Here is a 57,671-nt window from a genome sequence, read left to right on the forward strand (position 1 = left end):
TCCGCGCCGGCCAGCTCCCCGGTGACATTGGACACCAACGGGGTCCGCGGGCGATGCACCTGCAGGTCTGCGAGTCGCCGGGAGAATTCGTCGACCATCGGCTCCATCAGGGCCGAGTGGAACGCGTGAGACACGGCCAACCGGCGTACCCGCCGTCCCTGTTCGGCCAATTGCTTGGCCACCGCACCGACCGCGTGCTGCGGTCCGGACAACACTACCGAGTCGGACGCATTGACCGCTGCCAGGCTGACCTGCGCGCTCATCAGCGGCGTCACCTCCGCTTCGCTCGCGGCGACGGCGACCATCGCACCGCCGGCCGGTAATGCCGCCATCAGCTTGCCCCGCTGGACCACCAACCGCGCGGCATCCGCGAGCGACAACACTCCCGCCGCGTGGGCCGCGGTGATCTCCCCTACCGAGTGCCCCATCACGAAATCAGCTGTGACGCCCCAGCGGCACAGCAGTTCCGCCAAGCCGACCTGCACCGCGAACAGGGCCGGCTGAGCGAACTCGGTGCTCTCCAACGCCGCCCCGTCACTGCCCCAGATAACCTGCCGCAGCGGCGATCTCAGATGCAGGTCGAGTTCGTCGGCAGCCCGGTCGAAGGCCGCCGCGAACGCCGGAAAGCGTTGGTAGAGCCCGCGGCCCATGCCCAGGTACTGCGACCCCTGCCCGGGAAACACGAACACCGTCTTGCCCAGCGATCGGGCCTGGCCGGCCACTACCCCAGCCCCCGGCGCCCCGTCTACCAGTCCGGCCAGACCGTCCGTAATGCGCTTACGGTCGGCGGCCACGATCACCGCCCGGTGCTCGAACACCGTGCGCGTGGTGGCCAACGACCAACCCGTATCAGCAATTCCGAGCGTCATAGCCTCCTCGGCCAGCCGGCGTGCCTGCCCGCTCAACGCCTCCGCTGACCGGGCGGACACTACCCACGGCACCATCACCCCGGTATCTGATTCGGCGGCAACCACTTTGGCTTTCGGCGCCGGTTCGACGATCACGTGTGCGTTGGTGCCGCCCATACCGAAAGATGACACCCCGGCCACCCGCTCATCATCGGTCCAGGGCGCCAACGCGGTGTTGACCCGCAGTCCGGCTCCGGCGACATCACCGGCGGGTTCGTCGAAGTTCAGGCTCGCCGGCAGCGCCGTATTCGCCACGGCGAGCACCGTTTTGAGCAGACCGGTGATACCCGACGCGGCGCCGGTATGCCCGACATTGGTCTTGACCGACCCGATGGTCAGCGGGCGGCGCCGCGGACCGAACACTTCGGCCAAGGCACTGACCTCGATGGGGTCCCCGACCCGGGTGCCGGTCCCGTGCGCCTCCACATAGTCGACCTGCGCGGGGTCCAGCCCCGCATCGGCCAGCGCCAGCCGTATTACGTCGGCCTGCGCAGTCGCCGACGGGACCGTGAGGCCCGGGGTCTCACCGCCCGCGTTCCCGACAGCGCTGCCGGAAATGATTGCGTGGACCCGGTTTCCGTCGTCCAGGGCAGCGCCGAGAGGTTTGAGCAGGACCAAGGCGGCACCGTCACTTCGCACATAACCATCCGCACGCGCGTCGAACGCGTAGGTGTGGCCCGACGGCGAGAGAGCGCCGAATTCCATTTCCAGAGACTCGATTTCGGCCGCCAAATTGAGCTGGACGCCGCCGGCTACCGCCATCGAGGCCGTTCCGGCCCGGAGCGCCTCGGCGGCCAGGTGCACCGCGACCAACGAGGACGACTGCCCGGAATCGACCGTCAGGCTGGGACCCCGCAAGTCGAAGCAGAACGAAACCCGGTTGGCGATCATGCCCCGGCTCAGCCCACTGAAGGCGTGGTGGCCGACCTGATCGAGGCCGTGGCGCGTCGTCAGCAATGCGTAGTCGTCGTTCATCGCTCCGAGGTAAACCGCGATCGGTTGCCCGCGGATATCTTTCGGGACAAGGTAGGCATCTTCGCAGAGTTCCCAGGTCAGTTCCAAAGCCAGCCGCTGCCGCGGGTCCATCGCGGCAGCCTCACGCGGTGAGACGTTGAAGAAGCCGGCGTCGAAATCGGCAGCGTCGGCCAGTGCGCCGACGATCTCACGGCCATCCTGCAGCAACTGCCAGAACGCGCGCGGGTCGGCTGCGCCGGGAAACCGGCAAGCCAGCCCGATGATCGCGATGTCTTTTCGCCGCACGGCTTTCACGTCGCGCTCATGGTCCGAGGTCGTCGATCAGGGCGCGCAGCCGGTCGGTGAGCTGGTTCTTCTCCTCGGCCGTCCAGTCCGGTCGATGGATGAGCAGGTCCAGTTCGCGGGTGAGGTCCTCGACGCGGTCCGGCTTCGCGAACTGCTCTGCCGCCGGTGGCGCGTTGGAGTCGAGTTCACTGGCGAGGTGTTCGGCCAGCGCAGCCGGTGTCGGGTAGTCGAAGATCAGGGTCGGCGAAAGTGTCAGTCCGGTGGCGGTTTTGAGCCGGTTGCGCAGTTCGACTGCGGTCAGGGAGTCGAAGCCGAGCTCTTGAAAAGCCTTGTCCGGCTCGATGTCCACGGCGGTGGAGTGCCCCAACACGGTGGCGGCGCTGCCGGATATCAGCTCGGTGAGTTCCCGCTGCCGCTGCTCCGGCTGCAGCGCGTACAGACGTGTTATGAGGCCTGTCGTGGCCACTGCGCGGTCAGTGGTCTCGATGACGCGGCGGGTACGGCGGGTGGCCAATTCGCGCCATAGCGGCGGTAAGTCGGTGTCAGCGGTCAGTGCAGTGGTGTCCAGCCTCGCCGCGACGGCCACGGGCCGGTCGGCAAGGAGGGCGGCATCAAGCAGATCCAGTGCCTGCCCAGTGGGCAGCGGCGATAATCCGACCTGCTTCATCCGGGCCAGGTCGCGGCCGCCGAGGTGGCGGGTCATCGCGCTTTCCTGCTCCCACAGACCCCAGGCGATCGACAGGCCGCTCAGGCCCTGCTGGCGGCGATAACCGGCCAGGGCGTCCAGGAAGGCGTTGGCGGCGGCATAGTTGCCCTGACCGGGGCTGCCCGCGATTCCGGCCAGCGACGAGAACATCACGAACACAGCGGGATTCGTCCCGCTGGTCAACTCGTGCAGGTTCCACGCCCCGTCGACCTTGACCCGCAGCACCTCGTCCAGCCGCTGCGGGGTCAACGATGTGATCACCGTGTCGTCGAGGATTCCGGCGGCATGGAAAACCCCTTTGAGGGGGAACTCGGCTGGTATCCGTGCCAGGAGCGTAGCCGCTTCGGCACGGTCGGCGATATCGCACTGCGCGAGAGTAACTCGCGCTCCGGCCTGCTCGATTTCCGCCGTCAGATCAGCCGCCCCCGCGGCCTGTCCACCCGAGCGGCTGACCAAGACCAGGTGGGCGACGCCGTAGTGGGCCACCAGGTGGCGGGCCACCGCCGCACCGGCCATCCCGGTGCCGCCGGTGATCAGCACGCTGCCACCGGCCAACGGGGACTGCGCCCCGGCTGGGCCGTCCGGGCCGGAGGGCAGGGTGAGCACCACCTTGCCGACATGACGAGCCTGGCTGACGAAGCGGTAAGCCTGCCGGGCGCTGCGAACGTCAAACGCTCTGACCGGCAAGGGTTTCACCGCGCCGGCGTGCAGCAGGTCCAGCAAGTCGGCAAGCATCGCGGCGATGCGGTCGGGTCCCGCCTCCATCAGGTCGAACGCTCGGTAGGCGACGCCTCCGTACCGGGCGGCGACGGATTCAGGTTCGCGGATATCGGTCTTGCCCATCTCGATGAATCGCCCGCCCGGCGCCATCAGCCGCAGCGACGCGTCGGTGAATTCGCCCGCCAGCGAGTTGAGCACGACATCCATCCCCGTCCCGCCGGTGGCGGCCGCGAACCGCGTCTCGAACTCCAGGGATCGGGAATCGCCGATGTGAGCGTCGTCGAAATCCAACGTGCGCAACACATCCCACTTGCCGCGACTGGCTGTGACGAACACCTCGCAGCCCCAGTGCCGGGCCAGCTGCACGGCAGCCATGCCGACCCCGCCCGTGGCCGCATGCACCAACACCCGCTCACCGGCCTTGAGCCCGGCCAACTCGCGCAAACCATACAGGGCCGTCAGGAACACCACCGGAACCCCGGCGGCCGTGTCCATCGACCAGCCGGCCGGAACCGCGACCACCATCCGTTGATCAACCACGGCTTCGGGCGACACCACACCCAACAGGCCCAACACCGTGTCGCCGACGGACAATCCGGTCACCCCGGGACCGACCTCGACGACGACTCCGGCGCCCTCGGCACCCAGCTGACCGCCGCCGGGATACATGCCCAGTGCCACCAGTACATCCCGGAAGTTCACGCCCACCGCACAGACGGCGACGCGCACCTGTCCGGACCCCAAATCGAGCGGCTCACTGTGCAATGCGGCGACGTCGTCGAGGGTGCCGCCGTCGCCGACACCCAACCGCCACAAGCCATCCGGCAACGTCAGCACCGACGATTCGTCGGCCCGGACCAGCCTGGGGCCGTAAACCACACCCGACCGAACCGCCAATTGCGGCTCCGCACAACGCAACGCGTCCTCGATCGCCACCGAGCCATCGGTGTCCACCAGCACCAATCGGCCCGGATGCTCGGCCTGCGCGGACCGCACCAACCCCCAAACCGCGGCACCGGCCAGGTCGACGATGTCCTCCCCACCCGCCGACACCGCTCCGCGAGTCACCGCGGCCAGCTCGCCCGGTCCGTCGCCAGTCAGGTGTTTCTGCACCGCTTCCAAAGCCTGGTGGACGGCAGCCGACACGGTCACCGGATCCGACTCCCATACGGTCAGATCGGCGGGAGCGGCAACGACGTCGCGTTCCGACGGCGACCACACCACCTCGAGCAACCCGCTCGCCGAAGCCGCGCCCGACGAGATCGCCGCCGACAGCGCCTGCGCGGATACCGGGCGCACCACCAATTCCCGCACCGACAGGACCGGCAATCCCGACGAATCCGCGAGCTCCACCGACACCGAGCCGCCGCCGGTGGGCGCTATCCGAACCCGCAGCCGGGTGGCACCCGTGGCGTCCAACGACACGCCCTGCCACGAGAACGGCAGGGCCAAGGGGCCGTCGCCCGCAATCAAGATCCAGGTGTGCAGGGCGGCATCCAGCAGGGCCGGATGGATTCCGAACCCTGCCACGCTCACGCCGTGGGGCGCCGCCAACTCGGCGTACACCTCGCGCCCTCGCCGCCACGCCGACCGCACGCCCTGAAACGCCGGCCCGTATCGGTAGCCCCGCCCGGCCAACTGCTCGTAGACCGCCGACACATCCACCGCCGCGGCCCCGACCGGCGGCCACGACGACAAATCGGCGCCACTTCGGATGCCACCCGCCCGCAACGTCCCCTCGGCGTGCAGCACCCACGAATCACTCTCTCCCGCAGCGGAATAGACCCAGACGCTGTGCCGCCCGGAATCGTCGGCGGCGCCGAGCAGCACCTGTATCCGCAACCCACCCGTCGCCGGCAACGCCATCGGCGCCAGCAGCGTCAATTCCTCGATCACCGGTGCACCCACCTGGTCGCCGGCGCGCAGCACCAACTCCGCGAAACCGGCTCCCGGAAACAGCGCAACCCCGCTGACCACATGATCGGACAGCCAGCCCTGGGTAGCGGTCGAGAGCCAACCGGTCAAAATCACGCCGCCGCCATCGGCTCGCTGCACCGCCGCACCCAGCAGTGGGTGGCCGATACCGGACAGCCCGGCGGCGCGCAACGATGTGGGTCCCACGCCCAGGTCGGTCAACCAGAAATGCTTGCGGTCAAAGGCGTACGTGGGCAATGCCACGATCTGTGCGTCCGATCCCGCGAACGTCTCGCGCCAGTCCAACCGCAGGCCCGAAGTGAACAACTCCGCAAGCGCGCCGTACAGCGATTCGACTTCGGGGCGACCCTTGGTCAGCATCGCCGTCGCCACCGACGGTCCCGCGACGGACTGCTCGATCAGGGCCGCCAATCCGCCGTTAGGGCCAACCTCGAGGAACACCCCGGCCCCCAACGATTCGGCGCATTGCACACTGTCGGCAAAGCGCACCGGCTTACGCACATGGTCAGCCCAGTAGGACGGCGAACCGTAGCCGGCGCCGGCAAGTTGCCCGGTGACATTGGACACCAACCTGATTCGCGGTTCACTGGCGGTCACGTCGGCGAGAAGCTCGCGAAACTCCGGGATCATCGGCTCCATCAGGGCCGAGTGGAAGGCGTGCGACACCGCCAACCGGCGCACCCGCCGGCCGGCCAGCCGATCGACCGCCGCGGCCACCGCCTGCTGCGCTCCGGAAAGCACCACGGAACCAGCGGCGTTCACGGCAGCGATGCTCACCTCGTCGCCGAGCAACGCAGCTGCCTCCGCCTCGCCCACCGTGACCGAAACCATCACCCCACCGGCCGGCAACCCTGCCATCAACCGGCCGCGGGCAGCGACCAGGCGGGCCGCGTCGTCCAGCGACAGCACCCCGGCCACCTGGGCCGCGGCGATCTCGCCTACCGAATGGCCGAGCACCAGGTCGGGAACTACACCCCAGGACTGCAACAACGCGGCCAACGCCACTTCGACGGCGAACAGCGCCGGCTGGGCAAACTCGGTGCTCTCCAGCAACGCCGCGTCGGTGCCGAAGGCCACCTGCCGCAGCGGCTTGCGCAGGTGCCGATCCAGTGCACCGGCGGCCTCGTCGAATGCGTTGGCGAACAACGGGAATCGCCGATAAAGGTCGCGCCCCATACCCAGGTACTGCGCACCTTGGCCGGGGAATACGAACACCGTCTTGCCCAGCGCCCGGGTGCGCCCGGCCGCCACACCGGTCGCCGGTTCGCCGGCCGCCAGCATCTGCAGCGCATCCTGAAAACGCCGACGATCGGCGGCCACCACCACGGCGCGGTGCTCGAACACCGACCGGGTGCTGGCCAGCGACCAACCGACATCCAGCGGCCGCACACCGGCGTCCGCGTTCAACCGGGCCAGCAGGCGTCCCGCCTGGTTCGCCAGCGCGGCAGCCGAACGCGCCGACAACACCCACGGGACGGCGCCGGTAAAAGGCTGCGGTGCAACATTTTCCGCGGGTGGACCTTGTTCGATGATCACGTGCGCGTTGGTGCCGCTGATCCCGAACGCCGACACACCCGCCCGGCGCGGGCGGCCCGGCTCGGGCCAGGGCCGCGGTTCGGTCAGGAGCGACACCGCGCCCGCCGACCAATCCACGTGCGGGGTGGGCACATCGACATGCAGCGTCTTGGGCAGCACGCCATGCTGCATGGCCAGGACCATCTTGATCAACCCCGCCGCACCCGCCGCCGCGGAAGTGTGGCCGATATTGGACTTGATCGACCCCAGCCACAGCGGCTCGGCGCGGTCGCGCCCATAGGTCGCCAGGATCGCCTGCGCCTCAATCGGATCGCCCAGCCGGGTGCCCGTCCCATGACCTTCGACCGCATCCACATCAGCCGGGGTCAGACCCGCACTGGCCAGGGCCGCCCGGATCACCCGCTGCTGTGCGGGACCGTTGGGTGCGGTCAGGCCGTTCGACGCGCCGTCCTGGTTGACCGCCGAACCCCGCACCACCGCCAACACCGGATGCCCCAACCGCTCTGCGTCGGCCAGTCGTTCGACCACGAGCACCCCGGCACCCTCGGACCATGACGTGCCGTCAGCGGCACCCGCGTACGCCTTACACCGCCCGTCGGCGGCAAGCGCCCGCTGGCGGCTGAACTCCACGAACGCCGCCGGTGTGGCCATCACGGTGACCCCGCCGACCAGCGCCAGGTCGCACTCGCCGTGACGCAACGACTGCACCGCCAGGTGCAGTGCCACCAGTGACGAAGAGCACGCCGTATCCAGCGACACCGCGGGGCCCTCCAGGCCCAGGACATACGCCACCCGGCCCGAAGTCACGCTCGGCGTCGAACCGGTGAGTCCGTAGCCCTCCAACTCCCCTTTGACCTCACCGCCGTAGCCGGCGTGAATTACCCCGGCGAACACGCCGGTCGCCGAGCCCCGCAAGGTGCCCGGATCGATCCCGGTGCGCTCCAACGCTTCCCAGGAAACTTCCAGCATCACGCGCTGCTGAGGGTCCATCGCCAGCGATTCGTTGGGGCCGATGCCGAAGAAACCGGCGTCGAAATCGCCGGCATCCCGCAGGAAGTTGCCGCGTCGGGTGTAGGTCTTGCCGGGTGCGTCGGGATCCGGGTCGTACATGCCGTCGATATCCCAGCCCCGATCCGTCGGGAAGTCCGAGACGGCGTCGCGACCGTCGATCAGCATGTCCCACAATGCTTCTGGCGAATCCACCCCGCCTGGATACCGGCACGCCATGCCCACCACAGCGACCGGTTCGGACAACCGGCCCTCCAGTTCCGACAGCCGCCGCCGGGTGCGCCGTAGATCGGCGGTGAGACGTTTGAGGTACTCGACGTGTCTGGTGGTGTCCGGGCCCTGGTCCATGGTCTAGGAGCCCAGTTCTTCGTCGAGGATGGCGAACAGCTGGCTTTCGCTGGCCGCGGCGAGGTCGTCGTCGATGAGCAGGTCGCTCGCGCCGGCCAGCTCAGCCTGGATGGTGTGCAGTCGGTTCGACAGCTGTGCCCGCTGCTCCGGGGTCCAGTCCGCTCGATTGATCAGAGCCTCCAATTCAGCGGCGATGTCATTGAACCGGGCCACCGGATCGCCGTGCTCGGTAGGGGCAGCCAGCCGGATGTCAAGGTGTTCGGCCAGGACGGTGGGACTGGGATAGTCGAAGATCAGGGTGGGTGAAAGGGTCAGGCCGGTCGCAGTTTTGAGCCGGTTGCGCAGTTCCACCGCGGTCAGCGAATCGAAACCGAGGTCCTGGAAGGCACGCTGGGCGCTGATGTCGGTGCTGCTGGACCGGCCCAGCACAGTGGCGGCGTTGCGGCACACCATATCCACCAGTTCGCGGTGTCGCTGCTCGGCGTCGAGACCCCGCAGTCGCGCCGCGAGACCGGTACTGGCATAGCCGGATTCCGCGTCGGCGGTGACACGGCGCACCGGGCGGCGGACCAGGTCGTGCAGCAGCGGCGGGGCGTCTTCAGTGAGCGCGGACGCGTCGAGGCGGGTAGCCACCACGACGCCGGGATCGGTGGCCAGCGCCGTGTCGAACAACGCCAGCGCCTGCTCGGTTCCCAGCGTGGCCAATCCGGCCCGCCCCATCCGCGCCTTGTCGCGGTCACCGAGGTGGCGGGTCATTGCGCTCGCCTCTTCCCACAGTCCCCACGCGAGAGACAGCCCGGGCCGGCCCTGGGAACGACGGTGGGTCACCAGGGCGTCCAAGAAGCTGTTGGCCGCCGCGTAATTCCCCTGCCCGGGCGTGCCGAGGATGCCGGCCAGGGACGAAAACACCACGAACGCCGACAGGCCGAGATCCCGGGTCAGCTCATGCAGATTCCATGCGCCGTGAACCTTGGCCCGCAGCACCGCGTCGATCCGGTCCGGCGTCAATGATCCGATCAGTCCGTCGTCCAGCACGCCGGCAGCGTGGATCACCGCCTTGAGCGGAAACCTCTCGGGAACCGTGGCGAGCAACTCCGCGACGGAGTCGGGATCGGCCACGTCAGCGGCCACCACCGAAACCCGAGCGCCGACGTTGTGCAACTCCTCCACCAACTTCGAAAAACCTGGTGCGCGAGCGCCCGAACGGCTCACCAGCAGCAGATGAGGAACTCGGTGCCGGGTGACGAGGTGGCGGGCCAGCGCGGCGCCGGCCATCCCGGTACCACCGGTGATCAAAACGGTGCCGTCGGCGAGGCCGGTGGCGGCCGGTAACGTCAGGACCACTTTGCCGATGTGCCGGGCCTGGCTGACATAGCGATATGCTTGCCGCACCGCGCGCAGGTCAAATGTCTTGACCGGCAACGGCGTCACGGTTCCGACCTGCACCAGCGCCATCAATTCGGCCAGCATATGCGCGGTCTGGTCAGGGCCGGCCTCGATGAGGTCGAACGCCCGGTATCGGATGCCGCGCTCCGCCAGGGGCTCCGGGTCACGCAGGTCGGTCTTGCCCATCTCGATAAATCGTCCGCCGTGCACCAGCAGGCGCAGCGATGCGTCGATGAACTCGCCGGCCAGCGAGTTCAGGATCAGATCCACCCCGGCGCCGGCCGCACCGGCGCGGAAGGTGGTCTCGAAATCCAGGCTGCGGGAGTCGCCGATGTGATCGTCATCGAAACCCATCGCGCGCAACGTGTCCCATTTACCGCGGCTGGCGGTGGCGAACACCTCGCAACCCCAATGGCGTGCCAACTGCACCGCGGCCATGCCGACCCCGCCGGTCGCCGCGTGCACCAACACCCGCTCGCCCGCTTTCACCTGGCCAAGCACCGACAACCCGTACCACGCGGTCAGGAACGCCACCGGGAATCCGGCGGCCTGCGCAGCCGACCAACCCGCCGGGACGCGGGTCACCAACCGGCGGTCGACGACCGCCTCGGGGCCCGCCACACCCAACAACCCCAGTACCGTGTCGCCTGCGGCAAGATCCGAGACACCCGGTCCCACTTCGACGACGACGCCGGCTCCCTCGACACCCAACTCGCCACCACCGGGGTACATGCCCAGCGCCACCAGCACATCCCGGAAGTTCACCCCCACCGCGGCCACCGCGACTCGCAGCTGCCCGGTAGCCAGCTCGGCACGGGCGCAGCTACCCACCTGCACGTCCTCGAGCGTGCCGCCACCGCCCACGACCAAGCGCCAGCCCGAATCCGCTTCGGGCAGAGCCAGTTCCGACTCCGCCGGTTTGAGCCGCGGCTGGTATGCCGCACCCCGGCGGATCACCAATTGCGGCTCACCACAGGCGATTACGCTCCTGATGTCGAGGGACCCGTCGGAATCCAACAGGACTACCCGATCCGGATGCTCGGCCTGTGCCGAACGCACCAGGCCCCATACGGCCGCGCCGGGCAGATCGGTGACATCCTCGCCACCCAGTGCCACCGCACCGCGGGTCACGACCGCCAGGACACCGTCCTGCGCACCGCCCAGCCACGACTGCAGCACCGCCAGCGCCGCGTGCGTGGCCGAGCTGACCGCCCGGCACGTGTCACCGTCATCGGAAGGCAACTGCCACAACGTCACCGGCGTGTCGCTGCCGGCCACCGGACCGACGGGTGACCACCCGACCTCGAACAGGCCGGCGTCGCCAACCAGGCCGCTGCCGGCCGCCGCCGATATCGAGTCGGCTGCCGGGCAAAGTCGAGTTCCCCGCACCGTCATGACCGGCAGGCCGGTGGCGTCGGCCAGTTCCATCGACAGCGCACCGCCGCCGGCGCGGCTCAGCCGGACCCGCAGCCGGGTGGCGCCCGCAGCGTGCAGCGCCACGCGTTGCCAGGCGAAGGGCAACACCGTCCCATCGTGTGTTCCGGCGACTCCCCACGCGTGCAGCGCGGCGTCCAGGAGCGCCGGATGAATTCCGAATCCGGTTGCAGTCAAACCGGTTTCCTCCGCGAGCACAACCTCGGCGTAGAGGTCGTCGCCGGACTGCCACATCGCGCGTAAACCGCGGAACGCCGGGCCGTACTCGTATCCCCCGGCGGCCAGCCGATCGTACGCACCGCTCAACTCGACCGCCTGCGCGTCCGGCGGCGGCCAGGAAGACAGGTCTGCCTGCGGTTCCAGTCCGCCGGCCGCCAGCACGCCCTCGGCGTGCAGTTGCGGTTGCTCACCGAGGGAATACACGGCGAAGTCGTGGCGGCCCGATTTGTCCGCGGCGCTGACCACGACCTGTACCCGGGTCTCGCCGAGCAGCCTCAGCGGCGTCGACACGGTCAGTTCCTCGACCACCGGGCAGCCGACCTGGTCGCCGGCCCTGATCGCCAACTCTACGAATCCCGCACCCGGGAACAGCACCGTGCCGTTGACCGCATGATCGGCCAGCCACGGCTGCGCGGTCAGCGAGAGGCTGCCCGTCAACACCACACCGCCGGTGTCGGGCCGCTCGACGACCGCGCCGAGTAGTCCGTGCTCAGCGCTGACGATTCCGTCCCGGCGGGCGTCCCGGCCTGCCGATTCGGTAAGCCAGAATCGGCGCCGCGCGAACCCGTACGTCGGCAGCGCCACCTTGCGGGCGCCCTCGAAAACCGGCGACCAGTCGACGGCCACACCCGCCACGTGTGCCTGCGCCACCGAGAGCCAAAACCGTTGCAGCCCATCATCTGCACGACCCAGGGTGGGGATCACCACAGGCTGCGCGGACGGATGGTGCGCGACCACGGTTTCCTCCACCGCAGCGGCCAGCACCGGGTGCGGACTGGATTCGACGAACACCTGGTAACCCGCCTCGGCGGCGGCGCCCACGGCCGCCTCGAACAACACGGTCTGGCGGAGGCTTCGGTACCAATAATCGGCGTCAAGGCCCGCGGTGTCGACGAGTCCGCCGGTCACGGTGGAGAAGAACGCGATTGCCGACGATCGGGGCACGATCGAGGCGAGTGCCTCGGTGAGATCCGAACGGATGGCCTCGACCTGCCGGGAATGCGAGGCGTAGTCGACGTCGATCCGGCGGGCGCGGACACCGTCGGCGTCGCAGTACCGCAGCAATTCGTCGACGGCGGCGACGTCGCCGGACACGGCGACCGCCGAAACACCGTTGACGGCAGCGATACTCAACCGATCGCCCCACCGAGCCACCAACTGCTCGGCTGCTCGCGGTCCGACGGCGAGCGAAGCCATTCCGCCCTGCCCCGACAACCGCGCCAAGAGTCGGCTGCGCAGCGCCACCACTTTGGCCGCGTCGGACAGCGACAGGGCTCCCGCTACATAGGCCGCGGCGATCTCGCCCTGCGAATGCCCGATCACCGCATCGGGTTTGACGCCCAGCGAGCGCCACATCTCGGCCAGTGACACCATGACCGCCCACAGCACCGGCTGCACCACGTCCACCCGATCCAAGCCGGGTGCTCCGGGCTGGCCCCGCACCACGTCGATCAGCGACCACTCGACATGGGCCCGCAACGCCTCTTCGCATCGGCGCATCTGTTCGGCGAACACCGGTGCGCTGTCCAGCAGCGAAGCACCCATCCCGGGCCACTGCGAACCCTGTCCGGGGAACACGAACGCCGTCCTGCCGAGCGGGTGCGCCTGGCCCACTACCGCACCGGAACCCGGTTCACCGCAGGCCAGTCCAGCCAGCTCGGACAGCAATCGCCGCCGGTCGGCACCGACCACCACCGCGCGGTGCCCGAACAGGGACCGCGTGCTGGCCAGCGACCAGCCCACGTTCGGTCCGCTCAAGCCGTCGTCGGCGGCCACCCAATCCAGCAGCCGCTGTGCCTGATTGGTCAGCGCCACGCAGGATCGGGCCGACAACGGCCAAATCGTGGGTTTGTCAACACGTTTCGGGGCGTCCACCTCGACCGTTGGGGACTCTTCGAGGATCACGTGCGCATTGGTGCCGCTGATCCCGAACGACGACACCGCCGCCCGGCGCGGCCGCCCCGGCTCGGCCCACACTAGGGACCGCGTCAGCAACGACACCGCGCCCGCCGACCAATCCACGTGCGGCGTCGGCACATCCACGTGCAACGTCTTGGGCAGCACGCCGTGCCGCATCGCCAGCGCCATCTTCATGACCCCGGCCACGCCTGCCGCGGCCGAGGTATGACCCATGTTCGATTTGATCGAGCCCAGCCAGAGCGGCTCGGTGCGCCCCTGACCGTAGGTTGCCAAGATCGCCTGCGCCTCAATCGGATCCCCGAGCGTCGTCCCGGTCCCGTGGCCTTCGACCACATCCACGTCTGTCACGCTCAGTCGCGCATTGGCCAGTGCCGCGCGGATAACCCGTTGCTGGGCAGGGCCGTTCGGAGTGGCAAGACCGTTGGACGCACCGTCCTGGTTGACCGCCGAACCCCGCACCACCGCCAACACCGGATGCCCCAACCGCTGCGCGTCGGCCAGCCGTTCCACCACCAGCGCCCCGGCGCCCTCGGCGAATGCGGTCCCGTCGGCGGCGCCGGCGTAGGCCTTGCACCGGCCATCCGCCGAAAGCGCCCGCTGGCGGCTGAACTCGACGAACATGGCCGGGGTAGCCATCACCGTCACCCCACCAACCAAAGCCAGATCGCACTCCCCGGAACGCAGCGACTGCACCGCCAGGTGCAGTGCCACCAGCGACGACGAGCACGCGGTGTCCACCGACACCGCAGGCCCTTCCAGCCCCAGCACATAGGCGACCCGGCCCGAGGCCACACTCAGCGTCGAACCGCGCAACCCGTAACGTTCCAGGTCCCCTGGCACCCGCCCCTGGCCTCCGTAGGAGCCGTGGAACACACCGGCAAAGACGGCGGTCGACGAACCCCGCAGCGACAGGGGGTCAATCCCGGCCCGCTCCAACGCTTCCCAGGAGACCTCCAGCAGCAGGCGCTGCTGCGGATCCATCGCGAGAGCTTCGCTCGGGGCGATTCCGAAGAACTCGGCGTCGAATCCGGCGACGTCGTCGAGAAACCCGCCGTGGCGGGTGTAGGACTTGCCGATCGCATCCGGGTCGGCATCGAAGAGCCCAGCCAGGTCCCAGCCCCGATCGCTGGGAAAATCGGTGACCACGTCACGGCCCTCGGCCACCATCCGCCACAACAGATCCGGTGAGTCCACCCCGCCCGGATAGCGACAACCCATGCCCACCAACGCGATCGGCTCCGTGGCTCGGGCCAGGTAGTCCCGGTTCTCGCGCTTGAGTCGCTCATTCTCTTTGAGCGATCGCCGCAGGGCCGACACGAGTTCGTCGTGCGTGCTGCTCATACCGTGCCAGCCATCGAAGCGGTCAGCCCCTCAGTGCCAACGCAACAGCACCAGCTCGGAGCAGAAACCCGGGCCCATCGCGATCATCAGACCGGGGCTGCCGCTGGGCGGTGGTTTGGCGAGGGTGTCACGCAGCACGTGCAGCACCGACGCCGAGGACAGGTTGCCGATCTCGCCCAACGAGCGCCACGTCAACTCCAATGCCTCCGGCGGCAGATTCAAGGTCTCGGTGATGGCGTTGATGATCTTCGGCCCGCCCGGGTGCGTCACCCAGCCACCGATATCGGTGGTCTTCAGCCCGTGCGCAGCCAGGAACGAGGTGACGTCGTTGCCCAGGTGCTGCTCGACGACGTCAGCCAGGTCCTTGGACAGCACCAGTTCGAAACCGGCCGAGCCGACGTCGTACCCCATGGTGCGCAATGAGTCGGGATACAGGGTGCTGCGGGAATCGAGAATCGACGGGCCAGCCGCCTCGACCTGTTCGGCACGTCTGTCCCCCACCGCAATCACCGCGGCCGCACCGTCAGCAAACAGCGCGCTGCCCACCAGACCCGCTACCGAGGGCTTGTAACCCGGGAAGGTGAGCGAGCAGAGTTCGACCGAGACGAGGGCGGCGATGCCGTCGGGCGCTCCCTTGAGGTAGTCATGCAGCCGTGCCACGCCAGCCGCACCGGCTACGCAGCCCAGCCCGAACAACGGCACCCGGCGCACGTCGGGGCGCAGGCCGACCCGCCCGGCGATCCGGGCGTCCAGCGATGGCACCGCGAGGCCGGTGACCGTGGTGGTGATCAGCACGTCGAGGTCTTCGGGCCCAAGCCCGGCCTCGTCCAGCGCGCCCATCAGGGCCTCCACGCCCAGATCCACGGCCTTTTCCAGGAAGATGGTGTTCGCCTCGCCGAAGTCGCTGAGTTTCGGGTAGCGGTCCAGGGGCAGCACCAGGTGTCGGCTGTTCACCTTCGCGCTGGCATGCAGTTGCCGCACGATGTCCTCGTAACCCTCGAAATCGGGGATGCTGACGAAGGTGTCGGTCAATTCGCGCTGCGAGTAGCGATGCGGCGGCAAGGCTCCGCAGACGCCGGCGATGACGCTCATTGGTCCCACCCCTTTGATACGAACATCAAGGCCACATTGTTCACCAGGTTCGGTCGACCGACTCGCTGAAGCGTCGAAGTTTAATTGTTCCAGTTTGACCGGCAAAGGACGCCGACCGCGCCTCAGCGCCGCAGTTGGCTGCGTAATCGATCGGCTGCCGACCTCAGCGTGGCCAGCTGCCGGGCCACCTGACTCGGCGCCGTTCCGCCCCGGGCATCGCGGGACAACACCGACCCCTCGATGGTCAGCACGTCGCGGACGTCGGGGGTGAGCTGTGGGCTGATCGCGGCGAGCTCGTCGTCGGTCAGCTCCTGCAGCCCGATGCCGCGCTGTTCGGCGGCACGCACCGCGGCACCGGCGGCCTCGTGCGCGGACCGAAACGGAACACCTTGCCGCACAAGCCATTCGGCGATATCGGTGGCTAATGTGTAGCCGGCCGGCGCCAGCGCCGCCATCCGCTCCACATGGAAGGTCAGGCTGCCCACCAGCCCCGCCATCGCCGGCAGCACCAGCTCCAGCTGCGCCACCGAGTCGAACACCGGCTCCTTGTCTTCCTGCAGGTCACGGTTGTAGGCCAGGGGCTGGGCCTTCAGCGTGGCGAGCAGGCCGGCCAGGTTTCCGATCAGGCGGCCGGACTTGCCGCGGGCCAGTTCGGCGATATCAGGGTTCTTCTTCTGCGGCATGATCGAGCTGCCGGTCGACCACGAGTCGTGCAAGGTGACGTAGCCGAACTCCGTCGAACTCCAGATGATGATGTCCTCAGCCAGCCGGGACAGGTCGACGGCGATCATCGCGAACACGAATGCCGCCTCGGCGGCGAAGTCACGGGCCGCGGTCGCGTCCACCGAATTGTCCGCCGCGGCCGAAAAGCCCAGGTTCGCGGCTATCGCGTCGGGGTCCAGGCCCAACGACGAACCCGCCAGGGCACCCGAACCGTACGGGGAGATCGCCGCACGCTTATCGAAGTCGACGATCCGGTCCACGTCCCGCAACAACGGCTGGGCATGGGCGAGCAGGTGATGTGCCAGCAGGATCGGCTGCGCGGACTGCAGATGCGTCTTACCGGGCATGATCGCGTCGGGGTGGGCGGCAGCCTGGTCGGCCAGCGCGCCGATCAGGTCGAATACGCCGTCGGCGACCCGGCGCACCGCGTCGCGCAGCCACATCCGGAACAGGGTCGCGACCTGGTCGTTGCGGGAGCGTCCGGCCCGCAACCGGCCACCAGCTCCGGCCCGACGCGGTCGATCAGCCCGCGTTCCAGCGCGGCATGCACGTCCTCGTCGGTGACCAGCGGACCGAAACTGCCGTCGGCGACGTCCTCGGCCAGGCTGTCCAGCCCGGCCAGCAACCCGTCGCGCTGCTCCTCGGTGAGCAGCCCGGCCGCATACAGGACCACGGTGTGGGCGCGGGACGCGGTGATGTCGTAGGGCGCCAGCACCCAGTCGAAGTGGGTGGACTTGCTCAGCGCGGCGAGCGCGTCGGCGGGACCGCCGGCGAACCGGCCGCCCCACAGCGACCCTTCGTTGGTGCTCATTTCGGTTGGCCGAACCGATGGAGAGTCACCGCAGGTCCCGGCGGGCCGACAACTTCGACGACAACCCGTGCACGTAGACGAAACCCTTGGACATCGACTGGTCGAAGGTGTCGCCCTCGTCGTAGGTCGCCAGGTTGAAGTCGTACAGCGATTCGGGGCTGCGCCGGCCGTTGACCGCGATGTGGCCGCCGTGCAGGACCAGCCGGATCTCGCCGGTGACATGCTCCTGCGTCTTGGCGACGAAGCTCTCCAGGGCGACTTTCAGCGGCGAGTACCAGAGCCCGTCGTACACCAACTCCGCCCAGCGCTGATCGGTCTGGCGCTTGAACCGGCCCAACTCGCGCTCGAGGGTGACATGCTCGAGCTCGGTGTGCGCGGTGATGAGCACCATCGCGCCGGGCGCTTCGTAGATCTCGCGGCTCTTGATACCCACCAGCCGGTCCTCGACGACGTCGAGTCGCCCGACGCCCTGCGCGCCGGCCCGGCGATTGAGCTCGGTGATGGCCTGCAGCACCGACACCCGCTTGCCGTCGATGGCGACCGGCACGCCCTTCTCGAAGCCGACGATCACCTCGTCGGGGGGTGTTCCAGTTGACGGTCGGGTCCTCGGTGTAGTCGTAGACGTCCTTGGTGGGGGCGTTCCACAGGTGCTCGAGGAAACCCGTCTCCACCGCGCGACCCCACACACGTTCTGGTCGATGGAGAACGGCGAACGCTTGGTGACGTTGATCGGGATGCCGTTCTCCTCGGCGAAGGCGATGGCCTTCTCCCGCGTCCACGCGTAGTCGCGGACCGGCGCCAGCACCTCGAGATCCGGTGCCAGCGAAGCGAATCCGACCTCGAAGCGAACCTGGTCGTTGCCCTTACCGGTGCAGCCGTGCGAGACGATGCTGCCACCGTGCTCGCGGGCGGCGGCCACCAGATGCTTGACGATCAGCGGCCGGCTGATCGCCGACACCAACGGGTAGCGGTCCATGTACAACGCGTTGTTGAGGATGGTGGGCAGACAGTAGCCTTCGGCGAACTCGTCCCGGGCGTCGACGACGACAGCCTCCACGGCGCCGCAGTCCAACGCCCGTTGCCGGACGACCTCCATGTCCTCGCCGCCCTGACCGAGGTCGATCGCCACCGCGACGACCTCGCGGCCGGTCTCCTTGCCGATCCAGCTGATGGCCACCGAGGTGTCCAGACCGCCGGAATACGCCAGGATGACGCGTTCTGACATGAAAAGTTCTCCTTGTGCTCGGGGTAGCTGGTTTGGGGGCTACTTCAGGTCTTCTAAAGCTGTGGCCAGCTCCGCGCCGGTCATGGGCTCGCGAGCGGCCACGAACACCGTGTCATCACCGGCGATGGTGCCGACGACGTACGGTAACGCGGCCCGGTCGATTGCGCTGGCCAGATAGTGTGCCCCGCCGGGCGGGGTGCGCAGCACGGCGAGGTTTGCGCTGGCGTCGGTGGAGACCAGCAATTCGCCCAGCAGCCGGGACAGCCGGCCGGTGCCGCCGGCGACGCCGCGCACCGGGCTGCCGTCCTCGGGCACCACGTAGACGCCGACTCCGCCGTCGGCCCCGCGCAACTTGACCGCGCCGAGTTCCTCGAGATCACGCGACAGCGTCGCTTGGGTGACCTCGATGCCGTCGGCGGCCAGCCGGGCCGCCAACTCGCTCTGGCTGCGCACCGCTGCGGTGGACAGGATCGTGACGATGCGGGCCTGCCGGCCGGCACGGTTGCCGCTGATCTCAGGTGCCGCTTTGGCCCCGCCGTCGGCGCGTGTCATCGCGACCTTTCCAGCAGCCACACCAACAACGCCTTCTGGGCGTGCAGCCGGTTCTCGGCCTCGTCCCACACCGCACTGGCCGGGCCGTCCATCACCTCGTCGGTGATTTCGTCGCCGCGGTGCGCCGGAAGGCAGTGCAGCACAATGACTTCGGGATCGGCCAGCCTGAGCAGCCGCTGATTGACCTGGAACGGCCGGAACGGTTCGACGCGATCCAGGCCGTCGCCCTCCTGTCCCATCGACGTCCAGGTGTCGGTGACCAACACGTCGGCCCCGGCAGCGGACGCGTCGGGGTCGGTGGTCAGGGCGACCGAAGCGCCGGTCTGCTGGGCACGCCGCTCGGCCGCTGCCACCACACCCGGATCCGGTGTAAAGCCCTCTGGCGCAGCAACAGTGACGTGCATTCCCCGCGGTCACCCCACCCAGCATCAGGGAAGTGGGCCATGTTGTTGGCGCCGTCGCCGAGATAGGTCATCTTCAGGCCCTTGAGCGTGCCTTTGCGTTCAGCGATCGTCTGCAGATCGGCCAGCACCTGGCAGGGATGAAATTCATCGGAGAGGGCGTTGACCACGGGCACCGAACCGGCCGAGGCCATCGCGGTCAAACGGTCCTGTCCGAAGGTGCGCCACACGATGGCATCGACGAAGCGGGACAGCACCCTGGCGGTGTCCTCCAGGGTCTCGTCACGGCCGAGCTGGGTGCTGCGCCCGTCGACGACGACCGCGTGGCCGCCGAGTTGGGCGATGCCCATCTCGAAGGAAAACCGGGTGCGGGTGGAGTTCTTGTCGAAGATGACCGCGACCCCTCTCGGGCCCTCCAGCGGCCGACGGCTGAAGGGATTCTTCTTGAGTGCGGCAGCCAGTTCGAGGACCTCGGCTTGCTCGGCCGGGGTGAGGTCGTCGTCGCGCAGGAAGTGTCTGATCATGTGGCCGCCGCCGCATCGAGGATTCCCGGTAGCGCCGCGACGAAGCCGTCGAGTTGCGACTCGGCGACGATCAGCGGTGGAGCCAGCCGAATGACGTTGGGCGCGGCCGCATTAACCAGGTAGCCGGCGTCCCGGGCGGCCACCTCGGCGTCCTTAGCGCGCGGGGCGGTCAGCACGATGCCCTGCAGCAGTCCCCTGCCCCGCACGTAGTCGATCAGCGGATGACCCAGCGCTTCGATGCCGTGTTTGAGGGGATTTGCCCTTGACGTCGGCGCCGCGCACCAGGTCGTCGTCAGACAACACCTTCAGTACCGCCAACGCCGCCGCCGTGCACACCGGGTTGCCGCCGAAGGTACTGCCGTGCAGGCCGGGGGTGAACAGGTCCGCGGCCGGGCCGATCGCGATGGCCGCCCCGATCGGCAACCCGCCACCGAGACCCTTGGCCAGCGTCACCACGTCGGGGGGTGATTCCGTCGTGCTGGTGCGCGTAAAACGTCCCGGTGCGCCCCATCCCGGTCTGCACCTCGTCCAGAACCAGCAAAGCACCGTGCCGGGAGGTGATTTCGCGGGCCGCGGCGAGGTAGCCCTCGGGCGGAACGACGACCCCGCTCTCGCCCATGATCGGCTCCAGAAACACCGCGGCTGTTTCGTCGTCGACTGCCTTGTCGAGCGCGTAGGCGTCGCCGTACCGAACGTGGGTTACGTAGCCGGGCAGCGGTTCGAACGGCGCCTGTTTGGACGGCTGTCCGGTCAGCGCCAGTGAACCCATCGTGCGGCCGTGGAATGCTTCTTGTGCTGCAACGATTTTTGTCCGGCCGGTGAGCCGGGTCAGCTTGAAAGCCACCTCGTTCGCTTCGGTTCCGGAGTTGCAGAAAAAGACGCGCGCTTGAGTATCGACACCGAGCAGCGCCACGAGTTGCTCGGCCAAGGCGATGCCGGGCTCAGTGGCGTACAGGTTGGAAGTGTGGCCCAGCGTCGACATCTGCTGGGTGACGGCCTCGATCACCGCCGGGTGCCGGTGACCGAGCACATTGACCGCGATGCCACCGAGCAGGTCGACGTAGGTGTTGCCGTCTGCGTCGGTCACGACGGCTCCGACGCCGCTGACCAAGGCCAGCGGCGGCGTGCCGTAGTTGTTCATCATCACCGACTGCCAACGCTGCTGCAGTTCTTGAGTTTTGGTGGGGTGAGTCATACCGGCACCACTTTGGTTCCGGTCCCGGCATTGGTGAACAGCTCCACCAGCACGCAATGTTCGACCCGCCCGTCGATGACGTGCGCGCTGGGCACGCCGGCGGTGACGGCCCGCAGGCACGCCTCGACTTTGGGAATCATTCCCGTCTCCAGTCTGGGCAGCAGTTGCGCCAAAGTGGCCGTATCGATTTCGCTGACCAGCGAGGTGCGGTCGGGCCAACTGGTGTAGAGGCCTTCGACATCGGTGAGCATCAACAGCTTCTCGGCGCCCAAGGCTTCCGCCAGCGCCGCTGCTGCGGTATCGGCGTTGATGTTGTGCACTACGCCGTCGACGTCGGGCGCCAGCGTCGATACCACCGGAATACGGCGCGCTGCAATGAGATCCAAGACCGCAGCGGTGTTCACCAACTCGACATCGCCGACCAGACCGATGTCGGTGTCGACGCCGTCGACGGTGACGCTGCGCCGTACGGCGGTGAAAAGTTGCGCATCTTCGCCGGTGATGCCGACGGCGTACGGTCCGTGCGCGTTGATGAGGTTGACCAGCTCGCGACCCACCTGACCGAACAGCACCATTCGCGCGACGTCGAGCACTTCGGGCGTGGTCACCCGGAATCCGCCCTTGAAGTCGCCCTCGATACCCAGCCGGCGCAACATGGCGGTGATCTGCGGGCCACCCCCGTGCACGACAACCGGATGGATGCCGCAGTTGCGCAGAAACGCCATGTCCGCGGCGAACGCCCGGCGCAGCGACTCGTCGGTCATCGCGTGGCCACCATATTTGACGACGACGATCTTGCCGTGCAACTGCTTGAGCCATGGCAGCGCCTCGGCGAGCACTTGCGCCTTGACCTGGGTGGACAACGCATCCGTATTCGCGGTCATGAGCTGTACGCGGAATTCTCTTCGACGTAACCGTGCGACAGGTCGGTGGTCCGGACGGACGCCGCACCTTGCCCGACGGCCAGATCCACGACGATGTGGATGTCAGTGCCTGACAGATCCACTTCGCGTGCACCAGGGGCCCCGGCTCCGTCGGAGTACACGACGAAATCGTTGAACGAGACGGTGATTCGGTCGACCTCCATCGCGACGGGCGCCATTCCGACAGCCGCGAGCACCCGGCCCCAGTTCGGGTCGGACCCGAAAAGTGCGGTCTTCACCAGGCTGTCGCGAGCGATGACGCGTGCAGCGATCAGCGCATCATCTTCTGTGACAGCGCCTTTCACCGTTATCGTGACACGCTTGGTGACACCTTCGGCGTCCGCCTGCAACTGGGCGCATAGATCGTCACAGACCCGCAGCACGGCGTCGTCGAGATCCGTTTGGCTCGGCGCGATTTCACTGGCCCCCGATGCCAGCAACAAAACGGTGTCGTTGGTGGAGCAACTCCCGTCGACGTCGAGGCGGTCGAAGGTGCGTGCGGCCGCGCGCCGCAGCGCCTGGTCGAGCGCCGACGGTTCAGCGACGGCATCGGTGGTGATCACGCACAACATGGTGGCCAATGATGGCGCCAGCATCCCGGCACCTTTGGCCATACCGCCAACCGTCCAATTGTCTTTATGGTGCAGCGCAACCTGTTTGGGGACCGTATCGGTGGTCATGATGGCGTGCGCGGCCTCGTCGCCGCCGCTGAGACCCCCGTGCATCTCATGCACGAGATCGCTGACCCCGGCCAGCACCTTGTCCATTGGCAGCCGGTCGCCGATCAAGCCGGTGGAGCAAACGGCAACTTCGATTGCCCCAGTCTCGGTTCCCCAGTCCGACAACGCCGCAGCAACCGCCTCCGCGGTGGCATGGGTGTCCTGAAAGCCACCCGGTCCAGTACAGGCGTTTGCGCCGCCAGAATTGAGGATCACCGCACGCAACCGCCCGGTACTCAGCACCTGCTGGGTCCACAGCACCGGCGCGGCCTTGACTTTATTACGGGTGAAGACGCCAGCCGCGGCGTAATCAGGGCCCTCGTTGAAGACCATAGCCAGATCAGGCGCTCCGGACGCCTTGATACCAGCAGCAATACCTGCGGCGCGAAACCCCGCCGGCGCAGTGACCCCCTGAGCACGCACCAACCTTGTCGTGTCGACGATTTCGGTCATGGCGCGACTCCCACCACCGATAGCCCTGCCGTCTCGGACCAGTCGAGTGCGAGGTTCATCGACTGCACCGCTGCACCAGCCGTGCCCTTGACCAGGTTGTCGATCGCGGCGATCGCGACGAACGTTGCGGCGTCCTCGTCCACCGCGACCGCAATATGCGCCACGTTGCTGCCGATGACGGACCCGGTGCGCGGCAACTGCCCGTCCGGCATCAAATAGATGAAGGGCTCCGCGTCATACGCTTTTTCGTAGGCTGCTCGCAGCTGCGAGATCGACGCGCGAGTGCGCGCGGTGCAGGTGGCCAGGATGCCGCGCGATGCCGGGATCAGAACCGGCGTGAAGGACACCGTGACGTCGCGGTCGGTGACGGCCCGCAGACCTTGGGCGATCTCGGGGGTGTGCCGATGCACCCCACCTATGTTGTAGGCGCGGGCCGAGCCGATGATCTCGGAGCCGAGCAAGTCGGTTTTGGCCGCACGTCCGGCGCCGGACGTACCGCTGACCGCGACGACGTTGACCGCGGGCTCGATCAGGTCCTCGGCCACAGCGGGCAGCAGGGCCAGCAGCGCCGCGGTCGGATAGCAGCCAGGAACCGCTATGCGGCGCGCGGTGCGCAGCTTGTCCCGTCCGCCCGGCAACTCCGGCAGGCCGTAGGGCCAGCTTCCGGCGTGGGGCATGCCGTAGAAGCGCTCCCAGGCCGCAGCGTCGGTGAGGCGGAAGTCTGCGCCGCAGTCGATAACGAGCGTTTCCGGCCCGAGCTGTGCGGCAAGTGCCGCGGAATTCCCATGAGGCAAGGCCAGGAAAACCACGTCGTGGCCGGTGAGCACGGCTAGATCGGTGGGTTCGACGACGCGGTGCGCCAGGGGCACCAAGTGCGGGTGGTGCTCGCCCAGTATGGTTCCCGCACTCGCAGCGGCCGTCACCGCACCTATGGTCAGCCGACCCTCCGCGTAAGCCGGATGACCGAGCAACAGGCGGAGGATCTCGCCGCCCGCGTAGCCGCTGGCGCCGGCGACCGCCACACTGATTCCGTCGACCATCCGCAGATGGTTGCATGGTTATGCAGATTAATGCAAATTAATTCTCAGGTTTAGAACCCGGCCAGTCTGGCGATCACCAGACTGCCCAGGTTGGTGACCTGTCAACAGGACACGCCGACATGCGCGCAAAAATGCGCGTATTTGACGGCGCAGGTCGGGGAGCAGTTGCTCTCTGCCGCACTAGTTTTCGGCCTAAAGGTAGGACAGCGCCGGCTGAACAGACCCTAAGATTGCCGTCAAAATTTTCTTAGAGATATCGGGTTTAAGCCCTCCCCACGATGGGGACTTATTCGGCACGTGTTGCCTCGCTGACGATCGGGCGTCGTCGAGTCAAGAGCGTGTTCATTTGGGTCATCTTGGGGAGATGGACATGTCTGTTTTGATCGTGCCTGAAATCGTTGAGGCGGCTGCCGAGCAACTAGCCGGTATACGCACCACACTGGCCGACATCAGCACTGCGGCGCTGAGCGCTACCACCGAGGTAGCACCCGCCGCCGCAGACGAGGTGTCGGTGGCAATCGCCAAGTTATTCGGCACGTTCGGCAGCGAGTACCAGGCCATCAATGCCCAAGCAACCGCGTATCACGAAGATTTCGTTGCGCTGCTGACTCGGGGCGCCACAGCCTACGCAGCCGCGGAGGCACTCAACGTGTCCGCGTTGCTCGACCTCGGACAACTGGTTACCGCCTTCGAGATCGGCGTCGGCAACCTCGCAACGCAGTTCAGCGGTGCCCTCAACGCCGCATTCGGATTGGGCGGCATCGGCGGAAGTATCAGCGGCACAGGCTCATTGGGTCTCAACGCAGCGACCGCTTTGCGTGCACTCACCGCACTGCCCACCCTGGGAGCGGGACTTGCGCTGCAGACCGGCGGTGCACTCACGTCGGGGCTGGGCTCCGGTTTGGCTCAGGCGGGGCAGTTGATCACCAATGCCGGGGTTGCCCTCGGCAACGCGGGCGCCCTGCTGTCGGTCACCGGCGCCGGCCTGACCGCGCAAGGCAATGCGGCCCTCGAGGCTCTGCTGAGCGGGTCACTTGGCGCCACCTTGACCGCCAGCCTGACCGCCAACTTCAATGCGATGCTGCCCAGCCTGGCTGAACTCGGGCAAACCGGTGGGCTTTTGATTGCCAACATCTCTGCGGCCCTGGGCGCTCTGCCGACGCTGGGCGCCAACATTGCCGGGGCTTTCCAGGGTGGCCTGGACACACTGCTCAACCTGGCCGGCAATTTCACTTTGCCGCCGTTCACATTCCCGACGCTGCCGCCGTTTACGTTCCCGTCGTTGCCGAACCTGGGTGCGATCATCAGCGGGTCGATCGATGCGGGAATCAACGGCCTGGTCAACCTGGCCGGCAGCTTCACGCTGCCGCCATTTGCCCTGCCGCCCTTCACTTTCCCGACTCTGCCGCCGTTCACCTTGCCCAACATTGGTGGGGCGATCAATGCCGGTATCAGCGGGCTGGTCAACCTGGCAGCGCAGCTGCCGTCATTGACGTTGCCGCCGTTCACCTTCCCGAGCCTGCCCCGTTCACCCTGCCGCCGTTCACCCTGCCCAACATCGGCGGGGCCATCAACGCCGGTATCAGCGGGCTGGTCAACCTGGGCGCCAACCTGGCAGCCCAACTGCCGTCGTTGACGTTGCCGCCGTTCACCTTCCCCAGCCTGCCCCCGTTCACCCTGCCGCCGTTCACCCTGCCCAACATCGGTGGGGCCATCACCGGCGGTATCAACACCCTGATCAACCTCGGCGCCAACCTGGCAGCCCAACTACCGTCATTGACGTTGCCGCCGTTCACCTTCCCGACCCTGCCCCCGTTCACCCTGCCCTCGCTGCCCAACATTGGTGCGGTCATTGGTGGGTCGATCAACGCCGGGATCAACAGCCTGATCACCCTGGCCGGCAGTCTGCACCTGCCGCCGTTGACGTTGCCGCCGTTCACGCTGCCGACCCTGCCGCCGTTCACCCTGCCCAACATCGGCGGGGCGATCACCGGCGGCATCAACACGTTGGTCAACCTGGGCGCCACCCTGGCAGCGCAACTGCCCTCACTGACGTTGCCGCCGTTCACCTTCCCGACCCTGCCCCCCTTCACCTTCCCGACGCTGCCCGGACTGCCCGACCTGAGCCTGGCCATCAACGCAGCACTGTCGGGCAACCTGAGCCTGAGCCTCAACGGTTTGTCCGCGGCGCTAAGCGGTGCTATCTCCACCGGACTCAACGGGCTCAACGCCGCCATCAACGCCGCCTTCTCCGGTGGCCTACCGGCCCTGGGCGCCACCCTGACCGGCGCCTTCAACGGCGGCCTGAACACCTTGATCCAGCTCGGTCAAACCCTGGCCGGCAGCTTCACCCTGCCGCCGATCACCCTCCCGAGCCTGCCGCCGTTCACCCTGCCCAACATCGGTGGAGCGATCACCGGCGGTATCAACACCCTGATCAACCTCGGCACCAACCTGGCAGCCCAACTACCGTCATTGACGTTGCCGCCGTTCACCTTCCCGACCCTGCCCCCCTTCACCCTGCCACCGTTCAGCCTGCCCAACATCGGAGGGGCGATCAACGCCGGTATCAGCGGGCTGGTCAACCTGGCAGCGCAGCTGCCGTCATTGACGTTGCCGCCGTTCACCTTCCCGACCCTGCCCCCGTTCACCCTGCCGCCGTTCACCCTGCCCAACATCGGCGGGGCCATCACCGGCGGCATCAACACCTGATCAACCTGGCGGCGCAACTGCCGTCATTGACGTTGCCGCCGTTCACCTTCCCGAGCCTGCCCCCGTTCACCCTGCCGCCGTTCACCCTGCCCAACATCGGCGGGGCCATCAACGCCGGTATCAGCGGGCTGGTCAACCTGGGCGCCAACCTGGCAGCGCAGCTGCCGTCGTTGACGTTGCCGCCGTTCACCTTCCCCAGCCTGCCCCCGTTCACCCTGCCGCCGTTCACCCTGCCCAACATCGGTGGGGCCATCACCGGCGGTATCAACACCCTGATCAACCTCGGCGCCAACCTGGCAGCCCAACTACCGTCATTGACGTTGCCGCCGTTCACCTTCCCGACCCTGCCCCCGTTCACCCTGCCCTCGCTGCCCAACATTGGTGCGGTCATTGGTGGGTCGATCAACGCCGGGATCAACAGCCTGATCACCCTGGCCGGCAGTCTGCACCTGCCGCCGTTGACGTTGCCGCCGTTCACGCTGCCGACCCTGCCGCCGTTCACCCTGCCCAACATCGGCGGGGCGATCACCGGCGGCATCAACACGTTGGTCAACCTGGGCGCCACCCTGGCAGCGCAACTGCCCTCACTGACGTTGCCGCCGTTCACCTTCCCGACCCTGCCCCCCTTCACCTTCCCGACGCTGCCCGGACTGCCCGACCTGAGCCTGGCCATCAACGCAGCACTGTCGGGCAACCTGAGCCTGAGCCTCAACGGTTTGTCCGCGGCGCTAAGCGGTGCTATCTCCACCGGACTCAACGGGCTCAACGCCGCCATCAACGCCGCCTTCTCCGGTGGCCTACCGGCCCTGGGCGCCACCCTGACCGGCGCCTTCAACGGCGGCCTGAACACCTTGATCCAGCTCGGTCAAACCCTGGCCGGCAGCTTCACCCTGCCGCCGATCACCCTCCCGAGCCTGCCCCGTTCACCCTGCCCAACATCGGTGGAGCGATCACCGGCGGTATCAACACCCTGATCAACCTCGGCACCAACCTGGCAGCCCAACTACCGTCATTGACGTTGCCGCCGTTCACCTTCCCGACCCTGCCCCCTTCACCCTGCCACCGTTCAGCCTGCCCAACATCGGTGGGGCGATCAACGCCGGTATCAGCGGGCTGGTCAACCTGGCAGCGCGGCTGCCGTCATTGACGTTGCCGCCGTTCACCTTCCCGACCCTGCCCCCGTTCACCCTGCCGCCGTTCACCCTGCCCAACATCGGCGGGGCCATCACCGGCGGCATCAACACCCTGATCAACCTGGCGGCGCAGCTGCCGTCATTGACGTTGCCGCCGTTCACCTTCCCGAGCCTGCCCCCGTTCACCCTGCCGCCGTTCACCCTGCCCAACATCGGCGGGGCCATCAACGCCGGTATCAGCGGGCTGGTCAACCTGGGCGCCAACCTGGCAGCGCAGCTGCCGTCATTGACGTTGCCGCCGTTCACCTTCCCGACCCTGCCCCCGTTCACCCTGCCGCCGTTCACCCTGCCCAACATCGGCGGGGCCATCACCGGCGGTATCAACACCCTGATCAACCTCGGCGCCAACCTGGCAGCCCAACTACCGTCATTGACGTTGCCGCCGTTCACCTTCCCGAGCCTGCCCCCGTTCACCCTGCCACCGTTCACCCTGCCCAACATCGGTGGAGCGATCAACGCCGGTATCAGCGGGCTGGTCAACCTGGGCGCCAACCTGGCAGCGCAGCTGCCGTCATTGACGTTGCCGCCGTTCACCTTCCCGACCCTGCCCCCTTCACCCTGCCGCCGTTCACCCTGCCCAACATCGGTGGGGCCATCACCGGCGGTATCAACACCTTGATCAACCTCGGCGCCAACCTGGCAGCCCAACTACCGTCATTGACGTTGCCGCCGTTCACCTTCCCGACCCTGCCCCCTTCACCCTGCCCCCTTCACCCTGCCCACGCTGCCAAACCTGCCGGAACTGTCGGCTGCACTGAACGCAGCGTTGTCGGGAAGCCTGGGCGTAGGGCTGAATGGATTGTCTGCAGCGTTCAATGGCGCCATCTCCACCGGACTCAACGGACTCAGCATCGCCATCAATGGCGGGTTGCCAGCCATCACCGGTGTCTTCAGTGGCGGCTTGAACGGCCTCATCACCGCCGGTCAGACCCTGGCGGGCACCCTGAGCGCGGGTCTGCCCGCCCTCAACGCGGCATTCAACAACGCCCTGTCGAGCAGCTTCGGCGCCGGACTCAACGGGCTCACGACCATCTCCGCAGCCTTGAATGGAGCCTTTGGGACAGGCCTGAGCAGCCTGAACGCCGCCATCAACACAGCATTTAGCGCCGGGCTTCCGGCTTTGAATGCGGCCATCACTGGCGGCCTTTCGAACTTCAGCGCGATGATCAACGCCAGCCTCGCCGGCCTGAACGCTTCGTTGACCGCCAACATCAGCGCGAACATCGGTGCGGCGCTGTCGGGATCGATCAACGGTGCCGTCTCAGCTCTGGTGGACGCCGGCCAGGCGCTCTCTGCCACCTTCGGTTCCGGGTTGACCGGTCTGGCACAGGTTGGCGCAGGTCTGACCAACAACCTGCTTGCCGCACTGAGCGGCACCGGCCAGACCGGGATGGCGCTGGCCAACATCTGGGCGAACGCCGTCGCCCAGGTCAGCAACGTGGTGGGCGGTGCGCTGAATGCCAGCATCGGTGCAGGACTGTCGGGATTCGGCCAGACCGGTGGGGTGTTGGGAGCCACCCTCGCAGGTGCCCTCACCGGTCTCACCCAAACTGGCGGTTCCATCCTGACAGCGCTGAACCACACCGCCCTCGACCTCGCTGTTTCGCTCAGCAACGCCTTGCTCAACCTCCAACTGGCGCTGCAGGCCAGCATCGGCGTTTCCGTCGGGACGTAGCAACAAGATCCCCAGCGGCGCGGCACCGGAAGTCTGGTCGGTCTAACCACCGCGGACTTCTGGTGCCGTGGCCGTCCCCGCAAACCTCAGGCCGCGGGATCCGCGAATTCGTTTGTGGCGCAGCAACAATGGCTAGGCACATCAACGGCTAGGCACTGCTCGACCAACGGGTGCCGCCAAGCAGCGCGGCACCACCCGTCTGGATAGGGCAGATCTACTCAGTTAGCGATCGAGTCGGCGAGTGTGCGGAATCCGGTGTTGGCCAACAGTTGGAACAGCCCGCCGAACTTCGTCCCGCCCAAGGTCAGGTTGATCGGGATAGAGATCCCAAGCACGGATATCGGCACCGTCGCCGTGATGGCATGCGGCGGGACAAGGAGGCCGTTGAAGGGCAAGTGCGCGACGACCGGAATGTTGATGGGCCCGGTGAGGGTACTGAGGATAGGAACATCGAACGTGACGGGCAGCGGTACATCCACAATTGCCTCGCCGTTGAGTAGACCGTTCAACACATATGCCGGCGCGTCGACCAGTCCGCCAGCCACCTGGACGGGGTTTCCGGTCGCGATGCCTCCCCCGATCACCGTTCCGGCGGTGGCGAGCCCGTTGAGTCCGGCAACCGGCGCCCCCGCGACGCCGAACAGGAGTGAGAGCGGCAAGCCGAAGTTCGCGCCCAGCACCAGTGCCGGGGGGTTGACTGTTCCGCTGATTGTTGTCGAGACGCTCGTATCCGCCAGCGCGGTAAAGAATCTGCCCAGGTTGTTGGTCATCTGGGCGGGCACGGAATGAGCCGGCATCAAGGTGCTGAGGCCGCTCAGGTTCTGGCCGGGCAGGCTGATCACCGGGAAGAGGTCTCCCACCGGGCCCACCAGCTTGATGTCGGCCAGATTATGGGTGTCGAATCCACTCAGGAAGACGTTGAGCACCGCCGACGTCCCATCGGTGACCGCGAGATGGTATTGGCCGGTAGCCAGATCCTGGTTGACTTTCGCCCAGTCCGACGGGAAATGAGCCAGGTTGGCCGACAAATCCCGATTGAAAGCCGAGAATGACGTGCTGAGCGTCTGCCAGTTCCCCGCCGTGCCGCTGAGCGTGCCATTGACGGCAGTCTGCACCGCCAAGGCCGGGCCGCCCGACATCAGGTACGCCAAGCTCGCCTGCCCCACGAGGGCAGGATGCTGTGCGACGTAGGCCAATTCGGCGCCGATCTGCATCGCGTAGCCCTGCTGGTTGGCGACGATCTGGCGCAGCAGCGGGAACGGGTCGGCGGCAAACGCGGCATTTAGCGCGGCCAGATTGTTGCCGGTGTTGATGAACAGCTGCTGCCACGCCCCGCCAACGGCGGGGGCCGTGGTCACTACACCGGTGGTCGGGAAGAGTCCCGGGAACAGCAGGGAGCCCAGCCCCTGTAATTGGCCGGTGAGGAACTGTCCGCCGGTGCCGCCGATCAGTGCGGAGATACCGGCGCCGAATTGCTGCCCGGCCGAGTTCAATATGGATCCGAACGGCCCGTTACCGACCAGCGACGTCAGCACGCCGTTGCCGCCGATGAGCGGGCCCAGCAGACCGCCGGTGCCACCGAAGAGGATCGGGTCCAGCAGCCCGCCGGAGCCGCCGAGCAGGCCGCCCAGGCCGGTGCCGCTGGTGCTGGTTCCACCTCCGAGAATGCTGCCGAGTAATCCGCCGAGTGGATCGGTCGCGGCTGCTGCGGCCGATGTGTCCAGCAGCTGCTTCTCAGCGTTGGCTATCTCAGCTCCGATATACGCCGCCGCGCTGGTACTCAGAACACGGACGAACTCGGCGTGAAATGCCGCGGCCTGGGCGTTGGCCTGCTGAAATTCTGCTCCCAGCGTGCCGAAGAGCCGCGCCACCGCCGCGGAGACTTCGTCGGAGGCAGCGACCGCGATCTGCGTCGTCGGTGCCGACGCTGCCGCCGCCGTCTCACCTATTGAGGCACCGATATCAGCCAGTTGACCCGTTGCCGTCGCTACCAGTCCCGGATCGATTACCAACGACACAGCCATCTCCCGTCGACGCCTGGCATTCGGGCGGGTGTTACCCCAATGACGTCGCGTTCAAACCCCGAATTTTCGTTCGGGCGGGAAGTGCCGGCGTGTGGCGCTACGAAATCGCAGCTGCGAGTTGCGCCGGTGCGTAACCCAGCAGCGCCGGGACGATGCCGCCGGTGGTCGTACCGCCGAGCACGATGGAGATCGGCGGCAGCGGAGACAGGTTCACGGTTGCGGTGAACGGCCGCAGCGGCGAGAGGATGCCGCCGACCGGAACACCGATGGTCGCCGGAGGCAATCCGGACAGCGACAACGCCAGCGGCAGCGTCACCTGACCGTTGAGGAAGGCGTCGGTGATGGCTGCCGGAGCGTCGACGAGTGAGGTCAAGGCCGCCGAGATGTTGCCCGCCTGAAGCGCGCCGATGAACGTCGTCGCGCTGCTGACCGTCGCCATCGTGCTGGTGAGCGGCGCTCCCAGGGCGTCGACGGCCAGCGCCAGCGGAAGACCGAATGTGATGCTGCCGCTGAGCGTCGCGGCATTGATCACCGCCGCGATATTGGTGTCCAACGCGGTGTTGATCACGTTCGTGACGTTCTGCGCGAAGTCGCCGGGGATGCTCAGTATGGGCAGCAGATCACCCAGGGTGCCGACCAGCTTGATGTTCGACAGATCGGAAGCGTTCAGACCGGTCACAAGGGTATTCAGCACCGCCCCGCCGACTGCGCGCAACGCACCGCTGGTATCTCCCGCCAGCAGATCCTGGAAGGCCACCTGCAAACTGAACGGGATTCCGGCCACGCCGATGGTGAAGTCGCGGGCCGCATTGGTGAGCGACGTCAGGGTCAGCCGCCCGTAGTCGTATTGGTTGGCCAGGATCTGCTGAAGGAACGGCGACGGGTCAGCGAGGTATGCCGTGCCGATGCTGCGCAGGTTGGCGACCGTGTTGTTGAGCAGGTCTTCGTACGGCTGCAAGATCGGGACGCTTGCGGCCAGGCCCGGCGCGGCGGCCGCCGCAGCGGGTAGCCCCAGCGCTCTGAACAAGCTGTGGCCCGGTTGGCCGGCAGCTCCGCTGACCCCGTTCGGTGCGCCGCCGGCGCCACCCACTCCGCCGTCTCCGCCGAAGACGACGGCGTTGCCGCCGTTGCCGCCGGCGCCTCCGCCGCCACCGATGCCCGCCCCGAGTCCGCCGGAGCCACCGACCCCACCCGCACCACCGGCACCGAACAATGCCGTGCCACCACCGGCGCCCCCGACACCGCCGGTACCACCGGCCAGGTTGGTGCGGGCGGTCGAGCCGCCGACACCCCGAGGCCGCCGTCTCCCCACTGCCGGCCAGCAAGCCGCCGGTACCGCCCGCGCCGCCCACGCCGCCGGTCCCACCTGGACCGCCCGTCAGGGTGCTGGAATTCGTGTTGTTTCCGCCGGTACCTCCCGTACCTCCAGTACCTCCGTTGCCGAACAAGCCAGCGTGGCCTCCGGCGCCTCCGGCGCCGCCGTTGCCCGCACTGGTCAAGGGCGTGTTATTGGCGCCATTACCGCCGATCCCACCGCCACCACCATTGCCGAACAACAGGCCGGCGCTGCCGCCGGCTCCGCCGACCCCACCCGTTTGACTGGACAGCAGGGAGGTCGAGCCCGCAGCGCCGGCTCCACCGGCGCCGCCGAAGCCCACCAATCCAACGTTGCCGCCGGCACCGCCACTTCCGCTGTTGGTGCCGCCCGCGTTCCCGCCGGCCCCGCCATTGCCGACGAAGGTGCTGCCGCCGCTGCCGCCTCCCGCCGCGCTGCTCGACCCGCCGTCGCCGCCGTGTCCGAAGAAGGCGTTTCCACCGGCACCGCCGGCAGCGGTAAGGCTGGACCCACCGGCACCACCGTTGCCAATGAAACCGCCGTCCGCACCCGCCAGCCCCGACCCGGCCCCGGCGCTACCGCCATTGCCGTAGAAAACCCCGGCGTGACCGGGGGTGCCGCCGGAGGGCCCGCTGCCCCCGCTGCCGCCGTCGCCGAACAGCACGGCGTTACCACCCGCGCCGCCCGCGCCGATGATCGTGCCGATGCCGCCGGCACCGCCCGCACCACCGGCGCCGAACAGCAACCCGCCCCTGCCACCGGCCCCACCGACGCCGACCGCGGTGAGCCCGTCCGTTCCGCCGGCCCCACCGACACCACCGTTACCGATCAATCCGGCGGCTCCGCCGTTGCCGCCGGCACCGCCGTTCGGCCCGCCAGTACCGCCGGCGCCTCCGTTGCCGTACAGCAGCCCGCCGGGCGCGCCGTTTCCGCCTGCCCCGGAACCCGTCCCGGCCGCGCCGTCGGCGCCGTTACCGATCAGCGGGCGGCCCAGCAACGACTGCGTGGGTGCATTGACCACGTCGAGCAGCGACTGCAGCGGTGATGCGGCCGCGGTCTCCGCGGCCGCATAGGACGCCGCCCCGGCGCTCAGAGTCTGGACGAATTGCGCGTGGAAAGCCGTCGCCTGCGCATTGAGAGCCTGGAACTGCTGGCCGTAGGTGCCGAACAACCGCGAGACCGCGGCCGACACGTCGTCGGCAGCGGCGGCCGCCACACCGGTAGTGGGGCCCGCTGCCGCGGCAGCGGCGTCCTCCAACACCGTGCGCAGGCCGGCCAGATTGGCGGCCGCTGATGTAACCAGATCGGGGGTGGCGACTAGGAAGGACATCAGCAGCTCCACTCGATCAATGTCGGAGGTCACCCGATGTGGCCGACGAGAAACGGAGCCTAGTGGCGACAAAAGGTTACGCGCGGGAAAACGTGCCATTTCCACAGCGATCCCGCAGCGTCGTCAGCCGCGCAGGAAGGCTCCGACCCGATCGGCCGCGCAGCGCACCGCGGCGTCGCGGGCCGCGCTCGCGTCGTCCTCGGTCAGGGTGCGGTCCGGCGCGCGGAAACGAAGGGCGAACGTCAGTGACTTTCGGTCGTCGCCGATCTGGGGCCCGACGAACACGTCGAACAATTGGATGTGCTCGAGCAGTGCCCCCGCGCCGTCACGAACGGCATCCAGGACCGACTGAGCGGGTACGTCGGCGGCCACCACCAGGCTGAGATCCTGGAATACCGCGGGGAACGGCGACACCCGCGGCGCCGGCAGTTGCCGGCCGGTCGGTATCGCATCCAGATCCAGCTCGACAGCGCAGGTGCCCTTGGGCAGGCCGGCGCGTTCGATGACGGCAGGATGCAGCTGGCCGGCATGACCGACCAGGGTGTCGCCGACCAGCACCTCGGCGCACCTACCCGGATGCCACGGCAGATGTTGGGCCGCCCGCAGCGTGACGTCGATTCCACTGGCGCGGGCGATAATGCGCACCGCCTCGAATGCGTCGGCCGCCTCGACGGCGCGCCCCGGGCCCCACGGCCCGCGCGGCTCACGCAGCCCGGCCAGCACCGCGGCGACATGTTGCGGCTGGCGCGGCAGCGACGCGTCCAACGCGGCGATCTCGGCATCGGTGGGCCGGCGATCGACCGCGATCAACTCGACGCCACGGGTCTGTTCGGTCGGCTGGACCACCTGGGCGATGGCGAACAGCGCGACATCGCCCAAACCTCGGGACACGTTGCGGCCCAATGCTTCCAGAAGCGCCGGGAGCAACGTGGTGGCCAGCGCCGGGCGGTCGGCCTCGAGCGGGTTGACCACTTTGGTGGTGGTGCGGCGAGCGTCGTCGGGCGGCAGCCCCCACAGGTCGAACACACCGGCCGGCAGAAACGGCGTCGGCAGGATCTCGACGTAGCCCGACAGGGCCAGCGACTTGCCGATCGCGCGGCGGCGCTGCTGGGTAGCCGTCAGGCCGCGTCCCGCGGGTGCGGCGGGCAGCACCGACGGTATGGCTTCCAGCCCCTCCAGCCGTAGCACTTCCTCGACGAGGTCGGCGACCTGCAGCAGGTCCGGGCGCCAGCTCGGTGGAGTCACGGTGAGGGTATCCCCGTCCTGGGCCACGCGGGCGCCGATCTGGGTGAGACGACGCGCGGTGGTGCCCGGCGGGTAGTCGACGCCCGCGACGCGGGCCGGCAGGTCGGCGGTCACCTGGATCGGCGGTGGTGACCAATCCGCCCGCAGCGGGTCGCCGCGCCAGTCGGTCAGGCTCGGCTCGGCAACTCCCCGGCGATGTCGACGAGCAGCCGTGCGCAGCGATCCAGGACGGCCACCGAGATGGCCGGGTCCACCGCGCGCTCGTACCGGCGCGCGGCCTCGCTGGGCAGGTGGAGCCGGCGCTGGGTGCGCGAGATCGCGGCCGGGTCCCAGACGGCGGCTTCCAGCAGGATCTCGGTGGAGTCCGCGCGCACCTCGGTGCTGGCCGCGCCCATGACGCCGCCGATGGCCGTGGTTGCGACGTCGTCGACGATCAGGACGTCGGCGGGTTCGAGTTTGCGTTCGACGTCGTCGAGGGTGATCACGGTCTCGCCGGGGCGGGCGAAGCGCACCGCGAAGCCTCCGGTGATGCGGGCCCGGTCGTGGGCGTGCATCGGATGGCCGAGCTCGATCATCACGTAGTTGGTGACGTCGACGGCCGGCGAGGTGGGACGGATGCCGGACAGCAGCAGTCGTCGCTGCAGCCACCACGGTGACACCGCCGCCGGATCGATCCCGACGACCGGGCGCAGCGCGAACCGGCGCACCTCCGTCGCCGGGTCGACGGTCAGCGGCCACGCTTCGCCTTCGACGGGCAGCGGCGGAACTTCGGCGGGGTCGACGAACTTCAGGTCGAAGGCGCAGGCGATTTCGCGGGCCAGCCCGCGCACCGACATCGCGTAGCCACGGTCGGGTGTGATGGCGAGGTGAAAGACGACGTCGTCCAGGCCCAGGACGACGGTCGCGTCCGCTCCTGGCTCGGCGGTGCCCGGCGGCAGCACCAGGATCCCGGAATGGTCGGCGCTCAAACCCAGTTCGGCCGCCGAACAGATCATGCCGTTGGAGTTGCGGCCGTAAGTCTTGCGTGCAGCGATCTTGAAGTCGCCGGGCAGCGTGGCCCCCGGAAGCGCCACGGCAACCAGGTCACCCACTTTGAAATTTGTTGCGCCACAAACGATTTCCTGCGGCTGGTCGGCACCGACGTCGACCAGGCAGGCGCGGATGGGTTTCTTGAATCCGCTGAGTTCCTCGATGTCGGTCACCCGGCCGACGGCCAAGGGCCCGTCGACCGGACCGAGCTCGATCACTTCTTCGATCTCGTGCCCGACCCGGACCAGCGCCTCTTGCAGCTCGGTTACGCTGACGTCCCAGTCCGGGGCGCCGGCGCGGACCACATCACGCAGCCAGCTGTACGGAACGCGCATCAGGCGCCCACCCCGAACGGCAGGGAGAAGCGGACGTCACCTTCCACCATGTCGCGCATGTCGGGAATGCCGTTGCGGAACTGCAGGGTTCGCTCCAACCCCATGCCGAAGGCGAAACCCGAGTACTCGTGGGGATCGATGCCGGCAGCCCGCAGCACGTTGGGATGCACCATGCCGCAGCCGCCCCATTCCACCCAGTCCGCGCCACCCTTCTTGCCTTCGAACCACACGTCGACCTCCGCCGACGGCTCGGTGAACGGAAAGAAGTGCGGGCGCATCCGGGTGCGGGCCTGGGCACCGAATTCGGCCCGTGCGAACGCATCGAGGGTGCCGCGCAGGTGCGCCATGGTGAGGCCACGGTCCACGGCCAGGCCTTCGACCTGGTGGAAGACGGGAGTGTGGGTGGCGTCGAGTTCGTCGGTGCGGAAGGTACGGCCGATCGAGATGATGTACACCGGCAGCTCCCGCTCGAGCAGGGTGCGCACCTGCACCGGCGAGGTGTGGGTGCGCAGCAGCTGCCGCGAATTCTCCGGAGCGATGTAGAACGTGTCCTGCTCGCTGCGGGCCGGATGGTCCGGCGGGAAGTTCAAGGCGTCGAAGTTGAACTGCTCGGTCTCGACCTCCGGACCCTCGGCCAACTCCCAGCCCATCGCAACGAACGTGTCGGCGACGTGCTCGGCCAGGATGGTGATCGGATGCCGCGCGCCGGTGGGCTGCCGAGTCGACGGCAACGTGACGTCGATGCGTTCGGCGACCAGCACCGCAGCGTCCCGCTCGGCGCGCAGCGTGGCCAGGCGTTCGTCGTAGCTGCGCTGGACCTCGCTGCGCGCGATGTTGACCCGCTTACCGGCGTCGGCGCGTTGGTCCTTGGGCAGGTTGCCCAGCGCTTGCCGGGCCAGTGCCAACGGGGAACGGTCGCCGAGATACTCGGTCTTGGTGTGCGCGAGCGCATCCAGGCTGTCGGCGCGCGCGATGGCCTGCCGGGCGGCCTCGACCGCTTTCGCCAGGGCTTCCGGCGACAGATCGACGGGTTGATCACCCACGCGGCGGCACTCTCCTTGCTGACGGGGCTGGTCGGCTGTTCCCGCCGCGAGGGGCCTCAGGTTAGCCCGCATCGCCGCCGGGTGGGTTCACGGCACGCTGTGACGCAAGTGCCGATCCTAGTCAAGGTGGCGCCGCCGCGGACCGCGGGGATGCGTGCCGCCGTCACATGGAGCTGTCGGGTGCGTTACCCGTTGACGCTCATCGCGGGCACCGGGCGCTCGCTGAGCTGGTCGCCGCCGGGATCGCGGGACCCGAACAGGCGTGCGGCCAGGTGCGCGACCACGGCCGCGAGCGCACCGACGACCGTTCCGGCCACCATCGACGCAGTGCTGTGCGCGAGGATCAGGAACCCGAACCCCGCCGAGTTCAGCAACATGAAGCAGCGCAGCGGGCGTCCAGTGGACCTGCGCACGGAAGCGAGTCGAGATCAGCACCCCCCAGCAGGACGGCCACCGCGTGACCTGCGTTGGTGAAGTCGCCCCCGACGACTGCGGCCGTCACGCTCAACGAAATCCACCAGGCGATCCACGCCGGTCGCCAGGGCCGCGGGATGGTGGCAGTCAACGCACCCAGGGCCGCCAGCGCGCCGTAGCTCATCCCGACGTCGCTGGCGCGGGTGATCGTCCACGGCATCCAGCCCATCTTCACCGCTAGGGCCAGCGCAGCGGCCACCACGAGCGTGGCCCCGATGTGACCCACCAGAAACGCCACGATCAGCCGCACCGTGCGCAGGTGCAGTTCGGCGAGCACCAGCAGACAGGTCAAAAACGGCATCCAGAACCACAGCGGACCCGCCTCGACCACAAACGCGCTACCGAGCAGCGTGTGCAGCCGGCCGTGCGACAGGTTGTGCAGATTGGTGCTGGCGTGCCTGATCAGCCGATCGTGGGCCTGCGGGCTCAGCATCAGCATGGTGATGCTGACACCGAATAACGTGGCCATGTAGGCCACGGTGAAGCGAACCCGGAACAGCCGGGCGAAAATCTCGGAAAACATCACCTTCCACTATGCATGGACATTTGTCTCATCCGTGTTATCGCCAGCTGTCAAGTGCCTACCAACCTTGAGGCGATATATCGCCAAGTCAGGTGGGATGCCGGTGAGTTTGCTGGAGAACATCGGCCTGCGCGCCCGCCGGGCGGTGACGCCCATCGCGTCCAGCTCGCTTTGCGGTATCAGATCAAGAGTCGGACTCGAGATCATGATCCCGCCTTTGGTGGCGCGTTCCATCACCCGCGCCGCGATGTTGACGTCGACGCCCAGCCAGTCCGAACCCAGCCGCTGCGGCCGTCCGGTGTGGATGCCGACCCGCATCCGAGGTGTATATCCTTGTACCTCAACGGATTTGATGGCTTCCTCGGCAGCGATGACGGCCTGGACCGCAACGGCAGGGCGCCGGAAGACCGCCATGATGCCATCGCCCGTGCGCTTGACGATGTGTCCGCCGGCATCCAGCAGCGGAGACTCGACGGCGCGCGCCACCTGCCGCAACAAGGCCAAGGCGGCCTCGTCGCCGGCCTGCAGTGACCACGAGGAGTAACCCACCAGATCGGTGAACACCAGCGTCACTTCGGGGTTTGCCGGTTTGCGCGAGACCGCCTCGGTCATCGCCTGCCACACCTGTAACACACCCAGGCTGACCTCGCGCGATGCCGCGTCGCGATCCCCGAGTAACCGGTGGGCGGCGCGGGCCGCGGCACGGGGACCACCCTCACCGGCCGTCGAGAGCGGATCGCCGAATTCGGGGTCGCCGGGCAGCAAGCGCCGGGCCCGCTTGACGAAGTTCACCACGCCTGGGCTGCGGTTGGTGTTGCGGAGCCACCTGGCCGGGGACCGCCGTCGAGGAGCGTCTTCGGCCACCGCCGTCGTGGTCTCGTCGGCTGAGCCGGACTTTGCTCCGTCGGGCGCGACCTCCACCCGGCCAGGGTATTTGGTCCGGACTGACCCGGGCAACGAGGGCTGCGCCACCCCGTGTGCGCTGACGCGACAAACATGCTGATCACGCGGTTACGGCGGCGCTGTGGAGAGTGGGTAACGACGGTGCGACGCGTATGCCGAAATCGTGGACAACGCACGTTGTCAACGCTTATCGTGATCGCAGTACAGGCGCTTTGGAGGCCGTCATGACAGTCACATCGGCAACGACGCCGGCTGACCCGCTCGGGCCCGACTCGCTGACGTGGAAGTACTTCGGAGATCTGCGCACCGGGATGATGGGCGTCTGGATCGGCGCGATCCAGAACATGTACCCGGAACTGGGCGCGGGTGTCGAAGAACACTCCATCCTGCTGCGCGAACCGCTGCAGCGAGTGGCCCGCTCGGTGTACCCGATCATGGGTGTGGTCTACGACGGCGACCGCGCCGCCCAGACCGGCCGGCAGATCAAGGGCTACCACTCCACCATCAAGGGAGTCGACGGCGAGGGCCGCCGCTATCACGCCCTGAACCCCGAGACCTTCTACTGGGCGCACGCGACGTTCTTCATGCTCGTCATCAAGGTGGCCGAATACTTCTGCGGCGGCCTGACCGAGGCCGAGAAGCGTCAGCTGTTCGACGAGCACGTGCAGTGGTACCGCATGTACGGGATGAGCATGCGTCCGGTGCCCAAATCGTGGGACGAATTCCAGGAGTACTGGGAGCGCGTGGGCCGAGACGAGTTGGAGATCAACCAGGCGACCCTGGACATCTTCAACATGCGCATTCCCAAGCCGAAGTTCGTGCTGATGCCCACTCCCGTCTGGGACCAGATCTTCAAGCCGCTGGTGGCCGGTCAGCGCTGGATCGCGGCCGGCCTGTTCGAGCCCGCCGTGCGAGAGAAAGCCGGGATGCACTGGACGCCGGGCGACGAGATCCTTTTGCGCGTGTTCGGCAAGATGGTCGAGCTGGCCTTCCTGGCCGTGCCCGACGAGATCCGGCTGCACCCCCGCGCGCTGGCCGCCTACCGCCGCGCCGAAGGACGGGTCCGCAGCGACGCGCCACTGGTCGAGGCACCCGCGTTCATGGCACCGCCGCGGGATCGGCGCGGCCTGCCCATGCATTACTTTCCGCCGCGCCCCCGGTCACCGCTGGACCCGGCCAAAGCGTTGATGGAGCGCGCGGGTTCGCTGGTGCACAACACCTTGTCAATTGCTGGGTTGCGACCGGCCCGGGGACGCAGCCGGGCGGCTTGAGGTTTTCAGCCGCGCGACCCCAGCCGCAACACACGCGAACTCTGATACAGGCAGATCGCCGCCGCGGCCGCAACATTGAGGCTCTCCGCTGCTCCGGCCATCGGGATACGCAGGCGGCGATCGGCCTGGACCGCGATTTCGGTGGGCAGCCCGTGGGATTCCGGCCCGAACAACCATGCCGTCGGGTCGCCCAGCAGCCCGTCGGCGTCATCCAGGGAGATCTCCCCGTCCACGGTGGTGGCCAGCAACTGCAGACCGGCCGCGCGCAGCCGGCCCAACGCGTCCGCGGCATCGTGGGCAACGATGACGGGAACCGCGAAGATGCTGCCGGCGGAGGCACGCAAGCACTTGCCGTTGTACGGGTCCACGCTGTGTCCGGCCAGCACCACCGCCGCGGCGCCCATGGCATCGGCGATCCGGATCAAGGTGCCGGCATTGCCGGGTTCACCGATTGCGACGGCGACGGCGATCAGCCTCGGCGAGCTGTCGAGCACCTCGTCGAGCGTGGTCTGCGGAATCTCACACACGGCCACCAGACCTGCCGGTGTGACGGTGTCCGACAACGACTTGGCGGCGCGCTCGGTCACCAGGTGCACCGGTGCGGCCTGTGCTGCCAGCAGCGCCTCGTGGCGGCGCGCGGCGTCTTCGGTGACGAAAACCTCACGAACCAGGCCGCGCGCCGCAGCCGCCTGCACCAGGTTGAATCCCTCGGCCAGGAACCGCCCGTCGCGGCGCCGGCCCACGTGACGGTGCAACTTGACCGCCGCGGCCACCCGGGCCGAACGTTCGGTGAGCGCGGCCTGCACAGCCCGCGACCAGCCGGTTAGGCAGCTTCTCCGGAGGGAGCGTTGACGTCCTGGGGCAGCGCGGCGCGGGCGACCTCGACGAGCGCGGTGAACGCCGCCGGATCACTGATCGCGATGTCGGCGAGGTTCTTGCGGTCGACCTCGACACCCGCGGCCTTGAGGCCCTGGATCAGCCGGTTGTAGGTGATGTCGTTGGCACGCGCGGCGGCGTTGATCCGCGAGATCCACAACTTGCGGAACTCTCCCTTGCGGGCACGACGGTCGCGGTAGGCGTAGTTCAGCGAATGCAGTTGCTGCTCTTTGGCTTTGCGGTAGAGCCGGGACCGCTGACCGCGGTAGCCCTTCGATGCCTTCAGGACGCTGCGCCGCTTCTTGTGGGCGTTGACCGCCCGCTTCACGCGTGCCATGGGTGTTCCTACTCTCGTTCAAACTTTGGTCGGGCTCTAACAGCCCGGAATCGGTCAAGGGGTGGGGTGCGAACGCCGGTCAGCCGTTGAGCAGCGACTTGACCCGCTTGGTGTCGTTGGCCGCGACGACCGTGCGACCGTCCAGCCGCCGGGTGCGCTTAGTGGCCTTGTGCTCGAGCAAGTGCCGGCGGTTTGCTTTCTGCCGGACGATCTTGCCGGTTCCGGTGCGCCGGAACCGCTTCGAGGCCCCGCTGTGAGTCTTGGCCTTGGGCATGTTCCCTCGATTTCTTCAGGTTCGTGGTTCTTGTTCTTGGTTCTTGCAGACGATCAGTTCGCCGACGGGTTGTCCTCAGGCGGCTTGGCCGCGGTCTCGCCCTCGTTCCGCGCCTTGGCGCGAGTCTTCGCGCCGCGGTGGGGTGCCAGCACCATCGTCATGTTGCGCCCGTCCTGCTTGGCCGACGTCTCGACGAACCCGTACTCGGCCACGTCGGAGCCCAGACGCTGCAACAATCGGTAACCCAGTTCGGGCCGCGACTGCTCGCGTCCGCGGAACATGATGGTGACCTTGACCTTGGAACCCGCTTCGAGGAAGCGGACCACGTGGCCCTTCTTCGTCTCGTAGTCGTGGTCGTCGATCTTGGGTCGCAGCTTCTGTTCCTTGACGACGGTCTGCTGCTGGTTCTTGCGCGATTCGCGCGCCTTCTGCGCCGCCTCGTACTTGTACTTGCCGTAGTCCATGATCTTGCAGACCGGCGGTCGGGCGTTGGGAGCAACTTCGACAAGGTCGAGATCGGCGTCCGCGGCTACGCGGAGTGCGTCTTCGATACGCACGATGCCGACCTGCTCTCCCCCGGGGCCGATCAATCGAACTTCAGGCACGCGAATGCGCTCGTTGACGCGGGTCTCAGTGCTGATGGGGCCTCCCTCGTTGGCTTGGGTTTCAGTGCGGTCCAGTCCTGGACAGCCGGAAACAGCGGTGGGGACACACCAACCATCAGCAAAAAAGCCCTGCAGAAGCAGGGCCCAATGCCGACCGATCACGGCTTGGACAGCTCCAGCCGCCTGCGTCAAGCGCAGACCAGGCACCGTAGATGCCTGTGACCGGACCGAATAGCCTGTACGGCTTCCGGTGGGAGTGGGACTCCACTTAACGTTCCCTGGCGTTCGCCGGGATGGTCGCAGCGGTAAGTCTAACAGCAATTACACTTCGGCTCGGCAACGCGCCCATTTGCGGACGGGCCGCAACACCAGGAATTTCGTAGATTTAGGGCATATCCTCGCCGTCTGTGACACTCATCAAGCCTCGCTCGGTGCGCCGGCCGTCATCCCGGTACCACTGGCTGCCCGCGGTGGCCGGCTGGACCGTCGGCGTCATCGCAACCGTGTCGCTGCTGGCCAGTCTGTCGCCGCTGATCCGCTGGCTCATCCACGAGCCGCGCGAATTCATCAACAGCTACCTGTTCAACTTCCCGGACACCAGCTTCGCCTGGTCGTTCGTGCTCGCGTTGCTGGCCGCGGCGCTCACCGCGCGCAAACGCATCGCCTGGGTGGTGCTGCTGGGCAACATGGTGGTCTCCGCGGGCATCAACGCCGCCGACATCGCCGCGGGCGGCAACACCCCCGCCGAGGCGTTCGGCGAGAACCTCGGCTTCGCTTTTCACATCGTGGCCACTGTCCTGCTGGTGCTGGGCTACCGGGAATTCTGGGCCAAGGTGCGCCGCGGCGCATTGTTCCGGGCGGCCGCGGTGCTGGTGGTCGGCGGGGCGATCGGAATCCTCGCGTCGTGGGCCCTGGTGGAGATGTTTCCCGGCACGCTGGCGCCCCAGGACCGGCTGCCCTACGTCGCCAACCGGGTGATCGGATTCGGCCTGATCGACTCCGACGTGTTCACCGGGCGCCCGCATGTCTTCCTGAACGCGATATTCGGACTGTTCGGCGCGTTCGCCCTGATCGCCGCCGCGATCGTGCTGTTTTTGTCCCAGCGCGCGGACAACGCACTGACCGGCGAGGACGAATCCGCGATCCGCGGGCTCGTCGAGCTGTACGGCAAGAACGACTCGCTGGCGTACTTCGCCACGCGGCGGGACAAGTCAGTGATCTTCGCCCCCAGCGGGCGCGCCGCCATCACCTACCGGGTGGAAGTCGGCGTCTGCCTGGCCAGCGGCGACCCCGTCGGTGACCCCAAAGCGTGGCCGCAGGCCATCGACGCGTGGCTGCAGCTGTGCCAGACATACGGCTGGGCGCCCGGCGTGATGGGCGCCAGTTCCCAAGGCGCCCAGGTGTTCCGCGAGGCCGGACTCAACGCTCTGGTGCTGGGCGACGAGGCCATTCTGCGGCCGGCCGAATACAAGCTGTCCGGGCCCGAGATGCGCGGCGTGCGTCAGGCGGTCACCCGGGCCCGGCGCGCGGGGTTGACGGTGCGCATCCGGCGGCACCGCGACATCTCCCCCGACGAGATGGCGAAAACCGTCGAGCGGGCGGACGCCTGGCGCGACACCGAAACCGAACGCGGCTTCTCGATGGCGCTGGGCCGGCTGGGCGATCCCGCCGACGCCGACTGCCTGCTGGTCGAGGCGGTCAACCCGGGCGGCGAGGTGGTTGCGATGCTGTCCCTGGTGCCCTGGGGCGCCACCGGCGTTTCGCTGGACCTGATGCGCCGATCACGGGAGTCACCCAACGGCACCATCGAGCTGATGGTCAGCGAGCTGACGCTGCACGCCGAAAGTCTGGGCATCAGCCGAATCTCGTTGAATTTCGCCGTTTTCCGCTCGGCATTCGAGCAGGGCGAGCAGCTCGGCGCGGGACCGGTAGCGCGGTTGTGGCGTGGCCTGCTGGTGTTCTTCTCGCGGTGGTGGCAGCTGGAAACCCTCTACCGCTCCAACGCCAAGTATCAACCCGAATGGGTGCCCCGTTACGCCTGCTACGAGGACGCCCGGATGATCCCGCGGGTCGGCGTCGCCTCGGTGATCGCCGAGGGCTTCCTAGTGCTGCCGTTCAGTCGGCGCGACAAGGTGCACACCGGTCATCACCCCGCCGTGCCGGAGCCGCTGGTGGCGACCGGCTTGTTGCACCCTGACGGCACCGCACCGGACGTCAGCGGACTGCAAGATGCCGAGATCCCCGAACACGACGAGTCGGGCCGCCGCCAGCCCGAGCAGGTGCGGGTGCGGCTGGCGAAGCTGAAGAAGCTGCGCGACAACGGCATTGACGCCTATCCGGTCGGCCAACCGCCCAGTCACACGGTGACCGAGGCACTGCAGGCCGCCGACGACGCCGATGTGGTGGTGTCCGGGCGCATTCTGCGGGTCCGCAACTACGGCGGCGTGCTGTTCGCCCAGCTGCGCGACTGGTCCGGGGAAATGCAAGTGCTACTGGACAATTCACGTTTGCGGCACGGCCGCGCCGCTGACTTCAACGCCGCGATCGACCTCGGTGACCTGGTGGAGACGACCGGGCACATGGGCTTCAGCGACAAGGGCACCCGATCGCTGATCGTGAGCGATTGGCGGTTGATCGGCAAGTGCCTGCGGCCGCTGCCGAACAAGTGGAAAGGGCTCACCGACCCCGAGGCCCGGGTGCGGACCCGCTATGTCGACCTGGCCGTCAACACCGAGTCCCGCGACCTGATCACCGCCCGCAGCGCCGTACTGCGGTCGATCCGGGAAACGTTGTTCGGCAAGGGATTCATCGAGGTCGAGACCCCGATGCTGCAGCAGGTGCACGGTGGGGCGACCGCCCGGCCGTTCGTGACCCACATCAACGCCTACTCCATGGACCTGTACCTGCGCATCGCCCCGGAGCTGTACCTCAAACGGCTCTGTGTGGGAGGCGTGGAGCGGGTTTTCGAGGTCGGCCGGGCCTTCCGCAACGAGGGCGTCGACTTCAGCCACAACCCCGAGTTCACCCTGCTGGAGGCATATCAGGCGCACGCCGACTACAAGGTGTGGATCGACGGCTGCCGCGAACTGATCCAGAACGCCGCCCAGGCCGCCAACGGCGCACAGACCGCGATGCGGCCCAGGACTCAGGATGATTCGGTTAGCCACAGCGGCCGTCTGGAACCGGTCGACATCTCCGGGGTCTGGCCGGTCAAGACCGTCCATGACGCGGTTTCCGAAGCCCTGGGCGAGCAGATCGATCCCGACACCGGCCTGGCCCGACTGCGTAAGCTGTCCGACGCCGCCCGCATCCCCTACCGCGCCTACTGGGACGCCGGCGCGGTGGTGCTGGAACTCTACGAGCACCTGGTCGAGGCGCGCACCGAACAGCCCACCTTCTACATCGACTTCCCCACCTCGGTGTCGCCGCTGACCAGGCCGCACCGCAGCAGGCGCGGCGTCGCCGAGCGCTGGGACCTGGTGGCGTGGGGCGTCGAACTGGGCACCGCCTACAGCGAACTCACCGATCCGGTGGAACAGCGGCGCCGTCTCGAGGAGCAGTCGCTGCTGGCCGCCGGCGGCGACCCGGAGGCCATGCAACTCGACGAGGACTTCCTGCAGGCGATGGAATACGCGATGCCGCCCACCGGCGGGCTGGGCATGGGCGTCGACCGGGTGGTGATGCTGATCACCGGGCGCAGCATCCGCGAGACGCTGCCCTTCCCGCTGGCCAAGCCGCACTGACCCCACGCGTGGCCGCGACACTTCCCGGCCGCCCGGGAGCTGACTTCGGTGCGTCGGCACCCGATGGTGCGTTATTTCGGCCGTCGGCAGCCCAAGTAACGTGACGAGCATGCCCGAACAGCCGAGCGCTCCTGTCCCCGACCCCGGCTATGACAGCGCCGGGGTGCCCACGTTCGATTCGGTGCGCGAGAAGATCGAATCGCGCTACGGCGCCGCACTGGGGGCCGAGGAACTGGCGGCGGAGACGACCGAAGGCCGGTCCGTCGAAGAGGATTACCAGCAGCGTCAGCGGGCGGCCGCCGAGCGCCTGGCGCAGATCCGGGAGTCGATGCACACCGATGAGTGACACGTCGCCAACCTCGCGGACCGGCCGTCAGTTCGGCCCGTACCGGCTGGGCCGACTGCTGGGCCGTGGTGGGATGGGTGAGGTCTACGAAGCCCACGACACGGTCAAGGACCGCACCGTCGCGCTGAAGTTGATGTCTCAGGAACTGAACTCCGACGACACCTTCCGGCGCCGCATGCAGCGCGAAGCGCACACCGCCGGGCGTCTGCAGGAACCCCACATCGTGCCGATCCACGACTTCGGGGAAATCGACGGCCAGTTGTACATCGACATGCGCTTCATAGAGGGCGAGGACCTCGGGTCGCTGCTGGCGCGCACCGGCGCGCTTCCCCCCCCGCGAGCCGTCGCGATCATCACCCAGGTGGCCGCCGCGCTGGACGCCGCCCACCGCGCCGGTGTCATCCACCGCGACATCAAGCCGGAGAACATCCTGATCACCGGTGATGACTTCGCCTACCTGGTCGACTTCGGCATCGCTGCGGCGGCAACGGACCAACAACTGACCAAAACCGGCACCGCGGTGGGCAGCTGGCGGTACATGGCGCCCGAGCGGTTCGCCGACGACGAGACCACCTACCGATCCGACATCTACGGGCTGGCGTGCGTGCTGTACGAGAGTCTCACCGGGTCACCGCCCTACCAGACGCAGAACTTGAGCGCACTGATGGCGGCGCACATGATGCAGCCCGTCCCGCGGCCCAGCCAGGCGCGCCACGATATCCCGGCGGCGTTCGACAGGGTGATCGACCGCGGCATGGCCAAGAATCCGGCGGACCGGTTCTCGACGGCCGGTGAGCTGGCCCGGGCAGCCAGAGAGGCGCTCAGCGCGCCCGACCGGGATCGGGCGGCCACCATCATCGAGCACACCCAGCATCCCGGCCCGCCGCCCCCGCCGCTCCCGGCGCCCAGCGGGCCGGTCACCCAACCGCACTGGACGCCACCGGTGTCGCATCCGACGTACGCGGCACCGCCGCCGCAGGGACCCGCGCACCCGGCGCCGCAGTGGCGGCCGGCCCCGGCACCACGCCGCAACCGGTGGTTGTTGCCGGCCGCGGCGCTGGTAGTGGTGGTGCTCCTGGCCGGCGCCGGCATCTGGTTGATCAGCGGCAGCCGCGGCGGCGGTGGACGAAACGAGGCAAGCAGCACCGCCACCTCGCCCGCCGCGGGCAGTGCGGCCGTCACCACCACCGCCGCGCCGTCGGCGGCGCCGCTGGTAACCGCGGCGCAACTCGGGTCGCTGCTGCTCACCGAGCAGGAGGTCAACACCAGCGTCGGGACTACCGGCATCCTTCTGGACCACAACGTCTCGGAGATGAAGGACCCGGGCCCGGAGAACTCGTTGTCCGACGAACGCTGCCTGGGCGCCCTCATCGGTTTCCAGACGCGGACGTATAAGAGCAGCGGCTACACCGGGATGTCGGCGCAGCTGTTGCAGAAGCCGAACGCCAATCCCGGCTATGTGGTGGTCCAGGGATCGGCGGTTTTCGCCTCCGCCCGGCAGGCGGCCGATTTCGTTGCCGCACAGGCGGAGTCGTGGCAGTACTGCGCCGGAAAGTCGGTGACCCAGGTCAACAGCGGCAAGACGTCGGAATGGACGTTCGGGCAACTCAGCGGCAACCCGCCCAATATTGCGCTGACCCGCACGCTGGCCGACAGCCCGGTGATCTGCCAGCACGTGCTGAGTGCGGTGTCCAACGTGGTGTTCGACGTCAACGTCTGCGCGCCCGGGGTCATCAACCAGGCTCGGCTGATCGCCAACAAGATGGCCACGAAACTACCCAAGTGACCCCCGGGAACCATTGAGCCGTGCGCAAATTCAGCATCGCGGAACGCCGAAACCGGCTGGCGCGCAGGCACTTCCTGTCGGCACGGGGTTCGGCGACCCGCGTCACCGCCGGACTGCTCGGCCTGCACGCCACCGACCCGGCCACGCCGTACCTGTCGCTGTGGGCCCGCTGCCCCGACTTCACCGTCGCCGACCTGGACCGGTTGCTCTACCAAAGACGTTCTGCCATAAAACATCTGGCGATGCGGCGGACATTGTGGCTGGTGAACACCGACGACTTTCCGCTGGTTCAGTCGGCGGCCAGCGCCGCCGTCGCCGACAACGAGCGGCGCCGCCTGATCGGCGACCTGCACAAGGCCGGCGTGACTGACGACGGCGACGGGTGGCTGAATCAGGCCGGCGCGGCCGTGCTGCGTCACCTCGGCGAGCACGGTCCGGCGAACACGTCCGAACTGCGGGCGGCACTGCCGGAGCTGGCCGGAACCTACGATCCCGCCCCCGGAAAACCTTGGGGCGGTTCAACTCCGGTGGCCCCCCCGGGTGTTGACCGTGCTGGCCGCAAGCGGTGCGGTGGTGCGCGGCCCCAACGACGGGTCCTGGACGACGTCACGACCACGGTGGGTGCCGGCCCGGGACTGGTTGGACCAGGCCGGCGCACCACCGCCCGAGGGTACGGCGCGCGCCGAACTGGTCCGGCGTTGGCTGCACACCTTCGGGCCGGCCAGTGTCACCGACATCAAGTGGTGGTTCGGCACCACTTTGACCGCCACCCGAGTGGCGCTGGCCGCGATCGGGGCGGTGGAAGTGGACATGCACGGCAATCCCGGTTACGCGCTGGCCGAAGACCTGGGCACCGAGGCCGACGCGCCGCCGTGGGCCGCGCTGCTCCCGGCGCTGGACCCCACCACGATGGGATGGTCGGAACGCGACTGGTATCTCGGCGAACATCGCGACCAGATTTTCGACCGCAACGGAAACGCCGGTCCCACCGCGTGGTGGAACGGGCAGGTGGTAGGCGGCTGGTGCCAGGAAACAGAGCCCGGCCAACCCGGGCGGGTCCGGCTGCAGTTGCTGGAAGACCCGGGCGCGGACGGGCGCCGCGCACTGCAGCAGCGGGCCGACGAGCTCACCGCCTGGCTGGACGGGGCGCGAATCAGCCCGCGCTTTCCTTCGCCGCTGTCCAAGTCCGGCCGCGGGCCGCTGGCACCGGCCTGAGTCAGGTACGAGCGCAAGGGGTATGTAGCGGGTCATGCATTGGCTGGGTACGCACCTTGCGGCAATCGGATCGGCGGCGGCGGCGTCGCTGTTTCTGGCTTTGGGCATTGTGGTGCGTCAGGCCGCTCTGCAGCGTCCGACCGTCAGCGACAAACCGCTACCGGCAGCCGCCGCGGCGGTGCTTCGCGACGGGCTGTGGTGGGCGGGGACGGCGTCGGCCGTAGCCGGCTACGCATTTCAGGCGCTCGCACTCGCCCACGGGTCGCTGATGCTGGTGCAACCGCTGCTGGTGTCCTCGCTGCTGTTCGTGCTGCCCATGAGTGCCTGGCGGACCGGCAAGCGGGTAACCGGGCCCGAGTGGGCGTGGGCGACGTTACTGACCGCCGCGCTGGCGGTTTTCGTACTGGTCGGGCGGCCGAGGGAAGGACACTATCGCCCCACGGCGCCGGCCTGGGCGCTCGCCTGCGCCGCGACGGTGCCGGTGGTGGTGCTGTGCGTGTGGGTGGCACGTCGCACCACGGGCAGGGTTCGTGCGACGTCCCTGGGGGTGGCGGTGGCCGTCGGACTCGGGATGATCGCCCTGCTGACCAAGACGTGTACACACCTGGTCGGGGTGGGCGGCTGGCCCGCCCTGCTCTCCGCTCCCGCGCCCTATCTGCTGGTAACGCTGGCCGTGGCCGTTACCGCGTTGCAGCAGTGGGCTTTCCAGGCGGGCGCCTTGCAGGCGTCGGTGCCGGTCATGCTGGTCGGCGAGCCGGTCGTGGCGGTGGCGCTGGGCGTCGTGGTGCTGGGCGAGCAGTTGACGGCCCACGGCGTCGGGGCGGTGATCCTGCCGGCCGCCATCGCGACGATGGCGGCAGCGACCGTCGCACTCGGTCGCGGCGAAGGCGCCCAGACCGAGGAAGCGGCTCTGCAGCGCGTGCACTGACACTGGGCGACAAAGACTTTCGCCTTCAGCGATCCCGCCAACCGCGTCGGGCCTGTTCTTCGTAGTAGGCTTCGTCGTCTTGCTCACGCTGGGCACGCTCGGCGTCCAGCCGAGCCGAGTTCGCCTCGACGAAGGTCGACATCGCCTCGAACCGCGGGTCGGACCGCACCTCGCTCATGGCGTCCTCGACCCTGACCTGTACGTCAGCCACCGCGGCGCGGTAGGCGGCGATGATCGCGTCTTCGTCGGGTACGTTCACCGACAGCAGCCGGTTTTCGGCGTCCACGACCACGTGGATGCCGTCGGCCGTCCCGACACCGCGGGCCTGCTCGAGGGCGCGCTGAGCGCGCTGCACCTTGAGCCCGAGCTCTTCGAAGTCGTTGTCCGCCAACCCCGTCGGCCTCACTTCTTGTCGTTGGGAAGCCGGCAGCCGGTGTATCCGGCGATCACCAGGTTGCCGCCGTAGGACACTTTGATGGACAGCCCGGTGGGACCGGAGAACCAGACGTCGTGATCCCTGGGCTGGTCCTTCATCACCTGGACGTCGGTGGCGTCCAGCTTGGCGGCCGAGTCCTTGGCCGCCGCGACGATCGCGGCCCAGTCCGGCTCGGAAACAGCGACGTTCTCCGCGACGCGTTGCGGCAGAAAGAAACTCTGGCCAGCGGTTTGCTCGTACGGTCGCTGGCAGTTGTCGCTGCTGCCCTGGTCCAGGGTTTCCCACCGGATCGAGGGAATTCTCGCGCTGGCCGCCGCGGCTATCGCGTCCATCGCGGACTGCAGTTGGGTCTTGGTGTCTTCCAAGGACGGCAGGGCTTTCAGCTGCTGCAGGGCGTGTGCGGCATCGCTGGACGGGGTGGGCGGATAGGGCTGTTCCACGTGGCATCCTGTCGTCGCTAGCAGAACCGCAAGTGTCGCCGCGCAGCGAACGGCCGTGCGGATCGGTGCGGTGGGCTTTCTCATCTGGTCGTCAGTCTCCGCGGATCGCATGGTCACCCAGGCCGGCGACGACGGCGGCGATGTTGTAGCCCGTGGTGCGCGGCAGGTTGTTGCCACCCTGGCGAGGATAATCACTGTGCCCGTGCGCGCCTTCCAGGTTGAGGCTTCCGCCGTGTCCGTCGGGTATGGCGACCGGACCGGTGGCCAGCCGGGTGAATTCGGGGTTGGTGGCGGGGTTGGGTCCGAAATGACCGGCTCCGGAGGCATCCAACGCGGTCAGGCCGCCCTCGGCGATCACGTTCAGCGGAAACGGCAGGAACGGGGCGCCGGCATGGACCAGCGGCGGTGCGTCGTAGGTGTATTGGATGGGGTCGTCCGGGGTTTCCATGGCGAATACGTGCCCGGGCTGCAGATGTAGTTGCTGTGGGGTGCTGGCTTCGATGCCCGGCGAACCGTAGAACAGGGCGTCGCTGACCCCGTGATTGCCGGGTTCCTGCAGGGCCAGGCCGGTGGTCAACGACCCGTAGGAGTGGCCGATGGCGGTCAGATGCGCTGGCCCCCCGTCATGGGCGGCCGTGATCCCGTCGTAGAAGCCGGCCAGCTGGTGCGCCCCGGCGCGGGCAAGGGTGTCGTGGCTGACGTCCCAACCGCCGGCCAGCGATCTGCCGAGGTCGTCGGTTCCGGGGACCTGCGGCGCGTCGTAGCCGATCCAGGCGATCGCCGATACGGTGTCGTGGGCGTGCCCCGGGGTGGTGCGCAGCTGTCGCAGCGCTTCTTCCCGGACGTGCGTCGCTTCCGAGGCCATCCCGTCGATTGCCCCGTGCACGGTGGTGTTGAGCCCGGGCGCGGTGACTGAGACGTGGGTGGCGGTGTCCGGGTCGCCGATCGCGACGGCAGCGTGCGCCTGTCGACCGGTCTGGGTGTCCAGCAGCAACAGCTTGCGGTCGGGTTTGCCGCCGACGGCCTTGTCGACGGCCTGCAGATCCGGCAGGGTTCTCGTGCCGGCCAGGGCGGCGTCGTAGCGCCGCTGCCACTGCTCGTAGGCCACGCGGTCGTCGAAAATCGCACCCGGTTCGTTGGGTGAGGGAATGTTGTGTCCCGCCGCCCAATCCGGGTGCTGCGCGCGCAGCTCCTCGACCTGTGCCGCGGCGGAGCGGGCCCGGCTCAGTTCGTCGGCCAGGGTTTCACGGTTGTAGTAGTCACGGTCGACCGCGGGCAAGCCGTTGCGATTCCCGATGTAGTGGTCGTGGCGGTAGAGGGCGTCCTTCTCCGCGGGCGAAAGTCCCGCCCAGAAATCGTGCAGCTGTTTGGGGTCGGTGGGCAGCTGGGCGTGGCCGTCGATGATGGCCTGCACCTGCGGGCGCACCGCCGGCCCGTCGGGGTGCTGTGCGTAACCGGTCAGCTCCTGCAGTCCGGTGGAGATCGCTTGCGCCGCTTGGGTTTCCGCATCCCCGAATTGAGTCAGCAGATTCTTCACGCGCGTCTGGAAATCGGCAGCCTGGCCGTCGAGCTGCCCCTGCAGCAGGTAGGCCAGCAAGTCCCCCCGATCGTGCGCCCGGCACTTGCGGCGCCTTGACGTTGCCCGCGTCGTCCACGGTCATCCCGGCGGCCGGGATGTCGCCGTCGACTATTCGCAGCAACGTGTTCCGGTATCCGCTCAGTTGGGCGCCGTAAGTGTTGAAGGTGTCGGCCAGCGTCACCACGGCGGAGCCGATGTGGTTGGCGGCCAGCCGCTGTGACGTCGCGCGCACCGAAGCGGCGCCGGCTGCCGCACCCTTCCAGGTGTTCATCGCGGCGTCGACGTCGCGTTCGGCCTGCTCGACGCGCGAGGTGAAAGTGTTGCCCTGTGCGCTCAGATCCTCGGCGAACGCCGTCATCGTCTCGGGCTGGCAACCACGCACGTGGCTGATGGTGGTCACCGCGACTCAGCGGCCGTCGCTGTACAGGCGTCGTTGGGCCGCGAACGCCTGATCGAGTTCCTCGTAGGTGGCGGCGGCGTTGGTCGACGCCTCGGCCATTCGGCGCACGCACTTTCCGACCACGCCGAATGCCTTGACCACCCCGTCGCCGACCTGATCGGCGGCGATCTGGACCGGTGAGCCCGGCATCGCCACCGCGACGGTGAGTTTGCACCCTGCGATCGCATCCGCATGCCCGGCCAGGGTGGCGCCGAGCCGGTGCAGGTTGTCCAGATCGACCTGCAGCAACTCGTCCACGTCGCAGAGACTACCGCCGCGGCGCGGCGAAATTACGCGCTGACTTTGCGTCGCTTGCTGGCGGTCCGCTTGGGGCCGGTGCTCGCCGGGCCGAGCACCTCGGCCAGGAACTTGCCGGTGTAGCTCTCCGGCACCGCGGCGACGTCTTCCGGAGTGCCTTGCGCCACAACGGTTCCGCCGCCGGCACCACCCTCAGGACCCATGTCGACGATCCAGTCGGAGGTCTTGATCACGTCCAGATTGTGCTCGATGACGATCACCGTGTTGCCCTTGTCGACCAGGCCGCTGATGACGTTGAGCAACTTGCGGATGTCGTCGAAGTGCAGGCCGGTGGTGGGCTCGTCGAGCACGTAGATGGTGCGCCCGGTGGATCGCTTCTGCAGTTCGGAGGCCAGCTTCACCCGCTGGGCCTCACCGCCGGACAGCGTCGGCGCGGGCTGGCCGAGTCGCACGTACCCCAGCCCGACGTCGACCAGGGTGCGCAGGTAGCGGTGGATGCCGCTGATCGGCTCGAAGAATTCGGCGGCCTCCTCGATGGACATGTCCAGCACCTCGGAGATGGTCTTGCCTTTGTAATGCACCTCGAGGGTTTCCCGGTTGTAGCGCGCGCCCTGACACACCTCGCACGGCACGTACACGTCGGGCAGGAAGTTCATCTCGATCTTGATGGTGCCGTCGCCGGTGCAGGCCTCGCACCGGCCGCCCTTGACGTTGAAGGAGAACCGGCCGGGTTGGTAGCCGCGGACTTTGGCCTCGGTGGTGGCCGCGAATAGGGTGCGGATCTTGTCGAAGACGCCGGTGTAGGTGGCCGGGTTGGAGCGGGGCGTACGCCCGATCGGCGACTGGTCCACCCGCACCAGCTTGTCCAGGTGATCCAGGCCGGTGACCCGAGTGTGCCGTCCGGGGACCTGGCGGGCGCCGTTGAGCCGGTTGGCCAGCACCGCGGCCAGGATGTCGTTGACCAGAGTGGACTTGCCCGAGCCCGACACCCCGGTCACCGAGGTCAGCACGCCCAGCGGAAACGCCACGTCGATGCCGCGCAGGTTGTGTTCGCGGGCACCGACGACGGTCAGTCGCCGCTTCGGGTCGACGGGCCGGCGCATCGCGGGCATCTCGATGCTCTCCCGGCCCGACAGGTAGGCGCCGGTGATCGACTGCTTGTTGCGCAGCAGCTCGCTGTAGGGCCCGCTGTGCACGATGTGGCCGCCGTGCTCGCCGGCGCCCGGCCCGATGTCGACGATCCAGTCGGCGTGCTCGATGGTGTCCTCGTCGTGCTCGACGACGATCAGCGTGTTACCCAAATCCCTTAAGCGCGTGAGGGTTTCGATGAGGCGGCGGTTGTCGCGCTGGTGCAGGCCGATGGACGGCTCGTCGAGCACGTAGAGCACACCGACCAGACCGGAGCCGATCTGGGTGGCCAGCCGGATGCGCTGAGCTTCGCCGCCGGACAGGGTGGCCGCCGCCCGGGACAGCGACAGGTAGTCCAGCCCGACGTCGAGCAGAAAGCCCAGCCGCGACTGGATCTCCTTGAGCACCTGCCCGGCGATCGCCCGCTCGCGGTGGCCAAGTGTCAACGCGTTGAGGAAATCCGAGCAGTCCGCGATGGACAGGTCGCAGACCTCGGCGATGGACTTGGGGCCGTGCTCCCCCGCCGCCAGCGTCACCGCGAGGATCTCCGGCTTGAGCCGGGTGCCCTCACACACCGGGCACGGGATGTCCCGCATGAAGCCCTCGTAGCGTTCCTTCATCTGCTCGGATTCGGTCTGGGCCATCTTGCGCTGCAGGAACGCCAGCACGCCTTCGAATTCGGCGTAGTAGGACCGGGTGCGGCCGTACCGGTTGCGGTAGCGCACATGCACCTGCTCGTCGGCGCCCTCCAAGATCGCCTTGCGCGCCTTCGCCGGTAGTTTGCGCCAGGGGGTGTTGACGTCGAATCCCAGCGCGTCACCGAGCCCGGCCATCATCCGGGTGAAGTACTCGGCGGTGTGCCCGGCCGACCACGGCGCCACCGCGCCCTCGGCCAGCGTCAGTTCCGGGTCGGGCACCACCAGGTCGGGGTCGACCTCCTTGCGGATGCCCAGGCCGACGCATTCGGGGCAGGCGCCATAGGGCGAGTTGAACGAGAACGACCGTGGTTCGAGGTCGTCGACGGCCAGCGCGTGCCCGTTCGGGCAGGCGAGCTTCTCGGAGAACCGCTGTTCCCGCGGCCGGTCGTGCTCGTCGCGGTCGTCGGGAAACTCCAGGACCACGATGCCGTCGGCGAGGTTGAGCGCGGTCTCCACCGAGTCGGTCAGTCGCTGCTTGGCGCCGGCCTTGACGGTGAGGCGATCGACCACCACCTCGATGTCGTGTTTCTCCTGCTTCTTCAGCTTGGGCGGATCGGTCAGCGGGTGCACCACGCCGTCGACCCGAACCCTGCTGTAGCCCTGCGCGTTGAGCTTGTCGAACAGGTCGGCGAACTCGCCTTTGCGGGTGCGCACCACCGGCGCCAGCACCAGGAACCGGATGCCCTCGTCCATCGCGAGCACCTGGTCGACGATTTGCTGGGGCGTCTGGCGCGCGATCCGCTCACCACAGATCGGGCAGTGCGGCGTGCCCGCGCGGGCGTACAGCAGCCGCAGGTAGTCGTAGACCTCGGTGATGGTGCCGACCGTCGAGCGCGGGTTGCGGTTGGTCGACTTCTGGTCGATGGACACCGCCGGCGACAGGCCCTCGATGAAGTCGACGTCCGGTTTGTCCATCTGCCCCAGGAACTGGCGCGCATACGCCGACAGCGATTCCACGTAGCGGCGCTGTCCCTCGGCGAAGATCGTGTCGAAGGCCAGCGACGATTTGCCCGACCCGGATAGCCCGGTGAACACGATCAGGGCGTCGCGGGGTAGGTCAAGGTCGACGCTGCGCAGGTTGTGCTCGCGCGCGCCCTTGACGATGAGACGG

Annotated in this window: 32 protein-coding genes and 7 pseudogenes (2 of these 39 running past the window's edge); 11 read left to right on the plus strand and 28 right to left on the minus strand. The window is 68.0% G+C overall.

The window, feature by feature from the left end; translation table 11 throughout:
- The 12 genes and pseudogenes from L6444_RS15470 to argC all read right to left on the minus strand — a co-directional run.
- A protein-coding gene (locus L6444_RS15470) for a type I polyketide synthase (RefSeq protein WP_236984164.1) crosses the window boundary here: on the minus strand, positions 1-2,168 show its 5' portion. 859 nt of this gene lie to the left of the window's left edge; 2,168 of the gene's 3,027 nt are visible here — the first part of the coding sequence; the start codon lies at positions 2,166-2,168; its stop codon lies off the left edge, out of view.
- 25 nt (positions 2,169-2,193) lie between these two features.
- Positions 2,194-8,421 (minus strand): annotated as a pseudogene (locus L6444_RS15475) (SDR family NAD(P)-dependent oxidoreductase); the annotation flags it as partial.
- 3 nt (positions 8,422-8,424) lie between these two features.
- Positions 8,425-14,721, minus strand: coding sequence for a type I polyketide synthase (locus tag L6444_RS15480; protein ID WP_236975114.1), 6,297 nt, complete (start codon positions 14,719-14,721; stop codon positions 8,425-8,427).
- A gap of 30 nt (positions 14,722-14,751) precedes the next feature.
- Positions 14,752-15,813: a type III polyketide synthase gene (locus L6444_RS15485; RefSeq protein WP_236975116.1), complete on the minus strand. Its 1,062-nt coding sequence runs from the start codon at positions 15,811-15,813 to the stop codon at positions 14,752-14,754.
- A gap of 122 nt (positions 15,814-15,935) precedes the next feature.
- Positions 15,936-17,347, minus strand: a pseudogene (gene argH, locus L6444_RS15490) (argininosuccinate lyase).
- 25 nt (positions 17,348-17,372) lie between these two features.
- The gene (locus L6444_RS15495) at positions 17,373-18,572 is read right to left on the minus strand and encodes an argininosuccinate synthase (protein ID WP_236975118.1); all 1,200 of its coding nucleotides are present in this window, start codon (positions 18,570-18,572) and stop codon (positions 17,373-17,375) included.
- 39 nt (positions 18,573-18,611) lie between these two features.
- On the minus strand, positions 18,612-19,124 hold the full coding sequence (locus tag L6444_RS15500; RefSeq protein ID WP_236975120.1) for an arginine repressor: 513 nt from the start codon (positions 19,122-19,124) through the stop codon (positions 18,612-18,614).
- A pseudogene (gene argF, locus L6444_RS15505) lies at positions 19,121-20,049 on the minus strand (ornithine carbamoyltransferase). The gene L6444_RS15500 and the pseudogene argF overlap by 4 nt, the downstream one beginning before the upstream one ends.
- A pseudogene (locus tag L6444_RS15510) lies at positions 20,046-21,244 on the minus strand (acetylornithine transaminase). The pseudogenes argF and L6444_RS15510 overlap by 4 nt, the downstream one beginning before the upstream one ends.
- Positions 21,241-22,128, minus strand: coding sequence for an acetylglutamate kinase (argB, locus tag L6444_RS15515; protein ID WP_236975122.1), 888 nt, complete (start codon positions 22,126-22,128; stop codon positions 21,241-21,243). The pseudogene L6444_RS15510 and the gene argB overlap by 4 nt, the downstream one beginning before the upstream one ends.
- Complete coding sequence (argJ, locus tag L6444_RS15520) at positions 22,125-23,339, minus strand: bifunctional glutamate N-acetyltransferase/amino-acid acetyltransferase ArgJ (RefSeq protein WP_236975131.1); 1,215 nt, start codon at positions 23,337-23,339, stop codon at positions 22,125-22,127. Before argJ ends, argB begins: the two co-directional genes overlap by 4 nt.
- Entirely contained in the window at positions 23,336-24,379 is a 1,044-nt protein-coding gene (gene argC / locus L6444_RS15525; RefSeq protein ID WP_236975133.1) for an N-acetyl-gamma-glutamyl-phosphate reductase, read from the minus strand. The genes argJ and argC overlap by 4 nt, the downstream gene beginning before the upstream one ends.
- A gap of 370 nt (positions 24,380-24,749) precedes the next feature.
- Here argC and L6444_RS15530 point away from each other — a divergent pair, with 370 nt between their 5' ends.
- The 5 genes from L6444_RS15530 to L6444_RS15550 all read left to right on the plus strand — a co-directional run bounded on the left by L6444_RS15530 (position 24,750) and on the right by L6444_RS15550 (position 29,959).
- Complete coding sequence (locus L6444_RS15530) at positions 24,750-26,015, plus strand: PE family protein (protein WP_236975135.1); 1,266 nt, start codon at positions 24,750-24,752, stop codon at positions 26,013-26,015.
- Positions 26,012-27,091, plus strand: coding sequence for a hypothetical protein (locus L6444_RS15535; protein WP_236975137.1), 1,080 nt, complete (start codon positions 26,012-26,014; stop codon positions 27,089-27,091). The genes L6444_RS15530 and L6444_RS15535 overlap by 4 nt, the downstream gene beginning before the upstream one ends.
- Before the next feature lie 26 nt (positions 27,092-27,117).
- Positions 27,118-28,065 (plus strand): hypothetical protein, encoded by a 948-nt coding sequence (locus L6444_RS15540; protein ID WP_236975147.1) that lies wholly within the window; start codon positions 27,118-27,120, stop codon positions 28,063-28,065.
- Positions 28,066-28,234: 169 nt separating this feature from the next.
- Positions 28,235-28,903, plus strand: coding sequence for a hypothetical protein (locus L6444_RS15545; RefSeq protein ID WP_236975149.1), 669 nt, complete (start codon positions 28,235-28,237; stop codon positions 28,901-28,903).
- A 180-nt stretch (positions 28,904-29,083) separates the two neighbouring features.
- A complete protein-coding gene (locus tag L6444_RS15550) occupies positions 29,084-29,959 on the plus strand; it encodes a hypothetical protein (protein ID WP_236975151.1) in 876 nt (291 codons plus the stop codon).
- A gap of 218 nt (positions 29,960-30,177) precedes the next feature.
- Here the strand turns inward: L6444_RS15550 and L6444_RS15555 are convergent, their stop codons facing one another.
- The 7 genes and pseudogenes from L6444_RS15555 to L6444_RS15585 all read right to left on the minus strand — a co-directional run bounded on the left by L6444_RS15555 (position 30,178) and on the right by L6444_RS15585 (position 40,219).
- Positions 30,178-31,977 carry a PE family protein gene (locus tag L6444_RS15555; protein WP_236975160.1) on the minus strand — a complete coding sequence of 600 codons (1,800 nt, stop codon included), beginning with the start codon at positions 31,975-31,977 and terminating at the stop codon, positions 30,178-30,180.
- A gap of 103 nt (positions 31,978-32,080) precedes the next feature.
- Positions 32,081-32,941 (minus strand): hypothetical protein, encoded by an 861-nt coding sequence (locus tag L6444_RS31145; protein ID WP_236984637.1) that lies wholly within the window; start codon positions 32,939-32,941, stop codon positions 32,081-32,083.
- A complete protein-coding gene (locus L6444_RS30650) occupies positions 32,868-34,649 on the minus strand; it encodes a PE family protein (RefSeq protein WP_459561241.1) in 1,782 nt (593 codons plus the stop codon). Before L6444_RS30650 ends, L6444_RS31145 begins: the two co-directional genes overlap by 74 nt.
- A gap of 123 nt (positions 34,650-34,772) precedes the next feature.
- Positions 34,773-37,258 (minus strand): annotated as a pseudogene (gene pheT / locus L6444_RS15570) (phenylalanine--tRNA ligase subunit beta).
- A complete protein-coding gene (gene pheS / locus L6444_RS15575; protein ID WP_236975168.1) occupies positions 37,258-38,301 on the minus strand; it encodes a phenylalanine--tRNA ligase subunit alpha in 1,044 nt (347 codons plus the stop codon). Before pheS ends, pheT begins: the two are co-directional and overlap by 1 nt.
- A 185-nt stretch (positions 38,302-38,486) precedes the next feature.
- Positions 38,487-39,298: pseudogene (locus tag L6444_RS15580) on the minus strand (rhomboid-like protein).
- A gap of 9 nt (positions 39,299-39,307) precedes the next feature.
- Positions 39,308-40,219, minus strand: a complete 912-nt coding sequence (locus tag L6444_RS15585) for an adenylate/guanylate cyclase domain-containing protein (RefSeq protein WP_236975170.1) — start codon at positions 40,217-40,219, stop codon at positions 39,308-39,310.
- 206 nt (positions 40,220-40,425) lie between these two features.
- Here L6444_RS15585 and L6444_RS15590 point away from each other — a divergent pair, with 206 nt between their 5' ends.
- Positions 40,426-41,472 (plus strand): oxygenase MpaB family protein, encoded by a 1,047-nt coding sequence (locus L6444_RS15590; protein ID WP_236975173.1) that lies wholly within the window; start codon positions 40,426-40,428, stop codon positions 41,470-41,472.
- A gap of 5 nt (positions 41,473-41,477) precedes the next feature.
- On the opposite strand, the gene L6444_RS15595 is transcribed toward L6444_RS15590, so the two are convergent.
- The 4 genes from L6444_RS15595 to infC all read right to left on the minus strand — a co-directional run bounded on the left by L6444_RS15595 (position 41,478) and on the right by infC (position 43,600).
- Entirely contained in the window at positions 41,478-42,278 is an 801-nt protein-coding gene (locus L6444_RS15595) for a TrmH family RNA methyltransferase (RefSeq protein ID WP_236975175.1), read from the minus strand.
- A 17-nt stretch (positions 42,279-42,295) separates the two neighbouring features.
- Positions 42,296-42,685 (minus strand): 50S ribosomal protein L20, encoded by a 390-nt coding sequence (gene rplT, locus L6444_RS15600; protein ID WP_236975177.1) that lies wholly within the window; start codon positions 42,683-42,685, stop codon positions 42,296-42,298.
- Between the two features lie 79 nt (positions 42,686-42,764).
- Positions 42,765-42,959 (minus strand): 50S ribosomal protein L35, encoded by a 195-nt coding sequence (gene rpmI / locus L6444_RS15605; protein ID WP_236975179.1) that lies wholly within the window; start codon positions 42,957-42,959, stop codon positions 42,765-42,767.
- Positions 42,960-43,012: 53 nt separating this feature from the next.
- Complete coding sequence (infC, locus tag L6444_RS15610; RefSeq protein WP_236984166.1) at positions 43,013-43,600, minus strand: translation initiation factor IF-3; 588 nt, start codon at positions 43,598-43,600, stop codon at positions 43,013-43,015.
- A gap of 371 nt (positions 43,601-43,971) precedes the next feature.
- Here infC and lysX point away from each other — a divergent pair, with 371 nt between their 5' ends.
- The 5 genes and pseudogenes from lysX (at position 43,972) to L6444_RS15635 (ending at position 51,582) form a co-directional block, all read left to right on the plus strand.
- Positions 43,972-47,307, plus strand: coding sequence for a bifunctional lysylphosphatidylglycerol synthetase/lysine--tRNA ligase LysX (lysX, locus tag L6444_RS15615; protein ID WP_255730576.1), 3,336 nt, complete (start codon positions 43,972-43,974; stop codon positions 47,305-47,307).
- A gap of 109 nt (positions 47,308-47,416) precedes the next feature.
- On the plus strand, positions 47,417-47,653 hold the full coding sequence (locus L6444_RS15620; protein WP_236975181.1) for a hypothetical protein: 237 nt from the start codon (positions 47,417-47,419) through the stop codon (positions 47,651-47,653).
- Positions 47,646-49,439 (plus strand): serine/threonine-protein kinase PknH/PknJ, encoded by a 1,794-nt coding sequence (locus L6444_RS15625; RefSeq protein WP_236975183.1) that lies wholly within the window; start codon positions 47,646-47,648, stop codon positions 49,437-49,439. Before L6444_RS15620 ends, L6444_RS15625 begins: the two co-directional genes overlap by 8 nt.
- Before the next feature lie 20 nt (positions 49,440-49,459).
- Positions 49,460-50,654 (plus strand): annotated as a pseudogene (locus tag L6444_RS15630) (winged helix DNA-binding domain-containing protein).
- Between the two features lie 34 nt (positions 50,655-50,688).
- Positions 50,689-51,582, plus strand: coding sequence for a DMT family transporter (locus tag L6444_RS15635; protein WP_236975185.1), 894 nt, complete (start codon positions 50,689-50,691; stop codon positions 51,580-51,582).
- A 25-nt stretch (positions 51,583-51,607) separates the two neighbouring features.
- Here the strand turns inward: L6444_RS15635 and L6444_RS15640 are convergent, their stop codons facing one another.
- From L6444_RS15640 to uvrA, 5 genes are all read right to left on the minus strand, one after another.
- Entirely contained in the window at positions 51,608-51,973 is a 366-nt protein-coding gene (locus tag L6444_RS15640; RefSeq protein ID WP_236975187.1) for a YbaB/EbfC family nucleoid-associated protein, read from the minus strand.
- Positions 51,974-51,984: 11 nt separating this feature from the next.
- A complete protein-coding gene (locus L6444_RS15645) occupies positions 51,985-52,458 on the minus strand; it encodes an LppA family lipoprotein (RefSeq protein WP_236975194.1) in 474 nt (157 codons plus the stop codon).
- 91 nt (positions 52,459-52,549) lie between these two features.
- Complete coding sequence (locus tag L6444_RS15650; protein ID WP_236975196.1) at positions 52,550-54,055, minus strand: alpha/beta hydrolase; 1,506 nt, start codon at positions 54,053-54,055, stop codon at positions 52,550-52,552.
- A gap of 388 nt (positions 54,056-54,443) precedes the next feature.
- The gene (locus L6444_RS15655; RefSeq protein ID WP_236975198.1) at positions 54,444-54,734 is read right to left on the minus strand and encodes a hypothetical protein; all 291 of its coding nucleotides are present in this window, start codon (positions 54,732-54,734) and stop codon (positions 54,444-54,446) included.
- A gap of 32 nt (positions 54,735-54,766) precedes the next feature.
- Positions 54,767-57,671, minus strand: the 3' portion of a protein-coding gene (gene uvrA / locus L6444_RS15660; protein WP_236975211.1) for an excinuclease ABC subunit UvrA. It continues 8 nt past the right edge of the window; the window shows 2,905 of its 2,913 coding nt (coding positions 9-2,913); its start codon lies off the right edge, out of view — the gene reads right to left on this strand; its stop codon occupies positions 54,767-54,769.

The sequence above is a fragment of the Mycobacterium kiyosense genome, from assembly GCA_021654635.1.
Lineage (GTDB): Bacteria > Actinomycetota > Actinomycetes > Mycobacteriales > Mycobacteriaceae > Mycobacterium > Mycobacterium kiyosense.

Bases quoted from the DNA above. Each gene is read 5' to 3' on its own strand.
- L6444_RS15480 (WP_236975114.1), bottom strand. From the start codon at position 14,721: ATGAGCAGCACGCACGACGAACTCGTGTCGGCCCTGCGGCGATCGCTC.
- L6444_RS15485 (WP_236975116.1), bottom strand. From the start codon at position 15,813: ATGAGCGTCATCGCCGGCGTCTGCGGAGCCTTGCCGCCGCATCGCTAC.
- L6444_RS15495 (WP_236975118.1), bottom strand. From the start codon at position 18,572: ATGTCAGAACGCGTCATCCTGGCGTATTCCGGCGGTCTGGACACCTCG.
- L6444_RS15500 (WP_236975120.1), bottom strand. From the start codon at position 19,124: ATGACACGCGCCGACGGCGGGGCCAAAGCGGCACCTGAGATCAGCGGC.
- argB (WP_236975122.1), bottom strand. From the start codon at position 22,128: ATGACCGCGAATACGGATGCGTTGTCCACCCAGGTCAAGGCGCAAGTG.
- argJ (WP_236975131.1), bottom strand. From the start codon at position 23,339: ATGACCGAAATCGTCGACACGACAAGGTTGGTGCGTGCTCAGGGGGTC.
- argC (WP_236975133.1), bottom strand. From the start codon at position 24,379: ATGGTCGACGGAATCAGTGTGGCGGTCGCCGGCGCCAGCGGCTACGCG.
- L6444_RS15530 (WP_236975135.1), top strand. From the start codon at position 24,750: ATGTCTGTTTTGATCGTGCCTGAAATCGTTGAGGCGGCTGCCGAGCAA.
- L6444_RS30650 (WP_459561241.1), bottom strand. From the start codon at position 34,649: ATGTCCTTCCTAGTCGCCACCCCCGATCTGGTTACATCAGCGGCCGCC.
- L6444_RS15590 (WP_236975173.1), top strand. From the start codon at position 40,426: ATGACAGTCACATCGGCAACGACGCCGGCTGACCCGCTCGGGCCCGAC.
- rplT (WP_236975177.1), bottom strand. From the start codon at position 42,685: ATGGCACGCGTGAAGCGGGCGGTCAACGCCCACAAGAAGCGGCGCAGC.
- rpmI (WP_236975179.1), bottom strand. From the start codon at position 42,959: ATGCCCAAGGCCAAGACTCACAGCGGGGCCTCGAAGCGGTTCCGGCGC.
- L6444_RS15620 (WP_236975181.1), top strand. From the start codon at position 47,417: ATGCCCGAACAGCCGAGCGCTCCTGTCCCCGACCCCGGCTATGACAGC.
- L6444_RS15625 (WP_236975183.1), top strand. From the start codon at position 47,646: ATGAGTGACACGTCGCCAACCTCGCGGACCGGCCGTCAGTTCGGCCCG.
- L6444_RS15635 (WP_236975185.1), top strand. From the start codon at position 50,689: ATGCATTGGCTGGGTACGCACCTTGCGGCAATCGGATCGGCGGCGGCG.